The organism is Mycobacterium sp. UNC410CL29Cvi84 (genome assembly GCF_000686745.1).
Lineage (GTDB): Bacteria > Actinomycetota > Actinomycetes > Mycobacteriales > Mycobacteriaceae > Mycobacterium > Mycobacterium mucogenicum_B.
The window spans coordinates 165,662-221,337 of record NZ_JMLM01000012.1 but is presented as its reverse complement, the minus strand read 5'-3'; the positions used below and the strand labels follow the sequence as shown (position 1 = coordinate 221,337).

The window sequence follows — 55,676 nt, the reverse complement described above, 5'->3', positions numbered from 1 at the left end:
CTTGTATGGCTTGACCTCGTCTGGCGTGCCGATGATCGCGCGTAGCGTCTTGCCGTGGAACTGTGCCCACCCTTGCAGCGCTAGGAAGGGGACATTCACCCACCGGCCGCGTTCAGCCGGCGGGATTGCCTCGTCTGCGCTGACCAGCGTCACCTGACCCGGCAGTTTCACGCCATCTGGGATGTAGCCGATGCCGTACGAATTGGCCGCGAGAATCTGGCCCTCGGACGTGACCCCAACCGCCCACGTGAACTGATAGCTGGCCGCCGGAATAGACGGCGGCGCATGCAATGCCGCGGAAATGCGCCGCGCGATTTCGACATCTGCGTCGGTGTTTCCTGCCGACTTACGTTGCAGGAGGCCGGCTTTGGCTGCCGCTGCCATGGCATCGCGCTCTGCGCGCGCCGGGCTGACCGGGATCGGCGCGGCCGCGGCAGCAGCTTGCTGGTTGTTCGTGCCGGCCGCGGCGACACCTGGGCCTGTTGGTCCGACGGGGCCGCCCTGTCCGGGTTGTGCAACGGGTGCCGCCGGAGATGGTGTCGGGGCAGGGCCCAACGGTGCTGCCGGCGCGGCCGGTGTTCCAGCCGCTGGGCCACCGATGGAACCGCCTCCGCCCGCTGCCGACGCGGCGCCGACCGGAGCGGCACTCGTCCCGGACGTGCCGCCAGCCGCGCCAGTTGGCGTTGCCGGGGGTGGCGTTGTGGGCTGCGGCGTCGCCGGTTGAGCCGAGGCCAACGGCTGCGGAGCCTGGCCCGCTGCGTTCTGCAAGCCTTGCCCAAACTGCTGCAATCCCTGCTGCAGTGGATTGTTCGGTTGGCCGCCTGGCTGCTGTGGTCCGGTCTGCTGTCCGGTCGGGTTTCCAGACTGCGAGGCACTGGTGCTGCTCGGTGATCCACTCAGTCCACTGACAGGACTGCTGCTTCCGCCGCTGGTGGCGCCGGTCGATGTGCCTCCGCTCCCGCCGCCAGCCGTTCTGGTACCAGACGGTGATGGCGTGACCAATCCACCACTTGGGGCGTTGCCGGGAGTAGTCGTATTGGTCACTGGTGTCGCGACGTTGTTTCCCGGATTGCCTGCCTGCGCTGCAGCGGGCAGGGGATCTGCATTCGTTTTCCCTGGCGTCGCAGTTTGCACCGGGGGTGCACCGTGCTGGACGACAGGCTGCTGCGTGGCGACAGTCGTTGTGGGCAGTGGATCGCTGCTCGTTTTGCTAGGTGGCGGCTGTTGCCCCGGTGCACCAGCAGCTTCCGGTGTTACTTGCTGTTGCTGCCGTTCGGTAGCCGAGGGAAGTGAATCACTATTTGTCTTGCTCGGAGGGGACGATGGCGGACTTCCCGGCGCAGCGGCCCCAATTCCGGGTGGGGCCGTCGGCAGGCCATCGGCTATCAGACTATGCAGATTCAACGTCGGTCGGTAGGAATCTGGAGGACCAAATTTTCCGGCCTTCCGCTGCGTAGCCTTAAGGTTCAACGCGTAACAATCCGAAATTCTCTGATTCTGATCTTCCTCGGATAGTTCATCAAAATTTTTTAGATACGAATGTACATTGCCGGCTATTTCGTTCTTGCAATCGATGATCGCATTACTCATGTCATAATTCCAACTCGCGGCTGCATGGAGTAAATTTTCCATGGCTGTGAGCTGGTTGGAAATATCGCCTGCTTTATTGTTGGCTGCGCCTGAGGCATCCCCAGACCAGCCTCCCGCACCAAATATATTGCCTCTTGTGGTATTCCAAGGCGCCGTAGAATTATTCGCCAGATTCTGAAGAGCTCTCACGCAATCTTGCGCAGTTTGATAGAAGCGTCCTTCGCTTGCTTCGGGCCACGCATTCGGCTCGATCATGCCCTTAGGACAGCTGGGCTTTTGTATGTCGCCGGTCATCTAGTCCGCTCCGGCTGCTTTGCAGGCTGCGCTGATCGCGCCAAATCCGCGCCACCATACGTTGAACAGGTAAAGATCTGCGCTGGTGTATGTCGGTACGCCTTGGATAAATGCCCGTCCGTACTGACCGGATAGGGCCGCCAGGTCGGCTACTGTTGGGTTTTTGCTTGCGTGGCCCAATTTCTCGGCCGCGTCGATGATGTGTGTAATCACAGGCTTCAGCGCATCGTTTTCTGCTTTGTACTCGGGTGACCAATTGCTGGCCGGAATGCTAGGGTCTTCTTTGTTCCATGCGACATAAGCTGGATCGGTTACGAATCCATCGACCAGCGAATTCCACTCAGAGCAGTCTGATGTTGGCGATGTCAGAAACTTTGTTGGCTGACTGAGGTCGCCGACTGGTGACAGCTGTTGGGGCGTTCCGCTGGATTCGACAAGTGGTCCTCGAGCACCTGCTGAGCCGAATGTAATCGCCTGGCAGATGTTGCTAATCACCATTCCAAAAATAACGCCGGTAGATTGCAGATATTTATCGTTTTCTGTATAGGATGGGATGCGCTCGACAAATGCTCGCGTATATGCGATGTACTGCTGATACAGTTCGCGCATTACGCGATGTTGGGTGAGTTTAACCAGTGGGACTGTTTGGTCGGCCGAATTTCTTAGCGCGTCGCCAATCTGGCGATACATCGCCTGCATGTCCGGGTTCCACGCGCTCGCGGGTATAGATGCATCTCGCTTATCCCAGCCGTTCTTTTCGACATTTGCCAACGTGTCGTTAATCGGACCCCACGGAGCACAAGAAGGGTCTTCGGTAATCACCGAGACGGGTCCGGTGTCGTGCGCGCTTGCGATGTCGGATTTCGAGCCCGACGTCGGCGTACCGCCACCGCCATTGTCGCTGCCCTTGCCGCCTGCGCAGGACACCGCCACCACGGCAGTCGCCGCGATGACAGCGATTAGGGCAATCGCACCGAGGACCCACTTCAGTGGACCTTTCTTCTGTGGTGCAGGCGCGGGATTTGGCCACTGCTGTTGCGGGTTCCAATGTCCCTGCGGACCCGGGCCCGGCTGTCCACCGGGATAGCCCTGCCAGTTTCCGGGCTGCTGCGGGGGCTGAGCACCCCACGGGCCGGACTGCGGTGGCTGGGTCACAGTTGTTCCTCCACATTGGGTCGGGTCGGTGCCGCGTGTCGTGGTGCAGTCGAGGACGGCGGGACGGGGGCAGCGTTTGAACCGTGGATCGGCGAAGCAGCATGCTTGCCCTCGACCGGCGCCTTGGGCTGCGCTTTCTCGGACTGCGCCTGCGATTTGTCTTTGTCGTCTGCCGACTTCTTTTCGTCGTCGGCTTTCTTGTCGTCAGCAGCTTTCTGCGCAGCGTCTTCCGGCTTGTCCTTGTCGGACTCGCCCTTCTTGCCGGCAATTTGGCCGATCTGCTGGCCCACTTGCTGGGCCATCTGCATCGCCGCTTGTGGGATTGCTCCCGCCGCCTGGGCCATCTGCATAGGCATCTGCAGCATCTGGCCGCCCATCTGGCCGAGTTGGCTCAGCTGGCTCATCGGATCCCCGCCAGCGCCCGGCGTGGCCGATGCTGCCGCGGACGTTGCGCCAGCTTTGGCCGAATTGGCGGTGCCGCCAGGTGATCCGGGCCCGCCGCCACCCCCTGGCGCGCCACCGCCACCGCCGCCGGACCCCTGGCCTGCCGGATCATCGAGCTTTTGCTTCAGCACGTCTGCAGCGGCTTGTTGATCAGTCGTCGCGTACGTGGACGCCGCATCCTTGATGTTCGCTGCATAGGCCGCGGTCTCGGTTTTCAGCTTGGGCAAGCCGGTCGTTATCGGGTCCGCGAACTTTGGGGCATTGGTCGCCGCTGCAGATGACAGCGCGTCTGCAGCGGGCGGAATGTAGAAAGCCGGAGCAGCCGGCACCGCGTCCGACGCTGCTTGAAACGCTTGACCGGCAGCCGCTAGTTGGGCCGTATCAACCTTCAACGTAGGCGTCATTTGCTGCCCGCCTCGTCGTGCGTCGCCCCCTGTGAACGGTGACTACTCGACACCGAATTTCCCTCCCTGCGTCGGTCAGCCGAACTTGCCCTTGAGCTTCCCCTCGGCGGATTCCATCGAATCATGACCGCCCTGGATGGCGCCGATCAGCTTGTTCAAGGCTTCAAGCGCAGCGTCGGCCTTCTCACCCCACGAGCGCTCGGCAGCTTGCCACCCCTCGCGAGCGGTGCCGTGCCAGATGTCGCTGCTGACCATCTGAATCCGAGCGCGCTCCTCGGCCAGAACGTCGTTCAACCGCTTGTGCTCATCCTTGAGGTCGCCGACCGTCTGCTCGATCTTCGCGAAGTGCCACTCTTGCTCGGCCATTGATGTCCCCCTACAGATGCATTGCTTGGGTCAGGCCTGAGGCGGCATTGGTGTCGGTCGAGTCGTAGGCCGCAACCGCGGAGTGCAGCTTTTCAGCAATGCCGTGTTGCTCGGTGCGCAGTGCGGCCATCGCCTTCTGATAACTGGTCAGAGCCGCCGCGACGGCCTTGCCTGTGTCGCCCTTCAGTGCCTCACCGAATGAGTCGATGGCGTGCCCGACCGTCTTCTCATGCGACTCGAGATGACCGACAGTCTCCTCGAGTTTCGCCACCTGATGCCGCAGCATCTCTGTGTCGACCTTGACTACGTCCACGCCGCCCCCTTCACACGACAACCCCGGACCGATTTTACGCCGGGGCGGTTATCAGTCGTCCCAACAAGGATAGTGGGCCGGAAGGGCAGTTACCTGCACCAAAAGTGTGGCCCGATCGTGCGAGGCGCGTGGCTTCGCTGACTTTTTGAGTGGCGCGTCATGGGCCCGATAGGATTGGGCGTCGTCGACAGCACAAGTTTGCGCTTGGTCGCTGGACTGCGGCCCGACATCCATCTGAAGCAGATACCTAGAGCGATTCTTGCCAGTGGCCTCGACCGATCCCGCACCGAGACTGTGGGTGTCTGAAGACGTTCAGTTTGGTGAACTCGTCGCTGGCTTTGATGCGGTCGCGAACCAGCGCATTCCGTACGGAAAGTTGCCGGCTCGTGCGCGGAATCTGTACGCATCGCACTACACAACGTGGTCCGACATCGCCGAAACGACCATCGCTGAACTGCTTGAATCTCGATCGAGCGGTGTCCGTACCGTCGCGTCGATCGTGACGGCAGCACATGACGCAGTGGCCCAATTGGCGGACTGCGTGGACGGTCCTCAACCGTCGCTTGCTGACAGGCTCGATCGATTGGTGGCTGGCATCGGGGAACGCGACCACCACGTTCTGCGCGCTCGAGCATGGGGATCCACTCAAGTCACTCAAGAGCGACTCGCTGAAGAGCTTGGTGTGCACCCGACCTGGTTGTGGCGAAACGAGAGCCGCATCCGTTCACGCTTCGCGGAACTACTCAACGAACCTGGCCACCTTCGGATCCAGCAGTCGGCAGATGAACTGCGCCGCAGACTCGGTATCTATGTGCCGCGAAAAACAGTCGAATCAGAGATTCAGCAGCTGGCGCTAGAGCCGACGAGCGAGACCGCCCGGCTGTTGCTGTACGTCGCTGGGCCGTACAAGGAGCATGAGGACTGGTTCGAAAATGTGTCGCAGGGCGGACGTCGACGGGTCGATGCTTGTGTCCGGAGCCTCTTTCGTGGAGAGCCCGCCCAGACCCTGGAAGCGCTGGCTGGGGAGCTCACAGCCGAAGGGATGCGGCGAGATGTAGTTCCCGCATATCTGGACAGGCTGGCGCTGAGCAGGATTGGCAGTGCGTACCTGCCACCACGCTCTGGACTCAGGGCCAAAATCGCAGCGGCATTGAACGCTGCTGGCCGGCCGATGACTGCCGAAGAAATCAGCGGCATGGTGGGGGATTCGGTCAGTGCTAAGTCTGTGCTGAAAGCCCTACACGGCAACGACACATTTAGGCGAACGAGCCGAACTGGATGGGCATTGGCGGGATGGAGTCATCCCGAGTACGGCGGTATCGCGCAAGAACTGACAAACCGCATCGAGGCTGCCGGCGGGCGGATGCCGATACGGGCGTTGCTTGACGACATGCTCGACGCATTCCCGGACATCAAGGAAAGCTCGATCCGTACCTACCTGGCGACTCTCGCGTTCGTAACCGAAGGGGGCATGGTGCGTTGCCGACGCCCCGAAGACGCATGGCCATCTATACCTTCACTGAGCACCGTGCCCGGAGCGGTTCGTCAGTCCGACGGCAGTATCCGAATCGCAATCCCAGTGACAGCACAGGTTCTCCGAGGTTCGGGCTTATCGATCGATCCGCCCGTCGCGGACGCGATCGGTGTGAAGCCAGGGAACCGCCGCGACTTCGAAACATCCTGCGGTGCCGTCTCCGTTGCGTGGGCATTGTCCGAGCCCGCTGCGCCCAACATGGGATCGATTCGACGTCTTGCCGAGGCAGCTGGAGCTCGACTTGGTGACTCTCTTGTACTGATCTTCGATCCAGACGAAGGCGCGCTACGTGCGGAGTGCGGCCAACACAATGAAGCGGTTTAGCTGCAACGCTGTTCAGTTGACGGGAGTCGCATCTCCACTCACCCTGTCGCGCAACAACTCCCGCAGTTGCGCGATCTCGTCTCGCAGGTCTTCGATGTGCGCCGCCGTCACGGCGTCTTGTTTCTGATCATCGATCGACACAGTCTGCACGATCCACGACGCGATGGTCGCCGTAATCGAACCGACCAGGCTGATGCCGCCAATCATCATGAGGCTGGCCATGACTCGGCCGGTGGTGGTGACGGGGTACATGTCGCCGTAGCCGACCGTGGTGATCGTGGTCATCGCCCACCACACGGCCAGGCCGAAACTCGTGATGTGCGCGTCGGGCGCACCACGTTCGGCTTCGTACACCGCCAGCGCCCCGACATACACCAACAGCACGGCACCGGAGATGGTGTAGATGATCACCTTGCCGCGAATGGCATTGCCGATGGCCTTCTGCAGCGCACCCACCAGCACGACCAGCCGGAGCAGACGAAGCGGCCGCAACAGTGGCAGCAGCACGACGGCGAGGTCGACCAGATGCCGGAAGAACCACTGCTTGCGGTCGGGTGCCAGGTAGAGCCGCGCCGCGTAGTCGGCGGTGAACACCGCCCATGCCAACCAGGTCACCAGGGTCAGGAGCCGCGCGACGAATCCGTGCGGCTGGGCGAGGACCTCGATGCTGTACGCGGCCAGGAACAGGGCGGCGACGGCGGCCAGGGGCCACTCGGCGCGATGTTCCCACCGGTCGAGGCGGTCTTGCGTATCCACGTCAGAAAGTGTGCGACACCCGTCGCGATTTCGGAACTCAGTTGACGGTGATCGAGAACCGCGCTGTCGTCGGCCGGCCCGGAGCGGCGAGGCGATAGCCACCGCGGCGCAGCGCGTCGGTGGGCGCGGCCATGGGCTCGATGGCCACCAATGCGTCGCCGGGCGGGGCGAACAGCTGCGCGGCGGGGTAGCCGGTTTCGAATGTCACCGTGATCCGGTGGTCGCCGCCGCGGAGGATGAACTGCGCGCCGTCGGGCACCTGGTCGAAGCCGTCATCGTAGGTGGTGTCGCCGAGCGGCGCGGACCGCGCCGGCCACGGCTCGACGGCGCCGGAGGGCAGACCGCGATCATCGGTCGGCAGGTGCCGCATCGCCGGCGTCTCCAGCACCCAATCTTCCCGGGGCACATCCGGAATGGTCAGGTACGGGTGGTACCCGAAACACAGCGGCACCGCCGCGGAGGCCGACGGCCGGACGGTGGTCTCGACCGTCAGAACACGGCCCGTCAATGTGGCCCACTGCGTCAGCACGTGCGGGAACGGGAACGACGCCAGCAGGCCGGGCCGGTTGAAATCGACTGCGGCGGTGACCGAATTCGCGGACTGCTCGACGATCACCCAACCCGGGTACGCGGCCAGGAGGCCGTGCATGGGCGAGCCGTGCGGGTCCGTGCGGACACCGCCGGTGTCGGGCGTCAATGTGACGACGCCGCCGTCGACGTCATACGTGTTGGCGCCCAATCGATTCGCCCACGGATAGAGCAGTGGGATGCCCATGGTCTTGGCATTGGTCAGGTACGCCTCGAGGCCGCGGCGCTGGCCGAGGAACTCGAGATCGCCTTCGGCGAACGACGTGCCGATCATGCCGGCGCCGGGGACGAACGTCGCCGTCATCGCGGACTCGGGGTCGCGTAAGACGACGGTGTCGAGTTCGGCCATCGATTCCTCCAGCGTCAGTGGGCCAACGGGTCGTGCTGAATACGTTCTGGTGGTGCGCCTTTGGCGATCAGAGCGGCTTTGGTCGCCGTGACCATCTCCGGTCCGCCGCACAGCAGGATCTGCCGGTCGCCCCAGCTGCCGTAGCTCGTCACGACGTCGGGCAACAGCCCGGTCTGCCGGACGTGCAGCCCACGCGGCGGCTGGACGTCGGGGTAGTCGGCGGCCCACGGTGGGTCGGTGGTGTACTCGGACACCGGTGTGACGGACAGCCACGGATTGGTGGCCGCGATCTCCCACAGGACGCGTAGGTCGTACAAGTCGCAGGGATAGCGCCCGCCGAAGAACAGGTGCACGCGCGGATTCTCGGCCTCGCGACACAGATTCATCAGCAGGGCCCGCAGCGGAGCCAGGCCGGTGCTGCCGGCGACCATCAGCACGTCACCGTCGGAACGTGAAACATGCATTCCGCCATGGGGATTGGACAGCCGCCAGCGGTCGCCGGGTGCGGTCTGGTTGACGATGGCGGTGCTCACCATGCCGCCACTGACGGAGCGGACGTGAAACTCGATGGCACCGCTGGCATCCGAGGGCATCGACGGACTCAGGTGCCGCCAGCGTCGCGGCCACTGCGGCACCTGCACCGCGACGTACTGGCCGGCGTGATACGGCAGCGCCTGGTCGAGCTGCAGTCGCACCACCGAGACGTCCCGGGTGACGCGCAGATGCTCGACGACGGTGCCGTCGACATAGGGCGGTGTCTGTTCGGAGTCGGCGGCGCCGCGCATGACGCCGACGATCAGATCGACGGCGTGCGTGGTGGCCTCGGCGACCCTCGCGTCCCAGCGGTCGCCGAGTTCGTCGCGCAGGGTGGTCAGCAGTGCGTCCTGCAGCGCCGCGTAATGCTGATGTCCCACACCGTATTTACGGTGATCCCGGCCGAGCTGGGCCAGGAACGCCACGGGCTCCTCGGCGCGCTGCTCGATGAACTCGCCGAGCACCCAGAACAGTGCGTGGCTGAAGGCGGTGCGCTGGGCGGCCAGGTCCGGTGGGAAGAGGTCGCGCGCCGACAGGTCGCCGGCGAACCACCGGGTGTAGAAGCGCCCGATCACGTCGTCCCCGCCGCGCGCAGGGTCGACCGCGGTCCGCACCGTCATCAGCGCTTCGCGGTCGTCAAGTCCCATCAGACATCGGCGAGGTGGTGTCGAAGTGGTTCTGCCCCAAGGTGTTGACGAAACTGGGGCCCAGCAGGTCGAGTTCGCGCCGGTGTGCGTCGGCCCACGTGCCGTACGGCTGGTGGGCGAGGTATTCGTTGCGGAACCGGTCGTCCTCGGACACCTCGGTGACGCAGAACGTCGGGATCGCCAGGTCGACCACCGGCCCGCCGCGCTCGACCTCGGCGAGCAGGAGCGGGGCGTTGCCGCCCGTGAACCGGTCGATGATCCAGCCGTCCTCACCCAGCCACACCGAGTACCGCACCTTGGTCACGACGTGTTCGGCGCGACGCACGATTTCACCGGCCACCAGCGGATCGAGTTCGCGTTCGGCCTCATAGCGGGTGCCGCCGGTGGCCGGGCCCTTGGCGGTCATGGTGCCGATCGAGTCGCTGCCGATGGCGTCGATGAGGTCCATCGCCGGATCACTCAGATCGGCCGGAGCGGGGCCCTGGATGCGTACCCGGACGGCATAGCCGTCGGATGCGAACAGGTAGGCCTGCACGATCAGCGCAGGACTGGGGTCGGACGCTGTGACAGCGGGCAGGTCGCGGACGAGGAACTTTCGTTCGAACTCGAAATCGCCGAAGCCGGACTCGGACATGGTTAAACGGTAGTCCTAGAGGTGGCTCAGGCCCTTGTATGCCACGAGAAGTCCGATGACGATCAGGATCCCGGCGACCAGCACGGCGTGCTGGCGGTGCAGCCAGGCGCCGAGGCGGGCCATGGCCGGGTCCAGCCGCTCGCCGGCGGCGGCGTAGGTCAGGATCGGGATGGCGACCGAACTGCCGGCGACCACGGTGAAACACAGCACCGACGCCAATGCCGCCGCGTGGGGGAGTTCGTCGGTGCTGATCGCCAGACCGGCGGCGACGCACATGAACAGCACTTTGGGGTTCACGACCGCGAGCACCGCGGCGGTCACGAAACCCCGGGCGGGGGTGATGCTCGTCAGTTTCCGCATCCAGGCGGGCTCGGGCGCGTCGTGGTTGCGGTTGGCCCAGCGGTAGATACCGAAGGCGACCAGCAGGACGCCGATCACGATGCGCACCCACGACGCCGTGGTCGACGGGTGGCCGGCCTGGGGCATGAGGCCGGACAGCTGGACGAACACGCCCGTCAACACCGCGATGGCCACCAGCCAGCCGGCGAGAAACGTCAGACCGGTGATGCGGGCATGGGGGGATTGCAGCACCAGGACCGCGGGAATGATCGACAGTGGAGAAAGGGCGATCACCAGGGCGAGGGGAATCAGTTCGGTCAGGACCGAAGCCCAATCTGTCATGCGGTCATTGTTGCTTACGTTTCCGTCGATCTTGACGGTTGGACGCGGCAGTATTTACGGGGTGAGCCAGATCATAGGCATCCAGGAAATTTTCTAGACTTGAGCGGAACAGACTCAACCTTGACGACGTTGAACTCAGCGACAAGCATTTTTCTGTAGACGAAAGGGAGGTGTCGTGGACTCGTTCAACCCGACCACGAAGACTCAGGCGGCGCTGACCTCAGCGTTGCAGGCGGCGACCGCCGCCGGAAACCCGGAGATCCGTCCGGCGCACTTGTTGATGGCTCTGCTGACCCAGAATGACGGCATCGCCGCGCCTCTGCTGGAGGCCGTCGGTGTCGAGCCCGCCGCCATCCGGGCCGAAGCCCAGCGGCTGATCGACCAGCTGCCGAGTGCCAGTGGCGCCAACTCGACGCCGCAACTGTCTCGTGAGTCGGTGGCAGCCCTGACGGCTGCCCAGCACCTGGCCACCGAGATGGACGACGAATACGTCTCCACCGAGCACCTGCTGTACGGCCTGGCCAGTGGCGACTCCGACGTCGCCAAGCTGCTGGTCAACCACGGCGCCGCACCGCAGACGCTGCGCGAGGCGTTCGTGAAGGTCCGCGGCAGCGCCCGCGTCACGAGCCCCGATCCCGAGGGCAGCTACCAGGCGCTGGAGAAGTACTCCACCGACCTGACCGCACGCGCTCGCGAAGGCAAGCTCGACCCGGTCATCGGTCGCGACACCGAGATTCGTCGTGTCGTGCAGGTTCTGAGCCGGCGCACGAAGAACAACCCGGTGCTGATCGGTGAGCCCGGCGTCGGTAAGACCGCGATCGTCGAGGGCCTGGCCCAGCGCATCGTTCAAGGTGACGTGCCGGAGAGCCTGCGGGACAAGACCGTCATCTCCCTGGACCTCGGTTCCATGGTGGCCGGCGCCAAGTACCGCGGTGAATTCGAAGAGCGGCTCAAGGCCGTCCTCGATGACATCAAGAACTCGGCCGGGCAGGTCATCACCTTCATCGACGAGTTGCACACCATCGTGGGTGCCGGCGCGACCGGCGAGTCCGCGATGGACGCCGGCAACATGATCAAGCCCATGCTGGCCCGTGGCGAGCTGCGGCTGGTCGGTGCGACCACGCTCGAGGAGTACCGCAAGTACATCGAGAAGGACGCCGCTCTGGAGCGCCGGTTCCAGCAGGTGCTGGTCGGCGAGCCGTCGGTCGAGGACACCGTCGGCATCCTGCGCGGCCTCAAGGAGCGTTACGAGGTGCACCACGGTGTGCGCATCACGGACTCCGCGCTGGTCGCGGCGGCCACGCTGTCGGACCGCTACATCACGTCGCGCTTCCTGCCGGACAAGGCCATCGACCTCGTCGACGAGGCCGCGTCCCGGCTGCGCATGGAGATCGACTCCCGGCCCGTCGAGATCGACGAGGTCGAGCGCCTCGTCCGTCGCCTCGAGATCGAGGAGATGGCGCTGTCCAAGGAAGAGGACGACGCGTCGAAGGAGCGGCTGGAGAAGCTGCGCTCGGAGCTGGCCGACTACAAGGAGAAGCTCTCCGAGCTGACCACCCGGTGGCAGAACGAGAAGAACGCCATCGACATCGTCCGCGAGCTCAAGGAACAGCTGGAGACGTTGCGCGGTGAGGCCGACCGGGCCGAGCGCGACGGCGATCTGGCCAAGGCTGCCGAGCTGCGGTACGGCCGGATTCCGGCGGTCGAGAAGCAACTCGACGCGGCGCTGCCCGTTGCCGAGGCCCGCGAGAACGTCATGCTCAAGGAAGAGGTCAGCCCCGACGACATCGCCGACGTGGTGTCGGCGTGGACGGGCATCCCGGCCGGCCGCATGCTCGAGGGCGAGACGGCCAAGCTGCTGCGGATGGAGAGCGAGCTGGGCAAGCGCGTCATCGGCCAGGCCGAAGCGGTGGTCGCGGTGTCCGACGCCGTGCGCCGGGCCCGGGCCGGGGTCGCCGACCCCAACCGTCCGACGGGTTCGTTCCTGTTCCTGGGTCCGACCGGTGTCGGTAAGACCGAGCTGGCCAAGGCGCTGGCGGAGTTCCTGTTCGACGACGAACGCGCGATGGTCCGCATCGACATGAGCGAGTACGGCGAGAAGCACTCGGTGGCTCGTCTGGTCGGTGCCCCTCCCGGCTACGTCGGCTACGACGCCGGCGGTCAGCTGACCGAGGCGGTGCGGCGACGCCCGTACACGGTGGTGCTGTTCGACGAGGTCGAGAAGGCCCACCCGGACGTGTTCGACGTGCTGCTGCAGGTGCTCGACGAAGGGCGGCTGACCGACGGTCAGGGCCGCACGGTCGACTTCCGCAACACCATCCTGATCCTGACGTCCAACCTGGGCGCCGGAGGCACTCCGGATCAGGTGATGGCGGCGGTGCGCGCCAAGTTCAAGCCGGAGTTCATCAACCGTCTCGACGACGTGCTGATCTTCGACGCGCTGAACCCGGACCAGCTGGTGTCCATCGTCGACATCCAGCTGCAGCAGCTGCAGAAGCGGCTGGCTCAGCGGCGCCTCCAGCTGGAGGTCTCGCTGGACGCCAAGAAGTGGCTGGGCGACCGTGGCTTCGACCCGCTGTACGGCGCGCGTCCGCTGCGCCGGTTGGTGCAGCAGGCGATCGGCGACCAGCTGGCCAAGAAGCTGCTGGCCGGCGAGGTGCACGACGGCGACACCGTCCCGGTGAACGTCAGCGCGGATGGCGAGAGCCTGGTCCTCGGCTGAGGCTGAGTTAGTTTCCGAGTGGACGTGAGAACCCCCTATTTCCTTGGGAATAGGGGGTTTTCGCTTGGGATCCAACAGTGCCGACGAAAGTACCTGAGTTCAATCGGACCGCCATCTGAGGGCCCAGAAAAGTACCTGGCTTCAATCTGGTCGGCCGCAAACGCCTCGTGAGTCAAGCTATGTACCTCTCGCCGGGCTCCGGTCAGATGTTGAAGCGGCCCGCGAAGCCGCGTAGTGGCACGTCGGCGCTCGTCAGCAGTCCGGGCGGGGCTTTGACCACCGAGGCGATGACATTGAGCGCGGGCAGCCCCGTCACGGTCATGCCGATCGAGGCGAAGTTGTCCGGATTCGACAGGTCCACACCGGGTTTCGGGTAGATCATGTGCTTGTTGTAGACGCAGGGGTCACCCTTGATCTGAGTGATGTAGCAGCCCTTGATGTTCCAGCTCGGGTCGGTGTGCGGCGTCATCTGCCATTCCAGATGCGTCTCGATGCGCGGCACACCGTCGACCATGCCCTGGTACTTGATGTAGTTGCCGCCCAGGGAGCCCTTCGGCAGCGTGTACCAGCCCAGGTCGACGTCCTTGGTGCAGGCGCCGAGTTCGGCGCTGAACTTCACCTCGTCGAGTTCGAGCCCGAAGCAGTCGGCCATCATGAGCACGCTGTCGGCGAACACCCGGGTGTACTTCTCGAGCTTCGCCGGGATCGACGGATCATCAACGGGGAGGCCATATCCCACCTCGATCCAGGTGTCCTTGCTGTGATGGCAGGACACGTCGACCGATTCGATGGTGGTGACGTTCTCGATCTCCGCGACGTCGGCCGAACACACCACGCCCAGGATCTGGTTGACGCCGGGGTTCATCCCGGTGCCGTAGAACGTCGACCCGCCCTTGGCGCAGGCCTCGGTCAGCAGCTGTGACACCGGCTTGCCGGAGGGGTGTGGGTGGTTGGTGTCGCGGTGCCAGCCGGTGATCCAGTCGGCCGTCGTCACGATATTGATCCCGGCCTCAAGGACTTTCACGTAGAGGTCCTCGTCGGGGAAGACGCCGTGGAAGGTGAGGACATCGGGTTTCGCGGCGATGATGTCGTCGACCGAGCCGGTTGCGATGACGCCGATGGGTCCGATCCCGGCGATCTCGCCGGCGTCCCGTCCCACCTTTTCCGTTGTGTAGCAATGTAATCCGACCAATTCCAGGTCGGGGCGCTTACCGATGCGCTTGATCATCTCGGTACCGACGTTGCCGGTCGCCACCTGGAAGACGCGAATCTTGGACATCTGGTCAGCCCTTCGGGGTTTCGGGATAGAACTGCATGGCCCACTTACGGATTGCGGTGAAGCCTTCGTATTCGGCGGTGGCCAGCGCCGGCGGATCCGAGTAGCGCTGGTGCGACCAGATGTGGATGTCCTGGGTGAACTGCCGGATCACCTCGTCACCGAAGGCGTTGGCGCGCTCGGCGTTCCAGGGCGCCCGCCCGATGTAGACCATGAAGCGCACGTCGGAGGTGGACTCGTCGACGGGTGTGACGGCCGAGATGGTGCGGTTGTCGATCATGCCCCAGCTCTTGGTGACGGCGATGCCGAGACCGCCGTTGATGGCCTCGACTCCGCTGCGGACATCGTCGATCGACTGCTGGTCGCTACCCTCGAAAGTGATGGTGAAGTCGACGTAGGAGATCGGTGCCGCGAAGTCGTGCCGGGTGAACACCGGCACGATCGGCGTCTGGTGCACGAACTTGAAGTGTGCGAAGTCGACGCCGTTCTCCAGGACGTATTGCGGGTGCAGCTCGAGGGACTCGCGGAACAGTCGCTGCTGGGGGTAGTAGTCGGCGGCGCTGCTGCCGTCGTTGAACGACGCGAACACATCGGGCGCCTCGAAGAACGGCTCGCGGCCCTCGACGTCGTGCCAGATGTAGATGGCCTCGTTGCGCTCGGTGACGGGGTAGGTCCGGATGCGGCGGCCGCGGTTGGGCCGGTCCTGGTACGGGATGCAGACGTTGTGGCCGGCGGCGTTCCACTGCCAGCCGTGGAACGGGCACTGGATGGTCTCGCCGACGACGTGGCCGCCGAAGCCGAGGTGTGCGCCGAGGTGCTCGCAGTAGGCGTTCATGACGGTGACGGCGCCGGATTCGGCGCGCCAGGCGACCATCTCCTCGCCGAAGTACTTCATGGTGTGCACCGCGCCGACTTCGACCTCGTCCGACCAGGCGACCTGGAACCATCCCGTCGGCTTCATCGGCAGCTGGGGTTTGGCCATGACCCGAATCGTAGGGGGTTCTGTGAAACTTTGAAAGAGGGTTCTGCGAAACTGCGCTAATCTCGGACGATGACCGCGGCGGCACGACGGACCAACAAGCGCGGCGACGCCACCAGGGAGAGCATGTTGGAGGCCGCGCGCAAGGCGCTGGCCACCGGCGATCCGGGCGCGGTATCGGCCAACCGGATCGCCAAGGAGATCGGCGCCACCTGGGGTGCCGTGAAGTACCAGTTCGGCGATATCGACGGCTTCTGGGCCGCTGTTCTGCGCCGCACCGCCGAGCGCCGCGCGGGCATGCTCAGCCACCACGACAGCGCCACCACGCTGCACCAACGCGTCGCGACCATCATCGACCTGCTCTATGACGGCCTGACCATCGGCGATTCGCGGGCCATCGAGAACCTGCGGGCAGCCCTGCCGCGCGACCACGCCGAGCTCGAGCGGCTGTACCCGAAGACCGCCGCGGAGCTGTCGTCGTGGGGGCAGAGCTGGCTGCAGACGTGCCAACAGGCCTTCGCCGACCTGGACGTCGACCCCGAACGGGTGCGCGAGGTGGCCTCGTTCATCCCCGGCGCGATGCGCGGCATCGCCTCCGAGCGCCAGCTCGGCACCTATACAGATCTCGATGTGGCCCGACGGGGGCTCACCAACGCGATCGTGGCCTACCTCAAATAGCACGTGACCAGCTTGTAACCAATTCGAGTTCGAGCATTTCGGGTACCAACCAGTAGGCTTGGGCCGATGGTCCCGCTCTGGTTCACGCTTTCCGCACTCTGCTTCGTGGGTGCGGCAGTGCTGCTGTATGTCGACATCGACCGTCGACGCGGCCTCGGCAGGCGCCGCAAGTCATGGGCGAAGTCGCACGGGTTCGACTACGAACACGAGACTCCCGACCTGGTCAAGCGGTGGAGCCGCGGCATCATGTCGACCGTCGGTGAGAACGTCCATGCCCGCAACGTCGTGCTCGGACAGATTCGCGGCGAGGCCGTGTTCATCTTCGACCTCGACGATGTGGCCACCGTGATCGCCCTGCACCGCAAGGTCGGCACCAACGTGGCCGTGGACGTCCGCCTCAAGGACATTCCGGAGCCCCGGGAAAACGACATCTGGCTGCTCGGCGCCATCGGCCCCCGCATGGTCTACTCCACGAACCTCGATGCCGCCCGTCGCGCCTGCGACCGCCGGATGGTGACGTTCTCCCACACCGCCCCGGATTGCGCCGAGATCATGTGGAACGAGCAGAACTGGACGCTCGTGTCCATGCCGATCACCAGCACCCGCGCTCAGTGGGACGAGGGTCTGCGCACCGTCCGCCAGTTCAACGACCTGCTGCGGGTGCTGCCGCCGGTGCCCTCCGGCCAGAACAGCGTCGCCGGCCAGGCCGTCGCCCGTCGCAGCGGTTCGCCGAGCCGTCCGCTCAGCGCCGGCCCGATGCGGCAGAACGAACTGCCCGCCGGCCGCAGCAACCAGGCCCCTGGCCGCGCCGACATCGGCCGCTACACGCAGTTCGCGCCGGCCCGTAATGGCCGCCCCGCGCCGAATTATCAGCGCTGAGTCCCTGCGGCTAACCTTGGCCGCATGTCTTTTCGCAGGTTGGCCTCGCGGCTGCTGACTGTGCTGCTGGCCGGTGTGCTGGTCGCGTGTTCCAGTGACAGCTCCGCGAACTCCGTCATCTTCGGTGCGCCCAGCGCCAAAGTCGGCGAGTCGCAGGCACTGCTGGGCTGGAACGTCTCGGTATCCAACCTGCGCTTCCAAGACGACCAGGTGCTGATCGACGTAGACCTGGCCGCCGCGAAGGCCGGCGGCGAACACGCCAAGCCCGAGACTCTGCGCTTCGGCCTGTACGGCGCATTGGCGCATCCCATCGAATCGAACCTGATCGGTGGCTGCGACGGGGTCCCCAACCTCAAGATCAACCCGGCCGTCGTACAGAACCCGGACAAGGTAACGGGCACAGTCTGTTTGGGCCCGATGCGCGACCAGACCCAGGTGCGTGGCGTCTACCTGTACTCGCCCGCCGACCGCATCAAGGACACCACCGTCGCCTACGGCGCGGCGTACCCCGTCGGCCTGACGCCGACCAACGAGTCCGACACGGGGCTGACGCTCAAGGCCACCAGCGTCGACGGATTCCGGGCCGACGGCGGCCAGTTGATCCCCGCGGCGCTGGGGGACCCGACGGCGTTCACCGGCAAGGGCTACATGCTGCTCGGTCTCGAAATCGGTGGTCTGGCAAGCAGGTACAAAGACGACTCGGCCAAGCGCGGCGGGCCGCTGATGATCGCAGTGGCGCCGACACTGCCGCCGCCCGGCCTGTCGCACATGTGCGACGTCTACGGCGCGACGCTGCTGGTGCTGCCGGACGCGAAGGTCGGGGCGATCAACACCCGCGCCTCGCTGTGCACGCAGGGCGACATCAACCAAGCGCTGCTGTACGCCACCGTCACCGTGGTGGGAACACATGCGGCGGTGTGGATTTCGCGTGAGTGATCAGGTCGCCGACCACGCCGATGTGCCAGGCCCCACCGAGTGGGGCGCCGGCCCCGGCGTCGGCCCGTGGTCCGGTGAGCTGCCCGACGATCCGCGCTACGACCCGGAGTTGTTGCGCGAGGGCGACACTCGCAACGTCGTCGACGCCTACCGGTACTGGACGCGGGAGGCGATCATCGCCGACATCGACCAGCGCCGGCACCCGCTGCACATCGCGATCGAGAACTTCGGCAACGATGCCAACATCGGCGCGGTGGTCCGCACCGCCAATGCGTTCGCGGTGGACACCGTGCACATCGTCGGCCGCCGGCGGTGGAATCGCCGGGGCGCCATGGTGACTGACCGCTACCAGCGACTCATGCACCATGCCACCACGGCGGAACTGCTGGCCTTCGCCGAAGCCGCGGGGCTGACCCCGGTCGCCGTCGACAACGTCCCCGGCTCGGTGCGGCTGGAAGAGACGACGCTGCCCCGCGAATGTCTGCTGATCTTCGGGCAGGAGGGGCCGGGCATCACCGACGACGCCAAGACGGGGTCGATGATGACGGTGTCCATCGCGCAATTCGGCTCGACCCGCAGCATCAACGCCGGGGTGGCCGCGGGGATCGTCATGCACACCTGGATCACTCAACATGCAGGACTGGATCGGGCCTGGTAGGGCAGGATAGAACGCATGGATCAGCGTCCGGTGGAGCGAAGCGACGGGGATGCAGTTTGGGCCAACCGTGCGGCCAGCGCGGAAACGGCTGTGTTCAACCGGCATATCCGGCGGCTCTGGGGGATGCCCGGCACTCAGCTGGGCGTCGTGGCCTGGCCGTCGACGCGCGCCGACCGACTGTTCAAGAGCTGGGACTACTGGTGGCAGGCGCATCTGCTGGACTGCATGATCGATGCGCAGCTGCGCGACCCGCAGGAGTACCGCGTCGCCCGCATCAGCCGTCAGATCCGTGGACATCGACTGCGCAACAACGGGTCCTGGACCAACAACTACTACGACGACATGGCGTGGATGGCGCTCGCGCTGGAGCGTTCCGGCCGGTTGGTCGGCGTGGCCCGGCCCAAGGCGCTCAAGACGTTCACCGACCAGTTCCTCAATGCCTGGGTGCCCGAGGACGGTGGCGGTATCCCGTGGCGCAAGCAGGACCAGTTCTTCAACGCCCCGGCGAACGGCCCGGCCGGCATCTTCCTGGCCCGCCACGACCGCCTGCGGCGGGCGCAGCAGATGGCCGACTGGATCGACGGCACGCTGATCGATCCCGATACGCACCTGGTGTTCGACGGCATCAAGGGCGGTTCCATGGTGCGCGCCCAGTACACGTACTGCCAGGGCGTGGTGCTGGGCCTGGAAGTGGAACTGGCCGTGCGTACCGGCGACCCGCGGCATGCGGAGCGGGTGCACCGCCTTGTGGCCGCGGTCAAGGACCACATGCTCGACGACGGCGTGATCAGGGGTGCCGGCGGCGGCGACGGTGGCCTGTTCGGCGCCATCCTGGCCCGCTACCTGACGCTGGTGGCCACCACCTTGCCCGGGGATACCGAGGAGGACGACGCGGCCAGGACGACCGCCCGCGAGCTGGTGCTGAAATCTGCGCAGTCGGCGTGGGACTACCGGCAGTCCGTCAACGGCATCCCGCTGTTCGGCGCGTTCTGGGACCGCGCGGCCGAGCTGCCGAGGGACGCCGGTGAGAAGGCGAAATCCGTTGACGGCGCGGTGAATTCATCCGATATTCCGGAACGCGACCTGTCGGTGCAGGTGGCCGGCTGGATGCTGATGGAAGCGGCGCACGTGTTGACGGCCGACGCGGACGCCGACGAGTCCTGACCTACTGTCCCTTCGGCGTCAACTCGCGGCAGTATGCGTAGATGGCCAGCCCGCCGAACTTGACGGCATCGTCGTTGGACAGGTTGGCGGCGTTCTTCTTCAGGTAGGTCAGCGCCGAGTTGACGCCGCCGCTCCGCATCGCGCTGCAGGTGCCGTGCGCGAGCTTGAGAGCGGTGCTGTTCGGCATGAGGATGCCCTTGTCGTGCACGGCCTGCAGGAACATGGGATCGATCTGGTCATCGGCGTGGGCGGGGACGGCCATCACGATGGCGGCCGCCGACGAGACCGCCGCGAACAGAGCTGCTGTGCGTGTGCGTTTCATTCGGATCCCCCATGCAAGATCGGTTTGCTGACAGGCTACGCGAGGCTCGGCGATCCCGGGCGGAGTCGCTTGGGGACGACCACCGGAATTTCTTCAGCAACGTCAGCGTCATATACTTAGACCGCATATTGCATTTTGATTTTTTGCTTATTTCGGAGGATGGCTATGGCCACGATGAAGAAGATTGCGTCGACTACAGCACTTGCAGCAAGCCTGGGAGCTGCGCTTTTGGGTGTCAGTGCGGGAGTTGCCAGCGCTGCTCCGGCACACGACCCCGCCACGATCCCGATGGACCGCGGCCACGGCCACGGCCACGACGACTGGGATGACCACGGCCGCGGTTGGGGTGGCCCGGGTTGGCGTGGTGGCGGCTGGGATGGCCCTGAGGTCTACGTCAACCTGCCCTGCGTGACCGGCCCCGCCGGCATCGTCACCGTTTGCCCGTAGCTCTTTGCCGCTGACGGCTCGTGCCCGCTGACGATTGATCTCCTTCGCTCCGGGGAACCCCTGGCTCGTACCGCCAGATATCCCGGACGCGAAGGAGGAGAAACGTTGGTACGCAAGACTCTCGTGATCGGTGTGGTCGCGTTAGGGCTGGCCGGTTGTTCCACGGAGAACTCCGAACCGACTGCCGGCTCACCGAATTCGGGCTTGCGCGCGCCGCAGGTCGTCGTCGACGGACAGCCCCGGGCCGTGAGCGGTGGGGTGACCTGCCATCAGGCGGGTGACAACGTGACGATCGGGATCGGCGACGTGTCCAGCGGCGTCGGCGCCGTCGTGACGACGAGCGATCCGCCGCAGGTTCGTACCGTCGGCCTCGGCACGATCGACGGCGTCGCGTTGGGGTTCACGAGTTCTGAACCCGGCGAGGCGGACAACGCCGTAGCCGCGGTGCGGGGCAAGTCGTACGCGATCAAGGGCACCGCGAGCGGCAGCGACCTGAGCAATCCCCGGTCGCCGCAGCAGGTGAGCAAGAGCTTCGAGATGGACGTCGCCTGCCCGTAAGGTGCATGATGCGGCGTTACCCGCCAGGATGATTGGTCGTGACCACTCCGGCAGAGGATGCATCGCCCCGAGTGTCCCTGGGCACCGTCCTGCGTGAGTGGGGCACCATCGGATGCATCGGTTTCGGCGGGCCGCCCACGCACATCAAGCTGTTGCGCAGCCTGTGCGTGGAGCGGCGCCGCTGGATCGGCGCCACCGAGTTCGAGGACGCGATCGCCACGTGCAACCTGTTGCCGGGGCCGGCGTCGACGCAGCTGTCGATCTACTGCGCCTGGCGCGTCCGCGGCCGGCTCGGTGCGCTGGTCGGTGGCGCCGCGTTCATCGTTCCGGGGCTCATCGTCATCCTGGCTCTGGCGGCGCTGTTCCTGGCCGGTTCACCGCCTCGGTGGGTGCTGGCTGCCGGGGCCGGCGCGGGCGCGGCGGTGGCCGCCGTCGCCGTCCATGCGGGGGCCGCGTTGGTCCCTGCCAGTTGGCAGCGGCGCACCAGCTCCGTCCGGTGGCTGGTGTATGTCGCATCGGGTGCGGTCGCGGCTGCGCTACTGGGCCCGTGGCTGGTGGTGGTGCTGTTGGCTTGCGGCGCAATCGAATTGGCGCGGACGACGGCGCTGCCCCGGTCCGGTGCGCGCAGCATGCCGATCCTGGCGCTCCAGTCCCTGGCGCTGGGCACACTGGGTTCGCTGTGCTGGGTGGCGTTGAAGGTCGGCGCGCTGTCGTACGGCGGCGGCTTCGTCATCATTCCGCTCATGCAGGCCGATGCCGTCGACCACTACCACTGGATGACCGGGCCCCAGTTCCTCAATGCTGTTGCGCTGGGCCAGATCACGCCGGGGCCGGTGGTGCAGACCGTCGCCGTCGTCGGCTATGCCGCCGCGGGATTGCTCGGCGGCGTGCTGGCCTCGGTGGTGGCCTTCAGCCCGTCGTTCCTGTTCATCCTGTTGGGCGCCAAGCACTTCGACCGGATTCGCGGCAACAACTACGTGCGGGCCTTCCTGGACGGCGCGGGTCCGGCCGCCATCGGTGCGATCCTGGGCTCGGCGGTGCCGCTGGCCCTGTCGATCAGCCAGACCTGGCAGTACGTCGTCCTGGCGGTGGCGGTGGTTGCCGTGTTCAGCCGGGTGAACGTCGTGATCACGTTGCTGCTGGCCGCCGGGGCCGGCGTTCTCGCCACCGCGTTCGGCCTGCCCTTGCCGGGCTGATTTATCTGGTCGGGGAATGTCATCGACCGCCTGACCGTCTTACAATAGAGGGGCATTTATTGCCTATTTGTATTTGTTGTTTCGGAGGTTGGCCATGGCCAAGTTCAGAACGATTGCATCGATGACAACACTCGCCTTGGGCCTCGTGGCTGCGGGTTTGGGTTTCGGCTCGGGTATCGCGAGCGCCGCACCCGCGGTCGGTCCCGGAACGATCCCGATGGACCACGGTTGGGGCTGGGGTGGCGACGACTGGGACGGTCACCACGGTCACGGCCGCGGCTGGGACGGTAACCGCGGTTGGGGCCCCGGCTACTTCCCGCCGCCGTGCCTGACCGTCCCGTACGTCACCATCTGCGCCTAGTCGCGCGAGGGCTGTCAGCAGCAATTCGGGTCGAGCACCCGGCATAGCGCGGCGAGCGCGTCGCGTCGCGGGGTGTGGTGCACGTTCATGCCCTGACGTTCGGAGATGACGAACCCGGCGGCCCGCAGTTGGCCGAGGTGGTGACTGACTGTCGATTCGGCCAGGCCCACCGCGGCCGCAAGGGAGCCGGTGGTGCAGGGCTCGCCACAGGTGAACAGCAGCGACATCAGTTTCACGCGCGCGGGGTCGGCGAGTGCCTTGAGCCGCATGGCGAGGTCGAGCGCGGCGGCGTCGTCAGTCGGGCTCGCGGCCACGGGCGCGCAGCACAACGGCTCGGACATGTCGATGACGGGCAGTGCCTTGGGCATGCCACCGATGCTACCTCAGCTTGTTGACATATATCGAAAAGGTGCGGTAGAACTGTGCTGCGGATTTCGATATACGTCACATACCTCGGGAGGTCTGCCATGTCTCGTGTCCAGCTCGCTCTGAACGTCGACAACCTCGACGAGTCGATCGCCTTCTACCGCAACCTGTTTGGCGCCGAGCCGGCCAAGGTGAAGCCCGGCTACGCGAACTTCGCGATCGCGAACCCGCCGCTCAAACTGGTGCTGCTCGAGAACCCGGGACACGGCGGGTCGATCAACCACCTGGGTGTGGAAGTCGAATCCAGCGACGCCGTGCACACCGAGATCGCCCGCCTCACCGACGCGGGGATGTTCACCGAAGAGGAGATCGGGACCACCTGCTGCTTCGCCACGCAGGACAAGGTTTGGGTGACCGCCCCCGGCGGGGAACGCTGGGAGGTCTACACCGTCCTCGCCGACAGTGACACCTTCGGCGCTGCGCCGAGCGGATCGGATGATGCGGTGTGCTGCGGGGCGCAGGCATGACGCAGACCGCTGACGCCGCTCCGGCGACAGCTCGACTCTCGACGCTCGACCGGTATCTGCCGGTCTGGATCGGGTTGGCGATGGCGGCCGGGCTCTTGCTCGGCCGCTGGGTCCCCGGACTGGACGTCGTGCTGGAAAAGGTTCAGGTGGAAGGCATTTCGTTGCCGATCGCGCTGGGCCTGCTGATCATGATGTACCCGGTGCTGGCCAAGGTCCGGTACGACCGACTCGACACCGTCACCTCCGACCGCAAGCTGCTGCTGTCCTCACTGGTGCTGAACTGGGTGCTCGGGCCGGCGCTGATGTTCGCGCTGGCCTGGCTGTTCCTCGCGGACCTGCCCGAGTATCGGACCGGGCTGATCGTCGTCGGCCTGGCTCGCTGCATCGCCATGGTGATCATCTGGAACGACCTGGCGTGCGGCGACCGGGAGGCTGCAGCTGTTCTGGTGGCGCTCAATTCGGTGTTCCAGGTGCTGATGTTCGCGGTGCTCGGCTGGTTCTACCTCTCGGTGCTGCCGGGCTGGCTGCACCTGCCGCAGACCGCGATTGCGACGTCCCCGTGGCAGATCGCGAAGTCGGTGCTGATCTTCCTCGGCATCCCGCTGGCTGCCGGCTACCTGTCGCGCCGACTCGGCGAAAAGGCCAAGGGCCGCGCCTGGTACGAGTCGACGTTCCTGCCCCGGATCGGGCCGTGGGCACTGTACGGGTTGCTGTTCACAATCGTGATTCTCTTTGCGCTGCAAGGGCATCAGATCACCACTCGCCCGTGGGACGTCGCCCGTATCGCGCTCCCGCTGCTGGTCTATTTCGCGATCATGTGGGGTGGTGGCTATGCGCTGGGTGCTGCTCTCGGCCTCGGCTACGAACGCACCACGACGCTGGCGTTCACCGCGGCGGGTAACAACTTCGAACTGGCCATCGCCGTCGCGATCGGCACGTGGGGCGCGACGTCCGGGCAGGCCCTGGCCGGCGTCGTCGGACCGCTGATCGAAGTGCCGGTTCTGGTCGCGCTCGTCTACCTGTCGCTGGCGCTGCGGCCGCGGTTGCGGAGTGTGCCCGCATGAGCCCCAAACCCAGCGTGCTGTTCGTCTGCGTCCACAACGCCGGCCGGTCGCAGATGGCGGCCGCGCTGTTGACTGAGCTGTCCGACGGGCAGATCGAAGTACGTTCTGCGGGAACAGCACCCGCCGATGAGATCAATCCCGTCGCCGTCGCGGCCATGGCCGAACTCGGCATCGACATCACCGCCGAAGCGCCGAAGGTGCTCACCGCCGACACCGTGCAAACCAGTGACGTGGTGATCACGATGGGGTGCGGCGACACTTGCCCGTACTTTCCGGGGGTGTCCTACCGGGATTGGAAACTCGATGACCCGGCGGGGCAACCCATCGAGGCCGTCCGGCCCATCCGCGACGCCATCGCCGACCGGGTTCGGGACCTGGTCGACGAGTTACTGCCCGGCTAGCCTCCCGGAGCCAGGCCCGGGTTCATCACCACGGGCGGAAGCGGCGCCACGGAGGTCTTGCTGGTCGGTGGCGGCGTGCTCTTGGGGATGTCGATGGTGCCGGTGTACTCGCCGTCGGTGTATTGATCGCTGTGCCAGCCGCCGTCGACATCCTTGTAATCGCAGCTGGAGTACCGGTGCCCATTGGAGGTCGAGGTGTTGTAGGTGCCGCCGGCGTCCTTGCATTCGGCTTTGATGGTGCCTTCGGAAATGGCGTACGCGGCCGGCGCGGTCAACAGGAGCGCGCCGAAGACGACGGGTACCGCCGCCCAACTGAGTCCGGACATGGTTATCGCCCTTCGGTTCTGTTGTTGAACAGCGCAAACAGACCGCCCTGCGACGCTCTGGCGCGGGATAATCAGTTATCGCGCCGGCGTGGTGAGGTGTTACCGGGCCAGACTCCCGAGGTACGCCTGCGACTCGATCAGGCCCTCGTCGCTGGGCGCCTGCCCCTCGCCGAATACCCGCTGCCGTTGCTTTGCGCGCAGATCATGGTGTGCGTCAGCGGGTTTGACGAATCCGAAGCGACGGCGCGCTTCTTCAGGAGTGAACACGGCATCGGTGATCGCCGGGATGCCGAGGATATACGGCGCGGCCACCTGGGTCACCGACGGCGCAATCAGCTGCGCCACGGCGAGTTTCAGCCGTGGGCTGCGATCGACGATGCCGTAGGCAACCTTGAGTACCGGGCGCACGGCGATGTCGACGACGCGGGGCTGGTCGAAACCGCTGAGCTTGCGCATCCAACGCGGCATGGTGGCAATCGTGCCCGCGCGCAGGACGAGGTTGATGAGCTCGACGACCGGCTTCAGTACCCACGGCGCCGGCGGCAGCACGACTTTGGCATTGAGCAGGTGGTCCATCATGGCGCGGGCCGCTTCACTGACCGCCAGATGTGGGCGCATCTCGTCGAAGTACGCGCGCACACCGGCGCTGGTACGCGGCACATCGGCCGGGTCGCAGGTCTGGAACTCCGCCGCGATGGCGCACTCTTCCCAGTACTGGTTCTCTTCCTCCGGGGTGAGCTTGCCTCCGCCGTACATCTCGTACGCGGTCAGCACCGAATGCCACCCGGTCAGCAGGATCCACAGCTGCGAATGCGGGTTGTTGGCGTCGTACTTGTTGCCGCTGACGGGCTCGGTGCCGATCGCCTTCGAATGCACCTTGACCAGCACGTCAGCGGCCTTGACCACCGACTGGCTATCGCCGAACGCAACCGTCGCGAAATACCGCACGGTGCGGTCGTAGCGTGTGCGGGGCCGGTCGTAGTTGGCCTGCGTGGCATCGACGGCGGCGATCAGAGACGGGTCGAGTTCCTCCACCACGACGGCGCGCTGCAGGCCCGTCACCGGAGTGGTGGTGTGTCCCCACACCTTCCAGGTGACGGTGCCGGGGCCGAAGAAGCCGTAATCGGCGAGGGGTTGCACTGGCTGGGACACGACTTACTCCTTGTTGGTCAGGCCGCGGCGAACGCGCGGCACATGAGTCGTCCGTAGAATTCGCCGAGACTGTCTGCGTCCCAGTCGTTCTCGGGGTCGAGGAGGGACCGGACCGCGGCCTCGCTGGAGGACACGAACAGTTCGGTCAGTACCGGCATCTTGCGGTTGAGGTCGGTGGTCTGCCACCACGTCGTCAGCGCCGGCGCGATCCAGCGCGACGAACTTCTCGCGAGTGTACGACGGGTCTCCGCGACCATGTCGGCGACCGCCGGGTCGGCGTGCGCCAGGTATACGAAACGCCAGGTGTCCGGTTGGCCCTCGACGGCATGCAGCAGTGCGCGGTATCCGTCGATGAACGCGGCCTCCGGGTCGTCGCCGCGGCCGGTGTGCAGGGCTGCCAGCAGGGTCTCGCGCAGCGACTCGCCCTCGCGATCCAGCAGTGCGGCAAGAAGTTCCACGCGGTCCTTGAAACACGAGTAGACCACCGGCCGGGTGACGCCGAGGTGGGTGGCCACGGCGCCGATGGTCACCGCAGCCGTGCCGGATTCCGCGGCGATCTGCAGTGCGGCGTCGAGGATCTGCGGACGGCGGCGCTCGGGGCCCAGATGGGCAGCCCGCTCCCGGGGCTTCGTTGCGGCGTCGGTGGCCATGAACCGAATGTAGCAGAATTATTCTTGTTTGAATAATTTTTCTTCATCCTTGTAGGATTGCTCGCCATGACCATGCTCAACCCGCACAAGCCGGACTTCGCCGACTTCGACGAGCGGACCCAGCAGGTCTTCGTCGCGACTATCGAGTTCTTCGAGAGCCACGGCAAGGCCTGGTTGACGCAACAGGACCGCGACCGCGTCTGGTACGCGGAGTTCATCGAATTCCTCAAGAAGGAAAGGGTTTTCGCGACGTTCCTGACGCCGGCATCGGAGGCGGACGGTGACCCCGACAAGCGATGGGACACCGCGCGCAACGCGATGTTCAGTGAGATCCTGGGCTTCTACGGCATGCAGTACTGGTACGTCTGGCAGGTCACGATCCTGGGACTCGGCCCCATCTGGCAGTCGTCCAACGCCGTGGCCCGCAAGCGGGCTGCCGAGCTTCTCGACGCCGGCGCGATCTTCGCGTTCGGCCTGTCGGAGAAGGAGCACGGCGCGGACGTGTACTCCACGGACATGGTGCTGACGCCGGTCGACGACGGCTACCGGGCGAACGGCGGCAAGTACTACATCGGCAACGGCAACCTGGCCCGCATGGTGTCGGTGTTCGGCCGCCGGGCAGACAAGCCGATCCTGGACAGCTCGACCGCGCTGGACGGCGGCAAGCCCGACGAGGATTTCGAGGGGTATCTCTTCTTCGCCGCCGACAGTCAGCATGCTGACTACAAGCTGCGCAAGAACGTCGTCAACGGCCAGATGTACGTCGCCGCTTTCGATCTCGAGGATTACCCGGTCGACGCCGAGGACATCCTGCACGCCGGCAAGGGCGCGTTCCATGCCGCGATCAACACCGTCAACATCGGTAAGTTCAACCTCGGCTTCGGTTCCATCGGCACGTGTGAGCACGCCATGTACGAGGCCGTCACGCACGCCGAGAATCGAATCCTGTTCGGAAAGCACGTCACCGAGTTCCCGCAGATTCGCCGCATGCTCACCGAGGCCTACGCCCGTCTGGTCGGCATGAAGCTCTACAGCGAGCGCGCCATCGACTACATGCGGTCGGCGTCAGCGACCGATCGGCGCTACCTGCTGTTCAACGCCATCGAGAAGATGACCGTCACGCGCGAGGGCGAGAAGATCGTCACGCTGCTGTCGGACACCATCGCCGCGCGCGGGTTCGAGAACGACATGTTCTTCCCGATGGCGCTGCTCGGCTCGGTCGGACTGCCTCGCCTCGAGGGCACCGTCCACGTCAACATGGCGCTGTCGCTGAAGTTCATGCAGAACTTCATGTTCCGTCCCGCCGACGCCGGACTTCTTGCGCTGCAGCAGCTTCCCATCGAGTACTCGCCCAACGCGGCGACGCGGGCCGTGGCGGGCGGCCTGCGTGCGGCGGGCTCGGCTGTCGTTCCTCGGATCGCGCGGATTCCGAAGGCTCCGAAAGCATTACGCACCGAGAAGCTGCCGGTGGTGCGCCGCCGTCGGGACTTCACCAACGACGACTTCCTCTTCGCGCAAGGCCCCAGCCGCGGTCTGGGCCGGGTCGCTTTCGCGGACTGGCGCGGCGTCCTTCAGGAGTTCGCACACATCCCCAACGTCGCGGTCTTCCTCAAGCAGGCCAACGGTTTCCAGACTCTGCTGGCCGCGGCCACGCCGACCGCGCAGCAGCAGGACGACGTCGACTTCCTGTTCGCGATCGGTGAGCTGTTCACTCTGCTGCCCTACGCGCAGCTGATCCTCGAGCAGGCCATCATCGACCAGACCGACGACGACGTGCTGGACCAGCTGTTCGAGGTTCTGGTCGCCGACTTCTCCCGGCACGCCACCACGTTGCACTGCAAGCCCAGTGCGACTGCCGCACAGAAGAAACTGGCGCTCGATCTGATCGCGGAGCCGGTGGGCGACCCGGCACGCTTGGAGCGCATGGTCCGCATCGTGCGCGACCTGGCGGGCCGGTACGAGATGGCGCCCTAGTCGGACACGAATTGCGTGACGTAGGCACTCAACGGAATCAGTGAAATCCGGTTCAGCAGATCTTGGGCGGCGGCGCGGTCGTCGGCCGTGCTCGTGCACTCGACGCGCCCCAGCAGCCAGATGATCGGGGCGGGCGAACGGTGTTCGGTGACACCGGCAGGCAGTTCGCCGTTCCAGTTCGGGCCGGTGATGGCATACGTCTGCGGCGTCGTCCAGGCGACGTGCTCGTCGGCGTCATCGAACACGTCGGCTCGGCCGGAGAGCACCTGGAACAGATAGCGGCGGTCGGCGGCGTCCGGCAGGGTCAGCACCCAGGGCTCGGCGTTCACGTCGAGGAAGCGGTCGACGTACATGGCGTCGGTAGTGCTCGTCCGCATGAGCTGCTGCAGCGGGCAGCGGCTGGCTTCGGTCTCGCCCTCGCCGCGGTGGGCACGGCGTGCTGCCGGTCCGGCCAGGATCACCAGGGCGGCCACGGCGATGGACAACGTGCCGCACCACGGCAGGATATCGGCTGCTGACATGACGGCCGTAACTCCAATCCGGGTGTGGCCCATGGTCGGTCGCGGGCCGGGTTCGGTCCGCTCATCCCACTGTGCAGGACGGCGCTGCCCGAAGTTTTGACATCTAGAGACTGATTCTTGACAGTTCGGGACAGCGCCGTCCAGGGCAACAGCCGAGGTCTCAGCAGGGAGCGCCGGGCGGCGTGTAGTAGGGCACGCCTTCGTCGGTGTAACAAGGAACTTCACCGGCGACATACGGAACGTGGGCCGCCGCGATGGCGGTGCCCACGGCGACGTCGCCCGCGATGTTGGTGCAGCCGCCGGCCGAGAAGTGCCGGCCACCGGCGCTGGCGCAGACGTCCGCGGCGGCGGTGGGGGCCACCGTCAGTGGCGCCACGGCCAGGGCGGCGCCCAGCAGTGGGACGGATACCAGCGCGGTGATGCGTGGGGGCATGGTGCTCCTTGGGTTGATGAACACGAAATAATTTCGCGTCGAGTATTTTTCGTGGCTTACGGCAGTTTTGTCACGGCCGGTGGCTGCCAGGTGCCATCGATGATCGACGGCGGGTTCTGCTTCGGCCAGTACAGGCGCAGCATGAGGTTGAAGGCGCCGGCCGGTGCGGGCAACCAGTTGGCCTGCCTCTCCGGTCCCGGATTGTCGTGCTGCAGATACAGATCCACGGACCCGTCGGGGTTGCGGGCCAGGTTGTCGCGCTGACTGAGCGTGAAGCGGTTGAGCGGGTTGGCGACGAAGAAGTAGCCCTCGTCGTACATCGTCAGTGACCAGAATCCCTCGGCGGGAGGCAACTGATCCTTGGCGAAGTGCATGACGTACTTGTTGGCGCCGTTGTACGGCTGGCCTGCGCCATCGGTTTTCGATGTCGGGTAGACCGCGTCCTGAGGCCGGTTCGCGCCCAGCCCGATGGCCGTGATCAAGGCCCGCTGCAGGTAATCGGTGCCGTATTCGCCTGTCTTGGTGGTGAATTGCCACCCATTGATGGTGTTGAGAGTGCTGTAGTGGCCCATGATCTTTGCGACGCCGTCCTTGGGTACGGACTTCAGCGCAGCAGCCACATCGGCATCGAGCTTGGTGATGTCGAACTTCTCTCCGGGCACGATGCCGATGCGGGCCATCTTCTCGATGATGGGCTTGTCGGCCTCGGCGGGCGGGTTGTCCTTCAGTAGGGTGGCCAGCATGTCGAAATAGGCTTCGATGCTGAGGTTTTCGACCTGATCACGCACCGGGGTCTTCATGTCGATGGTGGGATCGACCTTCCCGGCGGGCGGGGTGTATGGCTTTCCATACGAACTCAGCGGCACCAGTGAAATCTGGTCCTGCATCGCGTGCACGGCTGCATAGTCCGCAGGCGTGCCATCGCAGTAGATGCGGCCCAACAGCCACACCGTCGACGTCGGAGACTTGTACTCCGTCACGCCCGCGGGCAGCGTGCCCTTCCAATTCGGGCCGGTGATGGCGTAGGTCTGCGGGCCGGTGCCCGTCGTGCGCTTGCCGGGAACCTGGAACACATCTGTCCAGCCCGACAGCATCGGGAAAAGGTAGTACCGGTCGTGGGCGTCGGGCAGTGTCAGGATCCACGGCTCGTCTTTGACGTCGATGAACCCGTTTGTGTACAGGGTGTCGGCGTTGGGGGCGGTGACGTCGCGGAAAGCGGCGGTCGGGTACTCCCGCATGCGCATCAACTGGCCCATCGGAGCCCGGGGCGCCTGGACCTGGGCGACGTTCGTCATGACCCGGCGTGTCATCTCGACGGTGTTGAGGGCGTAGCCGTAGACGTACGCGTCGACCGCGATGGCCTTGGCCTCGTCGGCGGGCAGCTTCGACGGTTTGCTGGATGTGGAGCAGCCAGCGACTGTGGCCGCCAGCGCTGTGATGGCCAGGGCAGCCAACGTCCGGGTCCACCGGCGGTGTCTGTGAAGCATACGGGAAGTGCTCTCATTTCAGTTGTTGTGCAGGACACATTGCTTGGACCTGCGGCGCGACACTGCACCGGCTCATCGTCGGAATTCGACTGTGCTGCACCACACCGGTTCGTGTCTTGACATTTCGCGACAAATTTTTGACAGTTAGAGACATGTCGGTCATCCGAGGCACGGCACTGACGAGTTTTCATGAGTTGGTTGCTGAACTCGGCGGCGACGGTGACGCGCTTCTTGCCGCGGCGAATATCGCGAGCGCGGACATCGGCCGTCACGATCGGTTCATCTCCCTGCCCAGCGGAACCCAGGCGCTCGAGTTCGCCGCCGTGGCATTGCGCACCCCCGATTTCGGACGTCGACTCGCGTTGCGCCAGAGCATCGACATCCTCGGACCCGTCGGGCTCGCGGCGCGCAACGCCGAAACGGTCGCGGATGCCTTCGTCATCTTCGACAAGTTCATGGCCGCCTACAGTCCCGCGATCAGTGCCCGTATCACCGTCCCTGTCGGAACCGACCTGCGCCGCTTCGAGTTCGAGTACCTCTTGGACCCGGCGCCGCCGCAGGCGCAGGCCATCGAGTTGTCGCTCGGTGTGACGCTGCAGGTGCTGCGACTTTTCCTGGGCCCGGACTACCGCCCGCTCGCCGTACACCTGCCGCACTCGGCACGCACCCCGGCCGGCGAGTACCAGGCCTACTTCGGCTGCCCGCCGTCGTTCGGTGAACCGGTCGCCGGGTTCACGCTGCGCGCCGCCGACTTGGCGCGACCGTTGCCCACCGACCGGATCGCGCATCAGACGGCCATGGACTACCTCATCAGCACCATCGGCGAATCCGAGCCTGCCACAACCCAATTGGTTCGCACCCTGGTCCGTCAGTTGCTGCCCGGTGGGGCGGTGGGACTGCAGGACATCGCCCGTCATATCGGGCTGCACCCGAAGACACTGCAGCGGCGCCTGGCCGCCGAGGGCGCGACGTTCGGGGACTTGGTCGACCAGACCCGCCGGGACACTGCGCAGCGGTTACTGCTCGATACCGAGCTGACCCTCGACCAGCTCTGCCGGAATCTCGGCTATGCCGAACAGAGTGTGCTCACGCGGTCGTGCAAGCGGTGGTTCGGGACGACTCCCACGGCCTACCGCAATGGCAGGCGCTGACAACTCAGCCGAGCCGCGTCCAGAGGCAGTAGCCGGAGAACTCGACCGACGACGCCGTGGGTGCCACGTCGAAGTGCAGCGTCTGGTCCGGTCCGCCGTCGGTTGCCGCGGGCGCACTGACCACACCGGCGCTGATCACCGCGCGCTGCTCGACGTGGCAGCGGTTCCCGGGGCCGAGCGGAGTGCCACTCCACTTGCCGGACATCAGGTTTGGATTGCGCATGCCCTGCCCGCGCAGGGCGATGACGGGGCCGGTGCTCCACCAGCGGTCGCTGGGTTCAGCGGGCAGCGCGACGGGCTGCCAACGCCCTTCGTGGCACTGCAGCGGCGTGTTGGCGCCCGCGGTGGGCGCGGGCGTCGTCGGCATGGTGGTGGCTTCGTCGGCCGTCGGCGGACACAGCTGATCCTGTTGCGGCGCAACGGGATCAGCCGCGCACAACGGTGCCACCGCGGTCGCCATGGCGACCGCGGCCATCGCGACGGCCGTGCGAATCATGGCTAGAGCTTCGTGAGATCGGTCTTCATCAGCATGACGTTGTACTCACTCCACAGTGACAGGTTCCAGTACAGATCGGTACCGGTACCCAGGGTCGACGGTGACCAGGGCTGCATCATGGGCGCGTAGATTCCGCCGTTCTGTTGCGGCATCAGCACGGTGGCCGCCGACCACGTGCCCTGCGGGGCGTCGGCGGTGCGCAGCACGACGTTGTTGAACTGGTCGGCGTAGAGCGTGACGTACTTGCCGAGCGTCGGGTTGTACTGCACCGACATCTCGCTGACGTGGTTCCCGGCTTTGGCGATGCCGCATGCTCCGGTGTCCTGGCCGAACACCACGCCGGCCTTCGACGGGTCCTTGTACCAGCCCTGTTTGATCGCGCCGATGCCGAACCAGCCACCCGCGCTGCCCTTGTTGTAGTACTCGTACTTGGACGCGTCGAGGATGTCGGCCTCGGCCACCCGCGAGATGTAGGCAGCGCCACCGCGCCCGTTCGGTGTGCCGTACGAGTAGACGTAGCCGTCACCCGGACGAACCAGGGCCGCCTGCTGGAAATTGGCGTTGCCGCCCCAGTTCTGCCGGACGCTCTGCGGTGCGATGGTCCAGTTCTCGCCGTTGTCGGTCGAGTAGGCCATGGCCGAGTAGTTCGTCGTCCACTGGCCGGGCGCGCCCCACTGCTTGACCGACATGAAACTCAGGTACTGGGTGGCGCCGAACTGGGTGCCCGGCGTCGGCACCGAGATGCCCGAGGTCGGGATCAGCGTCACGCCGGACGGCAGGCCCGCGGGGAGTTTGGCGGGCAGGATGATCTGGCGTGCCGTCGTCGCCGATGACAGGGGAGTGCCGCCGAACATGTTGCCGTTGAGCCACTGACCGGCCGGGATCGAGATGCCGTCGGCGAGGTTGGCGTCCGACGAGCGGAACAGGATGTTGTTGAGCCAGTTCCCGGTCATGTTGGGGCCGCTGAAGGTGTCACCGAACGCCATCAGTACCTGATGCTCGTTGATCGGGGTGCTGGGATCGTCGGCAATCCCGTTGTCCCACGCGGTGCCGACGTCGGTGCCCCAGACGCCGAAGCGGTTGTAGGTGTCGTTGGGCGCGAAGTTGCCCGTAACCCAGTCGACGAAACTTGTTGAGGCAGTGATCTGTTGGCCCGGCTTCGGCCAGGCCGGCCGCGGGTTCATGGCCGCCGTGACCGCGGCCAGGGGGTTGCTCAGCACCTGGCCGGTGGTGGTGAGTGCGCTGACGACGTTCTGTGGCTTGATCGCCGTCAGGAGGTTGTCGATCTCTTTGCGTGCGAAGGCCAGCACGGTCCACGCCAGTGTGGGCTGGGCCGGGCTGCCCAACGGGTTGAACGCCCAATTCAGCGCGCCCGAAACGGCTTTCATCACTGCGGCCACCGGGTTGGTCGGCTTGACCGTGGGCGCGGTGACGTTGGGCGTGAGGAGGTTCGTCGTCGCCGAGACGGGGCTCGGGGCCGCCGTGACCGCGCTGGCGGTGACCTTCATGACCGTCGGTGCGACGGCCGCCACGCCGGCCGGCTTGGGTGCCGCGGCCTGCGGGCCGGCCGGCTTGGTCGGCGTCAGCTGTGGGCGTTTCGGGGTTTGCGGGACCGCGGCGGCCGGTGCCGCGTCGTTGACGTTGTCGTTCTTCGGTTTGTTCTTGCGATCACGGCCCTTGGCCGGCTTGTCGGCCTTGGGGTCGGGCGTGGTCTCGGTCTTGGGATTGGACGAGCTGTCGCCGGTGGTGCCCGCCGCCGGTGTCTCGGTCTTGTCGTCACCCTTCTTGGGCTTGGGCTTGTCTCGGCGCGGCTTCGTGGGGCTGCCCGAAGTGCCGGGCGCCCCGGCGGTTTCGCCTGTCGCGGAGGCTGCCGCGCCGGCGGGCGCTCCTGTTTCAGTCTGGTCGGCCCATGCGACGGCCTGGCCGGATGCGATCGCGGTTCCGATGCCGAGTGCGACGGCGAGCCTTCCGACTCTGCCGACGTAGCGTGCGGCGCTCATCGTGTCTCCCTGCTGTTCCAGCTAATTAACTAATGGAACAACATCGGCTCGAGCCGCGGGAGATTTTCGACGGGGTTGTTTCCGTCTCGATACCGTCAGCGGAGCAGGCCGGCCTCGCGGAGCGCATCCTCGTACAACTCGATGGCGTGGTCGATGCCGCGATCGACCCAGCTGTCGACGAAGGCCACCCGGTCGGCGATGAGCTGGATCCCGGTGGCCCAGCGCTCGAAATCCCCAGTGCGGCGCAGGATGTCGATCTGCACGCGGGTGCCCTTGATGTGGATGAACCCGCCCAGCTCCGTCGTCTGGGGACGTAGCACCGTGACGTCGAAACCTTCGATCCGACCGTCGTCGACGAGTGCCTGCAGGTAGCCACGGGCATCGCGCAGCGCCGCGAGGGCCTGGAGTTCCCGTCCCTGGGTGGGCAGTCCCCAGGCAATCCAGATTCCGGTTTCGGACATGACGCCCTACGCTACGCGCGAGCCCAGCAGCAGGCGGGGAAGGCGTGGGCGTCGCATGGTGCGCGCCGTCCATTCGCCGAGGGTCACGCCGGCGGCCAGCGTGCAGCCGACCATGACGGCGGTGAAGAGATTGGAGATGGCGGCCAGCGTCTGGCCCGCCATGATCTCGGACAGCCCGCGGTAGACCGCGAGACCGGGCACCAGCGGAGTGATGCCGGCGACGGCGACGATGATCGGCGGGACGACGGCGCGCCGCGCCAGCAAGCCACCAGCTAGACCGACGACCGTGGCGGCGACCGCGGACGCGACGATCGGTCCCAGCCCGGCGTTCAGGGTCGACCCGACCAGTCCGGCGCCGACGGCACCCGATGCGAACGAGGTGGTGAGCGCCTTCAGTGACGCGTAACTGGCGAGCGCGAAGGCCGCTGACGCCAGGCCGCCGGTGAGCACCATGATCGGCAGCGGCGCGTAGGGCAGTACCTCCTGTTGCATGGGCGGCAGGCTGGCGCCGAGGGCGGAGGTGAGGCGCAGCGCGATGCCGACGCCGCCGACCAGGCCCGCGGTGTAGACCATCACCTCGATGAACCGGCCGGCCGCCGTGACGGGCGCGCCCGTGATGGCGTCCTGCACCGAACCGACGAGCGACAGCCCGGCCATGAGCACGATGATGCCGGACACGATGATGCGATACGGCGCCACGACGGCGCTGTGCTCGAGGGCGAGTTTGTAGATGAACGCGGCCGGCACCGTCGCGATGAAACCGCCCATGACCTGCTGGAAGAAGTACGGCAGGCCGAACTTGGCGAGCGAGACATTGATTCCGTAGATCGCGGCGGTGGTGACGAACGAGACGACGGCGAGCGTCGGGCTGCCGCCGAGCATGAGCGTCACGGCGGCCGCCATCAGCGCCCAACCGGACAGCGCGACCTTGCGTGAATACGGATGGTCGGCGGCGACGATGTGGTCGAGCGCCGCGCGGGCGGGCTTGAGGCCGAGATGCCCGCGGCCGATCTGCCGGAGCAGCGTGTCCAGCTGTTCGAGCCGCGTGTAGTCCAGCGAGCGGTACTTCACCGTGCGCATGTAGCTGGTGGGCGGCAGGCCCGGACCGCGCCGGGCCGAGACGTGGATGGCGTTGTAGGTGACGTCGACGGCGCAGTCCGGCAGGCCGTAGGTCGCGGCGACGAACGCGATCTGCTTGCTGGTGTCGATGGCACCGGTGCCGGAGTCCAGCAGCACCTCGCCGACGTTCATCGCCAGCTCGACGACTTCGGTAACGGCGCGTTCGTCGCTCAGGTCGACGGGCTGCGCGGGCGCGATGACGGGCAGGCCCGCGGTGTCGGCGGTGGACGGCCGGTCGCCGAGAATTCGCCGCCGGGCGGAGGCGACGCGATCGCGCAGTGTCACAAGAGAATCGTAGGTCCCTAGTAAGACTGCCCATTGGCGTATCGCTCGCGACGGAAGTGGCGGCCGTTGCCACGGTTGCGGCTCTTGTACGTCGGCAGCTGTGAGTCACAGTTCGGGCAGATCAGCCGCAGGTTCTCCCGACGGTTGTTCGTCGGGTCGCCGTCGATGTGGTCCAGTACGAGCGCCAGCGGCAGGTCTTGCCAGGTTGCGTTACCGCCGCAGATCGCGCAGCAGCCGGACTGGGCGCCGGCGAGGTATCGGCGGATGTAGTGATCGTGATAGGTGGCGACATACGCCTCGCCGGTCTCGAGCCAACGTTTCGTTCGGGCGTCGCTGCGGGCCGATGCCTGACACGCGTTACTGCAGTAGACCCTCTGGCTGCGCTTCACGAGCGGACTGCCACAACCCTGGCATGACCTCATGCACGGACGCTACGACGAGCCACCGACAAGCCGCGGCTGCTAATGGAGCCCCCGGTCAGGATTGAACTGACGGCCTTCCGCTTACAAGGCGGGTGCTCTACCACTGAGCTACGGAGGCATGCGGTTCGACGGAACCGCCCTGAATCCTAACCCGTGGGGGTCAGTGGCCGGATCCCGGCTGGCCCTGGCCATTCTCGTCAACGGCTTGCCGCGCGGCCGCGGCCTTGGCGGCGCGCTTGCCGCGCTGGCGGCTCAGCGGGATGCGCCCGGCGATGTTGCTCAGCGGATTCACCGCGTCGTTGAGGACCAGCACCGCGTCGTACAGCTTGTCGACGGTCGGGGCGAGCCCGGCGAGCACGGGTGCCAGCTGGTTGAGGTTGTCGACGACGTCGTTCAACTTCATCAGGGCACCGTCGGGTGCGGTGAGGACGTCGATCGCACCGCCCTCGTCGAGCAGTCGTTCGGCGATACCGCCCTCGCTGAGCAGTCGGTCCACGAGGCCGCCGTCGGCGAGCATCTTGTCGACGGGCCCGCCGTCGCCGAGCAGACGGTCGGCGATGCCGTCCGCTCGCAGCACCCGATCCACGACCCCGTCGTCGGCGAGCAGGCGGTCGGCGATACCGCCCTGGCCGACCAACCGATCGGCGATGCCTTCAGGTCGCAGGACGCGATCGACGATGCCGCCGTCGGCGAGCATCTGATCCACGACACCGCCTTCGGCGAGACCGCGGTCGGCCACCCCACCGGGGGCGAGCACCCGGTCGAGGATGCCGTCGGCCGACAGCACGCGGTCAACGACGCCGCCGTCGGCGAGGACGCGGTCGGCCGGCCCGCCCGGTTCGAGCAGCCGGTCGAGGATGCCGTCCGCGCTCAGCAGCCGGTCCACCACGCCGCCGTCGGCGAGGACGCGGTCGGCCGGTCCGTCCTTGGCGATCAGGCGGGCCGCGATGCCGTCCTCGCTGAGTACCCGGTCCACGACACCGTCGGTGGCCAGCACCTGCTCGGCGAAGCCGCCCGGGGCGAGCACTCGAGACAACGCGCCTTCGTCGGATGTCAGTTGATCCAGCAAGCCGCCGTCGAGGGTCAGTTGGTCGATGATCCCGCCGGGTGCCAGCGCCCGCGTCACGGCACCACCCTCGGCGGTGAGACGGTCGAGGAGGCCGCCGTCCTGGCTGATCTGATCGACCAAACCACCCGGGCGAAGCAACCGATCGAGCACGCCGCCCGGTGCCAGCGCCCGGCCCAGTGGAGCGTCGTCGTCGATCAGTCGGGTGAGGCGGCCGGCCCGGCTCAGGGCGTCGTCGAAGCCGAAGATGCGGCTCATCGACGGGGCCACGATGGCCGGCCCGCTGCCGTTGAGGCCGCGCTGTACGGCGGTAACGGTGTCGCCGGCGATCTCGAGGCCGACGCTGGCGATCTTGAACGGCGTCGCGGCCAGGTCTGACAGGGCTTTACCCAAATCCATCGGCCAAGTGTATGGCGCCGGTCACATCTGATGTGCCGAGGTGCTGGAGGTCTGGCAAATGACCGCGCGACTCACAGTATCTTCACAGCCACCAGGCAGGGAGGATTTAAGGCCTGCGAGGACCATGGCTGCATGGCCATGGCTGCAGTTCCTGAGGCGACCCCCGAAGCGCGGATCCTGGTAGTCGACGACGAGACGAACATCGTCGAGCTGCTGTCGGTCAGCCTGAAGTTTCAGGGCTTCGAGGTGCACTCCGCCTCCAACGGCCCCGCCGCGCTCGACAAGGCCCGCGAGGTCAAGCCCGACGCGGTGATCCTCGACGTGATGATGCCCGGCATGGACGGGTTCGGCGTGCTGCGCCGGATGCGCGCCGACGGTATCGATGCGCCCGCGCTGTTCCTCACCGCCCGCGACAGCCTGCAGGACAAGGTGGCCGGCCTGACGCTCGGCGGGGACGACTACGTCACCAAGCCGTTCAGCCTGGAAGAGGTCGTGGCCCGGCTGCGGGTCATCCTGCGCCGCACCGGCCGTGGTGTCGAAGAGCCGCGCAGTGCCCGGCTGACGTTCGCCGACATCGAGCTCGACGAGGACACCCACGAGGTGTGGAAGGCCGGCGAACCGGTTTCGCTGTCGCCCACCGAGTTCACGCTGCTGCGTTACTTCATCATCAACGCGGGCACAGTGCTGTCGAAGCCGAAGATCCTCGACCACGTGTGGCGCTACGACTTCGGCGGTGACGTGAACGTCGTCGAGTCGTATGTGTCGTACCTGCGCCGCAAGATCGACACCGGCGAGAAGCGCCTGCTGCACACGTTGCGGGGTGTCGGCTACGTCCTGCGCGAGCCGCGCTGAGTACATTCCGCGATTCCTGGGCGGGCATCGCCAACAATGGAGTGATGAGACGTCGACTGGGCGAGCGCAGCGACGGGAAGTGGCGCGGTACCCGCGGCATTCCGCTGCGGGTGGGCCTGGTCGCCGCGATGGTACTGCTGGCGGCCTGCGGTCTGCTGGCCTCCGGCGTCGCCGTCACCTCGATCATGCAGCACAGCCTGATCAACCGCGTCGACGAGACGCTGCTGGATGCCTCGCGCAGCTGGGCTCAGGAACCGCGGCGTATCCCGGCCACGCCGATCGAAGGCCCGAACCCGGCGCGGCCGCCGTCGAACTTCTACGTCCGCGGCATCGATCCTGACGGGCGGGTGTGGATCGCCGTCAACGACAACGACGCGCAGCCGGCGCTGCCGGACAGCAATGACGTCGGCCCGGTGCCGACGACGGTGGGCTCGATCCACCACTCCGACGTGAAATGGCGCGCCATGACGGTGCGCGGTCCGGCCGGGGAGTTGACGACGGTCGCTATCGACCTCTCCGACGTGGCGTCGACGGTGCGGGCGCTGGCGTGGTCGCAGGTCGGCATCGGCGCCGCGGTGCTGCTGATCCTGGGTATCGCCGGGTACGTCGCGGTGCACCGCAGCCTGCGGCCCCTCGTCGAGGTGGAGCGGACGGCTGCCGACATCGCGGCGGGACAGCTCGACCGTCGTGTTCCCGAGCGGGACTCACGTACCGAGGTCGGCCGATTGTCGTTGGCGCTCAACGGAATGCTCGCGCAGATCCAGAACGCGGTGGCCTCGTCGGAGCAATCGGCGGAGACGGCGCGCACGTCCGAGGAGCGGATGCGCCGCTTCATCACCGACGCCAGTCACGAGCTGCGGACGCCGCTGACCACCATTCGCGGATTCGCCGAGCTGTACCGGCAGGGTGCCGCCAGCGACGTCGAGATGCTGATGAGCCGCATCGAGAGCGAGGCCCGGCGCATGGGTCTGCTGGTGGAGGATCTGCTGCTGCTCGCACGGCTGGACCAGCAGCGACCGCTGGAGCAGCGGCCCGTCGACCTGCTGATCCTGGCGACCGATGCGGTGCACGACGCGCGGTCCATCGCGCCGCGGCGGACGGTGTCGCTGGAGTTGTTGGACGGGCCCGGGACCCCGGAAGTCCTGGGCGACGAGGCGCGGCTGCGCCAGGTGCTGGGCAACCTTGTCATGAACGCCGTGCAGCACACGCCGGAGACCGGTGGCATCACGGTGCGCGTCGGCACCGTCGGCACCGATGCCGTGCTCGAGGTCTGCGATCAGGGCCCGGGCCTGTCGGCCGAGGACGCCCACCGCATCTTCGAGCGCTTCTACCGCACCGACTCGTCACGTACCCGGACCAGCGGCGGCACGGGCCTCGGACTGTCGATCGTCGACTCGCTGGTGCGGGCGCACGGCGGCGTCGTCACGGTGACGACCGCGCCGGGGCAGGGCTGCCGCTTCACGGTCCGGCTGCCGCGGGTCGGCGGCGCCGCCGACCCTGCCGAATCAGCCGACGGTGCCGAGGGCAGCGATGATCTTGGCCTGAGCTTCGTCGAGTGATTCCGGCGACGGGTTGCGGTCCACATTGGCGAACCCGAAGTCGGACAGGTTGCGGGCCGGGAACACGTGCACATGCAGGTGCGGCACCTCGAGTCCGGCGATGATGACGCCGGCCCGCTCGGTGTCGAAGGCCGAGCACACCGCGCGGCCGATCTTCTGCGACACCGCCATCACCTTGTTGAACAGCTCGGGGTCGAGGTCCTGCCAGTTGTCCACCTCGGCCCGGGGCACGACCAGGGTGTGACCCTGAGTCATGGGCTCGATGGTCAGGAAGGCGACGACGTCGTCGTCCTCGTAGACGAATCGGCCCGGCAGGTCGCGGTTGATGATCATGGTGAAGACGGACGGCATGGGTCCAGCCTATTGCTCGACGCGGGTGCCCGACAGCCAGGGCTCGATGTCCCTGGCGAAGGGACTGTCGCCGATGGTCTCGTAATCCTGCTGAAAAGCGTCCGCCGTCAAGTGCTTTCGTGGATTGCGGCCGGTCCCGACGAATCCCGCGAGCTCGAAGTCGAGGGCGCCGGACAACGTCCTGTTACCGCCGAAGTAGACGGCGCGTTTGACGGCCGCGACGGCGTAGGGGGAGCGGCGGGACAGGCGCTGCGCGGTGGCCCGCACATCATCGAGCAACCCCTCGGCAGGGGCGAGCCGGTGCACGACGCCCGCGTCGAGTGCCTCACGCGCGGTCAGTGGGCGGCCTTCCAGCATGTGCTCCAGCGCGGCGGACATGCCGAGCATGGCCGGAAGCCGTTGGCTCCCACCGCCTCCCGGTACCAGGCCGGCGAGAATCTCGATCAGACCGATGCGGACCTGGTCGGCGTCGGCCGCGATGCGCAGGTCGCAGAACAGTGCGAGCTCGAACCCGCCGCCGAGGGCCGCGCCATTGATGGCCGCGAGGTAGACGACACCCGACCGGTTCATCCGGGTGATGGTCCGCTTGAGGATGGCGCTGTAGACGATGCCGGTGCCCCAGTCGCCGCCGCGGGTCTCGGTGGCCCTGAGCAGGGCGGGCACGCGCATGGCTGCGTTGTTGAGTTTGATGGACCAGGTCACGGCGCGCGACGGCAGCGGCGGCGTCGCCATCTGGAAGAACAGTTGCACCTGTTCGGGTTCGGAGTGCGAGATGAACTTGTCGCCGGTGCCGGTCAGGATGACCGCGCCCACCGACGGGTCTTGATCTGCCGCGCGGGTCAGTTTGTCCATGTCCTTGACCAGCCTCAGCGACAGGAACTGGTTCGGCGGATCGTCGAATTGGGCGGTGAGGACGCGGCCGTCCTGGTGCAGCGTCAGGGTTTCCAGATTCAGCTCGGCGGTGCGTACGGGGGCTCGTCGTGGCACGGCGTCGTCCTAGGAGTTCACGGTCTGGACCAGGGCCGGGATGGGCCCGTCCGGCACGATGGTGAGCGGCGCGGTGATGGGGAACGTGGTGCCGCGCGATGTCAGCCGGCAGTGCCGGACGATCGACGCGAGCTCCAGGGTCGCCGCGGTCAGGGCGAAGAACTCACCGATGCACGACCGTGGCCCGCCGCCGAACGGCAGGAACTGCCATTGCATGCGCGAGCGGCCCCCACTGAACCGATCGGGGTCGAATTCCAGTGGCCGGTCCCATAATTGGGGGTCACGATGCATGGCGTAGACGCCGACCATGAGCATGCTGCCGGCCTCGACGCGGAAGCCGTCGACGGCCATGTCCTGCCGCGCGATGCGCATCACGGCGGGCGTCGGGCCGCCCAGGCGCAGGGCCTCCTGGATGACGCTGACGGTGTAGGGCAGGTGGCTGCGCGGATTGGTCCGCAGCGCGGCCTCGTCGACCGCGGCGACCTCGGCCGCGACCCGGTCGAAGATCTCGGGATGACGGCCCAGTGCCCACAGCGCGTAGGCGAGCGTCGTCGCGGTGGTCTCCAGTCCGGAGGCCAGGAAGATGACGAGTTCGTGGCAGATGTCCTCGTCCGTCAGCGGTTCTGAGGTCTCCGGGTCGCGAGCTTCCATCATGGCGCGGACCAGGGGCGCGCTCAGCAGCGGATCGGCGCGGCAGTCCCGCAGGATCTGCGCGGCGAGATCGTGTGCCACCTTGTTGAACCGGACCGCGAAGCGCCGCTCCTTGGTCGGCACCCAGCTCGGCAGCTTCACCGGCGCGCGGCCGCGGTCGGCGATGTACTTGCTGATGCGGCGTAGCGGATCGACCAATTCGTCTGTGTACGAACCGGGTTCGAATCCCATGATGGTGCGGCCGAGCACCCGCATGGTGATCCGGCGGCTCTCCTGGTCCAGGTCGATCTCGGACCCGTCGCGCCACGAGGTCGCGGCGTCGGTGGCGATGTCGTACATCTGCTCGTTGAGTTCGGCGATGCGCGCGGTGGTGAACACCGGTTGCAGCATGCGGCGCCGCCCGACCCATTCCTTGTGGCTGAAGTTCAGCAGCGAGCCGCCGTTGAGCTTCTGCTGTTCGGTCATGAACGGGAAGTCGCGGTCGACGGCCGGGTACGTGGCGGTCAGGACGTCGCGGGCACCCTGCGGCGAGGTGACGGCGATGATCGGCGGCATCATCCACTTCGGTGCGATGCGCACGGTGGTGACGGGCCCGCCGGCGTCGCGGAACGTCTCACATCCGCTGTGCGCCACCTGGATTGCGGCGATGCGCTCGCGGAGAGTCAAGGGCACGTCGGGGGCGAGGGGCAGCCGGGCGACGTCCGGTGCGTCGGTTGACACGGTCGGCTCCTGTCGTCAGATGTCGTACCGGACACCGGTGTGGTGTTCGGCGGCAACCCAATTCGCGGTCATCAGGGCCTGGTCGGTGGCCGCGCGGCCGGCTTTGGCCGGCGCCGGTAGTCCGCGCATGCCGAAGAACCGGTCGGGTCCGTAATAGCCACCGCCAACAACGTCGTCCGCGGCGGCGGCGTAGGTGATCGAGAGGGCCGCGACGTCGGCCGGCTGGCCGATGGCCCGGCACGAGGCGCGCCACGAGAGGTCGCCCCACTTGCGGCCCGAGTGCATACCGGCGTCGGTGTCGGCCCAACCGGGTTGTGCGGATACCGATTTCACCGTGCTCCCGGCGGCCTTCAGTCGGCGCTGCAGTTCATTGGCGAACAGCAGGTTGGCGAGCTTGGCCTGACAGTAGCCGTCGAACGCGGAGTAGCGACGGGTCCGCCAGCCCGGGTCGGCGGGCATGAGCTTGCCGAATCCCGGCCGCCCGACGAACTCGTGCGCGCGGCTGGTGACCACCACGACCCGATCGGTGATCCGGTCCAGGAGTTGGCCGACCAACGCGAAGTGTCCGAGATGGTTGATGCCGGTGTGCAGTTCGAAACCGTCGGCGGTCAGGCCGTAGGGCACGTGGCACACCCCGGCCAGCGCGACCACGGTGTCGACCGGTCCGCACGCAGCCGCGGCCGACTTGACGGAGTCCAGACTCGCCAGGTCGAGATTCAGAGTCTGCGCGGCAGAACCGATTTCGGCGGCCAGTGCCTCGGCCTGTGCCGGGCGGCGGCAGGCCAGGATCACCCGGGCGCCGGCGGCCGCCAGATGCCGCGCGGTGGCGGCACCGAGACCGCCGTTGGCGCCGGTGATCAGGACCGTGCGGCCGGTCTGGTCGGGAATGTGGGCGCTGAGCCAGTCTTTGGCGCCGATTGACCGCGCCATCTAGCCGCGGGCCCACTTGGGCTGGATGAAGACGCCTTCGGCTTCGATGGTGACGCCCTGGTCGTCGGCGATGTGGGCGACCCCGTAGGCCTTGAAACCCTCGGTGCGCACGATTCGTGCCTCGGCCCGCAGCTTGCCCAGCGGGGTGGGGCGCACGTACTTGACGTTTATGGTGCCGGTGAACCGGGTGGTGCCGTCGTTCGACGCCACCTCGCCCAGCACGTGGTCGAGGATCATGGCGCAGACGCCGCCGTGCGCGTGGTTCGGCGGGCCCTCGTAGGCGGCGCCGAGGGAGAACTCGGACCAGACGTAGTCGGTCGCCTCGAGGACGACCGTCAGCGGCGGTGCGACCGGGTTGCGCAGGCCCACAACGGCATTGGTCCACGGCAGCCATTCGCCTTCGGTGGTGAAGCGCAGGCCCCACGTCTTCTCCAGCTGCTTGGAGCGCAAACGCGCGGTGGCCGAATCGATTTCGGCTTTCGCGGCTGCGATGACGTCGGCATCGGCGTCGCTGCGGGCGGTCGCGTCCATCAGTTCGCGGACCGATTGGGTCAGCGGCTCGAATACGGAGCGGAGGCGTTCGGCTTCCTCCGGGCTGAGGGTGTCGGTGCTGAAGTCGAGCATGTCGCTACTAGAACATGTTCTACCGGATGCTGTCGAGCCCAGAGTTTGCTGCATGGGTGGCTGACGGTTTGCCACAGCGACGGGCTTCGCCGAATTGACTGCGCGGTCAACGGGCCGATTCGGGGCGCCGGTGGATGGCGTTTGAAACGTTGTTATCGGTTGTGCGCCAACGTCGTTCCGGCTGTGACGGGGGTTACACCGATTCGTGCCATAGGCAAATATTGAAACAAGTTCTAACTAGTTCGCTAAATTCACAATTAACGCCTCTGACGTGGATATTTACGTTGATGGAATATAGACCGGGTTCGAATTGCGTGCTACAAACTATTGCCGTTAGTAGCTGGAATCAGCACCACGAAGTGCAGCCATGCCGTTATGTCCGCACGTACGCGACAGTTCTGGGCAGTCCGCGGATTGCGCGGTGCCGCACGCGGACGTCGTTGCCGAGGAGGGCAAGAACCTTGACCAATCCCGTAGTCGTTGCGTATGCGCGAACCCCGTTCACGCGTTCGCTGGTAGGCGGACTGGCCAACGTTTCCGAGTTCGACCTGGCGAGCACCGTGATCGGCGAGGTCATCAACCGCTCGGGTGTCGACCCCGAACTGATCGACAACATCGTGCTCGGTGAGGTGCTGCAGGGCGGCGGATGTATCGCCCGGTACTCGGCCTTGGACATGGGACTCCCGCTGGACACTCCCGCCGTCGCGGTCGGCGGCTGGTGTGCGTCGGGAATGATGGCGATGCACCAGGCGGTGGCGACCATCAAGGCCGGCATGGGCAAGTGCGTCATCGCCGGCGGCCTGAACACGCCCTCGGCGTCGCCGCTGGCCGGTCCGCATTTCGCGGCCACCGGTATCACCGACACCAAGATCGCCCCGATGCATCCCGGCATCGGTGAGATGCCCGCACTAGACCTGGCCCGGACTCTCGGCGAAGGCACCGCGCGGCAGTTCGGACTGACGCGCGAAGAGGTCGACGAATGGTCGGCCCGGGCGCACACCCTGGCCTCGGACGCCATCGAGGGCGGCGTCCTGGATACCGAGAAGGTCGCCGTAACCGTCGACGGCACAGAGGTTTTCGCCGACGAGTTGCCGTGCCGCGAATTCAACATGACCAACCTGTCGGCGCTGACGTCGTTCCTCGGCGAGGACTGCACGGTGACGCCCGGCAACCAGACGGGCCTCACCGACGGCGCCGCCGCGATGATGATCTGCGATCCCGAGTTCGCCAGCCGCCACGGCCTGACCCCGCTGGCCGAGATCATCGGCTGGTCGGTCGTCGGCTCGGAGCCCGAGCGGGCCACCGACGCGGCGATCACCGCCACCCGGCGGGCCCTCGACGGTGCCGGCGTCAGCACCGAAGCCGTTGACCTGTACGACGTCCACGACTCCTACGCCTCGATCGGCATCGCCTACGAACGCTCGCTGAACATCAGCCGTGACCGGCTCAACGTCCACGGCGGCGGCCTGGCACTCGGCCACCCGTACGGCGCCTCCGGTACCCGTGTGGCCGGCACCCTGATCAACGAACTGCAGCGCCGCGGCGGTGGTATCGGTGCGGGCGCGATCGTCAGCGCGGGTGGCCTCGGTGCCGCCGTCGTGCTCAACGTCTTCCCGCCGGCGGCGTGACGCGGCGATGCTCGAGCTGATCTCGCGCGTGGTGATCGCCGCGCCCAAACGGATTCTCGTCGCCACCGTCATGCTGATGTCGGTCTTCGGCATCCTGTCCGCTCCCGTCGCGGACCTGCTCGGCGCCGGTGGCTTCACCGACCCCGACGCCCAGTCGAACCGCGCGAACAAGGTGCTCACCGAAGAGTTCCACCGCGGCTTCGTGAATCTGAACCTGTTGGTGCAGGCCAGCGACCCTGGGGTGCCGGTGACCGCTGCTCCTCTGCGGGCACAGGTCGACCGGTTGGTCACCGAGCTGCGCGGCACCGAACACGTCGCGCGGGTGCTGTCGCCGTTCGAGGCACCCGATCCGGTCGCGGCCGGCCTGGTGAGCAAGGACGGGCGCTCGGCCCTGGTCATCGCCTTCATGGACGGCAACGAGACCACCGGCATCGCGTCCTCCACCGCGTTGGTGGAACGCTATGTCGGGCAACGCGATCCGGGCCTCACCATCTCGGCGGGCGGTCCCGGGGCGGTGTACTCCGCCGTCAACGAGCAGAGTCGCCACGACCTGACCCTCAGTGAGGCCATCGTGCTGCCGCTGACGTTCCTGGTCCTGGTGTGGGTCTTCGGCGGCGTGGTCGCGGCCCTGGTACCGCTGGCGGTCGGGGCCTTCGCGATCTCGGGTTCCGTTGCGATTCTTCGGGTTCTGGCCGAGTTCGTCGACGTCTCGGTGTTCGCGCTCAACCTTGCCGTGGCGCTCGGCCTGGCCCTGGCGATCGACTATTCACTGCTGTTGGTGAGCAGATATCGCGAAGAGATCGGCGACGGCTCCCACCCCGACGAGGCGTTGCGGCGCACCATGCGCACCGCGGGTCGCACGGTGGTGTTCTCAGCGGCCACCGTCGCGCTGTGTTTGGCGACCATGGCGGTCTTCCCGATGTACTTCCTGCGGTCGTTCGCGTACGGCGCGGTATCGGTGGTGGTCATGGCCGCACTCGCAGCCCTCGTCATCACGCCGGCCGCCATCCGCGTCGCCGGCAAGCGGATCGGCAAACCGGGCCAGCGTGGACCGCTCACCGAATCACGTTGGTACACCTGGACGCACGCTGTGATGCGTCGCCCCAGGATCGCCGCCGCCGTCACCCTGATTCCGCTCGTCATCGTCGGACTGCCGTTCCTCAACATCAAGTTCGGCTTCCCCGACGACCGCATCCTGCCGACCACATCGTCGGCCCGGCAGGTGGGTGACCACGTGCGCAGCGACTTCACGCAGGACGCCGGGCTGCCGGTGCACATCGTGCTGTTGCACGGCAACGGGTCCCGTGACAACGCCGCCATCGACGCCTACGCCGCCGAGCTGTCCAAGGTGCCGACCGTGGTGGCCGCGGCCGGACCGGGTGCCACCTACGCGGGCGGCCGCGCGATCGGGCCCGCCGGGCACGAGGCCGGCACCGGTAAAGACGCCAGCTTCCTGACCGTCACCACCACGACGCTGCCCTTCAGTGCGGCGTCCGACGAAGCGCTGGACCGGCTGCACGCGGTGCCGCCGCCGGCCGGGATGACGCCGCTGTTCACGGGAGCCGCGCAGTCCAACCGCGACGGCGTCGAGGCCATCGCGAGCCGGGTGCCGACGATGCTCGGGTTGATCGCCGTGGTGATGTTCGTCCTGCTGTTCCTGCTCAGCGGCAGTGTGATCATCCCGCTGAAAGCATTGGTGCTCAACGCCTTGTCGCTCACCGCGACGTTCGGGGCGCTGGTGTGGATCTTCCAGGAGGGCCACCTCGGCGGGCTGGGCACCACCGTCGTGGGCACCCTGGTGTCGACCATGCCGGTGTTGATGTTCTGCGTCGCGTTCGGGCTGTCGATGGACTATGAGGTGTTCATCATCGCCCGCATCCGCGAATTCTGGCTTGCCTCGGACAAATCCGATGCGGCCGGTCGCGAATCGGTGGCTCTCGGCCTGGCCGGAACCGGCCGGATCGTCACCGCCGCGGCGCTCGTCATGGCGATCACATTCGCCGGATTGGTCGCTTCGCAGGTGTCGTTCCTGCGCATCTTCGGGTTCGGGCTGGCGGTCGCGATCCTGGTGGACGCCATCGTGATCCGGACCATCCTGCTCCCGGCTGTCATGGTGCTGCTGGGCAAGGCCAACTGGTGGGCGCCCGCCCCGCTGGCACGGCTGCACGCCCGCATCGGCCTGAATGAGGGTGCACCGTCCAGCAATTCGTCGGTTCCAGCGGAAGTCGGGTGATGAATCAGATGGCCACACGCAGTCTGCTGCTGACGGGCGCCACCTCCGGGTTGGGGCTCGGACTGGCGAAACGGGTCGTGGGAACACCGGGTTGGCACTGTGTGCTGCCCGTCCGGAACGCCAAGCGGGGTGAGGAACTCAAGGCGCTGCTCGGTGACCGCGCGGCCGACGGCACCACCCACATCGTGGTGTGCGATCAGGGTTCGCGCGAAAGCGTGCGCCGCGCCGCAGACGAGATCGCGCGCCTGGTGACGGACGGCGTCATCCCGCCGCTCAGCACCGTCGTGCTCAATGCCGCGGTGCTGCGCAACGACGCCCATGAACTCAGCCCCGACGGCATCGAATTGACCCTTGCCACCAACCTTTTCGGTCCGCATGCGCTGCTCGCGCGGATCAGCCCGCAGCTGGCGGCTGATGCCCGCGTCATGATCGTCGGGTCCCCGACCATTCGCCAGACGCTGTTCCAGCGGCTGGCGCGGGTGAAGACCGCGGAATGGAAACCGCTCGCCGAGCAGTGCCTGCCGAGCGACGACGGTGTTCAGGCCTACGCGCGCACCAAGCTCGGCTTGTTCTACCTGTCCCGCGCGGCCGGGTGGTTGGTGCCCGAGGGCATGTCCGCGGCGTACTTCGATCCCGGCGTGATGCCAGGCACGAACATCTTGCGGGAGCGCGGCACGTTCAGCCAGGTGTACTGGCGCCGGGTGCTGCCGTACATCGCGTGGACGTTCGGCGGGGTCACCGTCGGCCGCGGTGCGCGGTCGATGTCTCCCTATGTGCTGCACCAGAAATCGATGGGGGACAGCGGTTTCCTCTCGGTCAAGTGGGGCAAGCGCGCACCGGCCGTCGACCCCGAGCGGGTGCACGAGTACTTCATCGAAGCCAACGACATCACCGGGATCGGCGAGTCCGACGCCGCGCCGTGGTGGTCGCAACCGGACCGCCTGCTCGGCCGGCCGGTCGGGCCGCGCGCCTGATGGCACCACGCAAGTCACTGGTCATGGGAGCCAGTGGCTTCCTGGGCTCCCACGTGACGCGCCAGCTCGTCGAGCGCGGCGACGACGTCCGGGTGCTGCTGCGGGAGACCAGCCCGACCCGCGGCATCGACGACCTCGACGTCGAGCGGTGCTACGGAGACATTTTCGACGACGACGCGGTGCGGGCCGCGATGGCCGATCGGGACGTCGTCTTCTACTGCGTCGTCGACGCCCGGGCCATGCTGCCGGACCCGGCGCCGTTGTTCCGTACCAATGTCGACGGACTGCGGCGGGTGCTGGACATCGCGGTCGACGCCGATCTCGACAAGTTCGTGTTCGTGAGCACCATCTGCACCATCGCCGTCAGTGACGACGGGTCGGTCGTCACCGAGGACACGCCGTTCAACTGGGCCGACAAGGGTGGCGACTACGTCCGATCACGGCGTGCCGCAGAACAACTCGTGCTGGAGGCGGCGGCGCAACGGGGACTGCCGGCCGTCGCGATGTGTGTGTCGAACACCTATGGCCCGCGGGACTGGCAGCCGACGCCGCACGGCGAGATCGTGGCGCGTACCGCGGCCGGCCGGATGCGGTTCTATGCCTCGGACGCGGCCGCGGAAGTGGTCGGTATCGAGGACGCCGCCCGCGCGCTGCTCCTGGCCGCCGAGCACGGCCGCGTGGGGGAGCGGTACATCATCTCGGAGAGCTACCTGCCGCTGCGCACCATCCTGGAGACGGCGGCCGACGAAACCGGCGTCCGGCCACCGCGATTCGGGGTCCCCAAGGCCGCGATGTACGCGGGTGCCTACGCCACGGAGCCGCTGCGTGCGGTACGCCCGGGCAAGATTCCGCCGTTGGTCACCATTACGCGGCTGCTGCACATGACGTCACCGGCCGACAACGGCAAGGCGCGGCGGGAGCTGGGCTGGGAACCGGAGCCGACGGTGAATGCGATTCGCCGTGCGGCCCGGTTCTACGCCGACAATCAGTTGGCCTGATCGGCTGGCTGCTCGAACGTCATGGCCTCGAGATTCCAGTACCCGCGCAGGTTGGTGATGAGTCCCGCGGCATTGACCTTGTAGGTGAAGACGCCGCGGACGCTGGCCACGAAGCCGTTCGGGAATTCGGTGCGCAGCACCAGGATGTAGGCGATCTCGTCGGGTGAGCTCGACGGGAACGTCTCCTCACACGTGACCGTCAGCTGGTTCGGCCCGATGTTGGTGTCGTAGAAGGCGGCGAGCGCCTCCTTGCCCTTCACTCCCGTGCCGTCGGGGTTGGTGACGGCCTCGCCGATCGGGTCTTCGACGACGATGTCGTCGGCCATCAGGGCCAGCCAGCCCTCGCGGTCGTGAGTCTGCACGCATCGCCACGACGACTGCGAGGCGATGACAACAGGGTTGTCGGACAAGGGTTTTCCTCCTACAGACAACGCCGAGTCGGCCTGGGAGGTGCCCCAGGCCGAATCAGCGGAAGTGGGTTCAGCGGTCGGCGTCGGTGTACCGGATGACACCGCGGATGTTGCGGCCCTCCAGCATGTCGGCGTAGCCCTCGTTGATCTGCTCCAGCTTGTACTGGCGGGTGACCATGTCGTCGAGGTTGAGGCGGCCGGCCTTGTACATGGCCAGCAGCGACGGGATGTCGTGGTGCGGGTTACCGCCGCCGAAGATGGTGCCCTGCAGGCGCTTCTGCATCAGCGTCAGCATCGACAGGTTGAGCTTCACGTCCAGGCTGGCCATGTTCGCCACCGCGGTGACCACGCAGGTGCCGCCCTTGCTGGTGATGTTCAGGTAGTTGTCGATGTCCTCGCCGTGCAGCTCACCGACGGTGACGATGGTCTTGGTGGCCATGCGGCCCTCGGTGACCTCCGCGACGCCGGCCATGGCGCTGAAGATGTCCGGGTAGGCGTGGGTGGCGCCGAACTTCAGCGCGTTGTCGCGTTTGAACTCAACGGGATCCACGACGAAGACGTTGCGGGCGCCGGCGTTCAGCGCGCCCTGGAGTGCGCCGGTACCGACACCGCCGACACCGACGATGCAGACGTCGTCACCGGGGCGGACGTCGCCGCTGCGGACGGCCGAGCCGTAGCCGGTGGTGACGCCGCAGCCGACCAGGCAGGCTACCTCGAACGGGATGGTGGGGTCGATCTTCACGACCGAGCTCTTGTGCACCACCATGTACGGGCTGAAGGTGCCCAACAGGGTCATCGGGAGGACCGGCGTGCCGTCGGCGGCGTGGACGCGGTGGGTGCCGTCGGAGACTGCGGTGCCGGTCAGCAGGTACATGCCGAGATCGCACAGGTTGCGCATGCCGGCCTGACACGACGGGCATTCACCACACGAGGGGATGAACGACAGCACGACGTGGTCGCCGACGGCGATGTGGTCGACACCGGGGCCGACCTCGACCACGATGCCCGCACCCTCATGACCACCGAGGACGGGGAATCCGGCCATCGGGATGTCGCCGGTCACCAGGTGGTGGTCCGAGTGGCACATGCCCGAGGCTTCCATCTGGATCTTGACCTCGTCCTTGACGGGGTCACCGATCTCGATCTCCTCGATCGACCACGGCTTGTTGAACTCCCAGATGAGAGCACCTTTTGTCTTCACCGCATGTGCCTTCCACTAGAACCTGTTTCAGTTAGCGTAGAGGGAAAAGTTACGTTCGTCACACCCCACCCCCAATAACCGCTCGGCTGGTTTCACCAGATCGGGACGGGAGCCTCGCCGAGGGGGTAATAGCCGGGCAGCTGCTCGCCGGCCAGGCTGCGCTGGATGCGCTGCTGCATGCCTTTCGACAGTTTTCCGGCCGTCATCAGGTCCAGGTACAGCTTCTGCACGTGGCCGAAGTCGAAGAAATCGCGCTGCCACGCGATCTTCGGTTCGCCGTCGACGTTCTCCAGCCGGAACCAGCTGCCGCCGATGCCGTAGATCTCGTATTGAACGGAATCGGTCGCTTCTGCTGAATCGTCGGCTACGCCGACAATCTGCTTCCAGAAACCGACCACCTCGCCCTGCTTGTCGTCGATCACCACCCGCTGGTACGGGTACTTCCAGCCTTCGAGGCCTTCCATTTCCAAACCGAGTGCGATGTCGCGGATTTCGGCCTTCCCGAGGCACATGACGTCCTCTTTGGGGCCGATGTTCCAGCCGTACGTGGCGTCGTCGGTGTAGAAGTCGGCCATGGGCTTCCAGTCGCCGGCGGCTTCGGCGTCGCGGTTGACCTGCAGCCACCGCTCGACCCACTCTTCGAGTTGTTCGCGGGGGAATGACGTCATTGTCTTGTCCTTTGTTTTCAGCTGATTTCGCGAATGAACAGGGCTTGCGTGGGGCACTCGGCGACGGCGCGTTCGATCTCGTCGCGCGCGTCGTCGGGTGGGGCCTCGTCGAGGATCTCGACGGTGCCGCGCTTGGGGACGTTGAAGTAGTCCGGTGCCTCCAAGGCGCACATGGCGTGGCCCTGGCACAGATCGCGGTCGACCTCAACGCGGTAGCTGCCCATTTCAGGCGCGCTTCCGGTAGCGGACGGTCGCGGGCCGGGCCAGCTGGACGACCATCTTGGAGTGGTCGTTCTGGTAGCTCTCCGGGGGCTGAGCCATCTCGAACTCGTACTCGCGCAACAGAACCGAGAAGATGGCCTTGATCTGCATCTGCGCGAAGGCGGCGCCCACGCAGCGGTGCTTGCCGGCGCCGAACGGGATCCAGGTCCACCGGTTCAGCAGGTCTTCCTGACGCGGCTTCTCGTACCGGTTCGGGTTGAAGGCGTCGGGGTCGGGGAAGTCCTCGGGAATCCGGTTGGAGATCGCCGGTGAGGCCGCCACCATCTGGCCCTTGTGGATCGGGTGCTCGGCGACTTCGAACTCGTCCTGCGCGACGCGCATCAGGATGATCAGCGGCGGGTGCAGGCGCAGGGTCTCCTTCAGGGCGTTGTCCAGGTTCGGAATCTGGCGCAGCGCATGGAAACTCACCTCCTGGCCGTCGGAGTAGAGGTCGTCGAGCTCCTGCTGGACCTTGGCGTAGAAGTCGGGGTGGCGCAGCAGTTCGATCAGCGTCCACGACGACGTGCCCGAGCTGGTGTGGTGCCCGGCGAACATCAGTGAAATGAACATGCCGGTGACCTCGTTGGCGCTGAAGCGCGGATTGCCCTCTTCGTCCTTGATCGACACGAGGACGTCGAGCAGGTCGCGATCGCTCTTGTCCGTGGGCGGGTTGGCGATTCGGCCGTTCATGACCTCCTGAACCAGCTCGACCAGGTTGGCCCGGGCCTCGTCGCGGATGCGGAAGCTCTCGATGGGCAGGTACGGGTCGACGTAGCACAGCGGATCGGTGCCGCGCTCGAGCAGGTGGTAGTAGTTCGCGAACCGCGAATCGAGCTGGTTGCGGAACTTTGGGCCGATCAGGCAGGCCGTCGAGGTGTAGATGGTGAGCTCGGAGAAGAACTCCAACAGGTCGATTTCCCCGGATTCGCCCCAGTTCTCGGTCATCCGCCGGACCTCGCGCTCGATGGTCGCGGCATGGCCCTTCATCTGCTCGCCGCGCAGCGCGGTGTTGTGCAGCATCTCGGCACGGCGTTCGGGATCGGCGTCGAACACCACGCCCTCACCGAAGATCGGGGTCATGAACGGGTAGGCCTCGGCCTGGTTGAGCTCACTGTCGCTGGAGCGGAAGAAGAACTCGTTGGCCTCGGCGCCGGTCAGCAGCACCACCTGCTTGTCGGCCAGCTGGAACCAGCCGACGTCACCGCACTCGTCGCGGACGCGCTGCATCAGGCCGATCGGGTCGGTGCGGAACTCCTCCAGGTGGCCATGCTCCTCGGCGCCACCCGAAACCCGTTGTACCTCTTTGGTAATGGTCATTTGCTCTCATTGCTCCTCGCGTCCGCGGGTTCCGGCATCCCTTGCTCGCCCAACGCGAGCGACTGACGATCCTTGGCCTCGGTCAGTGGCGCCTCGGGCTGCAGTTCCATGTTGGCGATGAACCCGCCGCGCGGGGTCTCGGCGACGAACGTGATGGCACGGGCCAGGTCGGCCGCGCGCAGGAAGTAGCTGTGGCGGGCCTGCCCCCACTTGGCCCAATCCT

The 55,676-nt window shown here is 66.5% G+C and carries 57 protein-coding genes, 1 tRNA gene and 1 pseudogene (2 of these 59 running past the window's edge); 21 read left to right on the top strand and 38 right to left on the bottom strand.

The window, feature by feature from the left end; all coding sequences use genetic code 11:
• The 5 genes from BR47_RS0118710 to BR47_RS0118695 all read right to left on the bottom strand — a co-directional run.
• A protein-coding gene (locus tag BR47_RS0118710) for an EspK C-terminal domain-containing protein (RefSeq protein ID WP_036427570.1) crosses the window boundary here: on the bottom strand, window positions 1–384 show its 5' portion. The gene continues 435 nt to the left of window position 1, outside the view; 384 of the gene's 819 nt are visible here — the first part of the coding sequence; it begins with the start codon at window positions 382–384; its stop codon lies beyond the left edge, outside the window.
• Between the two features lie 1,500 nt (window positions 385–1,884).
• On the bottom strand, window positions 1,885–3,039 hold the full coding sequence (locus BR47_RS33200; protein ID WP_141772264.1) for an ESX-1 system-associated protein: 1,155 nt from the start codon (window positions 3,037–3,039) through the stop codon (window positions 1,885–1,887).
• Window positions 3,036–3,812, bottom strand: a complete 777-nt coding sequence (locus BR47_RS33195; RefSeq protein ID WP_155987074.1) for a hypothetical protein — start codon at window positions 3,810–3,812, stop codon at window positions 3,036–3,038. Before BR47_RS33195 ends, BR47_RS33200 begins: the two co-directional genes overlap by 4 nt.
• A gap of 150 nt (window positions 3,813–3,962) precedes the next feature.
• Window positions 3,963–4,253, bottom strand: a complete 291-nt coding sequence (locus BR47_RS0118700; protein ID WP_029120443.1) for a WXG100 family type VII secretion target — start codon at window positions 4,251–4,253, stop codon at window positions 3,963–3,965.
• Between the two features lie 10 nt (window positions 4,254–4,263).
• Window positions 4,264–4,566: a type VII secretion target gene (locus tag BR47_RS0118695; RefSeq protein ID WP_029120442.1), complete on the bottom strand. Its 303-nt coding sequence runs from the start codon at window positions 4,564–4,566 to the stop codon at window positions 4,264–4,266.
• Window positions 4,567–4,864: 298 nt separating this feature from the next.
• Between BR47_RS0118695 and BR47_RS33190 the strand changes: the two genes are divergently transcribed.
• Complete coding sequence (locus tag BR47_RS33190) at window positions 4,865–6,424, top strand: hypothetical protein (protein ID WP_141772263.1); 1,560 nt, start codon at window positions 4,865–4,867, stop codon at window positions 6,422–6,424.
• Window positions 6,425–6,436: 12 nt separating this feature from the next.
• Here BR47_RS33190 and BR47_RS0118690 read toward each other — a convergent pair whose 3' ends face one another.
• Genes BR47_RS0118690 through BR47_RS0118670 form a run of 5 tightly spaced genes read right to left on the bottom strand, consistent with a single transcriptional unit; the run spans window position 6,437 to window position 10,613 of the window.
• Window positions 6,437–7,180, bottom strand: coding sequence for a potassium channel family protein (locus tag BR47_RS0118690; RefSeq protein ID WP_029120441.1), 744 nt, complete (start codon window positions 7,178–7,180; stop codon window positions 6,437–6,439).
• 37 nt (window positions 7,181–7,217) lie between these two features.
• Window positions 7,218–8,117, bottom strand: coding sequence for an aldose 1-epimerase (locus tag BR47_RS0118685; RefSeq protein ID WP_029120440.1), 900 nt, complete (start codon window positions 8,115–8,117; stop codon window positions 7,218–7,220).
• Between the two features lie 14 nt (window positions 8,118–8,131).
• A complete protein-coding gene (locus BR47_RS0118680; protein WP_029120439.1) occupies window positions 8,132–9,298 on the bottom strand; it encodes an FAD-binding oxidoreductase in 1,167 nt (388 codons plus the stop codon).
• Window positions 9,288–9,932 (bottom strand): CYTH domain-containing protein, encoded by a 645-nt coding sequence (locus BR47_RS0118675; protein ID WP_029120438.1) that lies wholly within the window; start codon window positions 9,930–9,932, stop codon window positions 9,288–9,290. The genes BR47_RS0118680 and BR47_RS0118675 overlap by 11 nt, the downstream gene beginning before the upstream one ends.
• Before the next feature lie 15 nt (window positions 9,933–9,947).
• Window positions 9,948–10,613: a GAP family protein gene (locus tag BR47_RS0118670; RefSeq protein ID WP_029120437.1), complete on the bottom strand. Its 666-nt coding sequence runs from the start codon at window positions 10,611–10,613 to the stop codon at window positions 9,948–9,950.
• Window positions 10,614–10,788: 175 nt separating this feature from the next.
• Between BR47_RS0118670 and clpB the strand changes: the two genes are divergently transcribed.
• Window positions 10,789–13,335: an ATP-dependent chaperone ClpB gene (gene clpB / locus BR47_RS0118665; protein WP_020098703.1), complete on the top strand. Its 2,547-nt coding sequence runs from the start codon at window positions 10,789–10,791 to the stop codon at window positions 13,333–13,335.
• A gap of 202 nt (window positions 13,336–13,537) precedes the next feature.
• Here the strand turns inward: clpB and BR47_RS0118660 are convergent, their stop codons facing one another.
• Entirely contained in the window at window positions 13,538–14,614 is a 1,077-nt protein-coding gene (locus BR47_RS0118660; protein ID WP_020098704.1) for an NAD(P)H-dependent amine dehydrogenase family protein, read from the bottom strand.
• Window positions 14,615–14,618: 4 nt separating this feature from the next.
• Window positions 14,619–15,593 (bottom strand): aromatic ring-hydroxylating dioxygenase subunit alpha, encoded by a 975-nt coding sequence (locus tag BR47_RS0118655; protein WP_029120436.1) that lies wholly within the window; start codon window positions 15,591–15,593, stop codon window positions 14,619–14,621.
• Window positions 15,594–15,662: 69 nt separating this feature from the next.
• Here BR47_RS0118655 and BR47_RS0118650 point away from each other — a divergent pair, with 69 nt between their 5' ends.
• The 5 genes from BR47_RS0118650 to BR47_RS0118630 all read left to right on the top strand — a co-directional run bounded on the left by BR47_RS0118650 (window position 15,663) and on the right by BR47_RS0118630 (window position 19,905).
• Entirely contained in the window at window positions 15,663–16,268 is a 606-nt protein-coding gene (locus tag BR47_RS0118650) for a TetR/AcrR family transcriptional regulator (RefSeq protein ID WP_020098706.1), read from the top strand.
• Window positions 16,269–16,334: 66 nt separating this feature from the next.
• Complete coding sequence (gene ttfA / locus BR47_RS0118645) at window positions 16,335–17,147, top strand: trehalose monomycolate transport factor TtfA (RefSeq protein ID WP_020098707.1); 813 nt, start codon at window positions 16,335–16,337, stop codon at window positions 17,145–17,147.
• A 24-nt stretch (window positions 17,148–17,171) separates the two neighbouring features.
• Window positions 17,172–18,083, top strand: coding sequence for a hypothetical protein (locus BR47_RS0118640; RefSeq protein ID WP_036427568.1), 912 nt, complete (start codon window positions 17,172–17,174; stop codon window positions 18,081–18,083).
• Complete coding sequence (locus BR47_RS0118635) at window positions 18,076–18,741, top strand: TrmH family RNA methyltransferase (RefSeq protein WP_020098709.1); 666 nt, start codon at window positions 18,076–18,078, stop codon at window positions 18,739–18,741. The genes BR47_RS0118640 and BR47_RS0118635 overlap by 8 nt, the downstream gene beginning before the upstream one ends.
• 15 nt (window positions 18,742–18,756) lie before the next feature.
• The gene (locus tag BR47_RS0118630; RefSeq protein ID WP_029120434.1) at window positions 18,757–19,905 is read left to right on the top strand and encodes a glycoside hydrolase family 76 protein; all 1,149 of its coding nucleotides are present in this window, start codon (window positions 18,757–18,759) and stop codon (window positions 19,903–19,905) included.
• A 1-nt stretch (window position 19,906) separates the two neighbouring features.
• Here BR47_RS0118630 and BR47_RS0118625 read toward each other — a convergent pair whose 3' ends face one another.
• Window positions 19,907–20,227: a DUF732 domain-containing protein gene (locus BR47_RS0118625; protein WP_020098711.1), complete on the bottom strand. Its 321-nt coding sequence runs from the start codon at window positions 20,225–20,227 to the stop codon at window positions 19,907–19,909.
• A gap of 228 nt (window positions 20,228–20,455) precedes the next feature.
• On the opposite strand from BR47_RS0118625, the gene BR47_RS33185 reads away from it, so the two are divergent.
• From BR47_RS33185 to BR47_RS0118605, 4 genes are all read left to right on the top strand, one after another.
• Window positions 20,456–20,674 carry a hypothetical protein gene (locus BR47_RS33185; RefSeq protein WP_138158296.1) on the top strand — a complete coding sequence of 73 codons (219 nt, stop codon included), beginning with the start codon at window positions 20,456–20,458 and terminating at the stop codon, window positions 20,672–20,674.
• A gap of 105 nt (window positions 20,675–20,779) precedes the next feature.
• On the top strand, window positions 20,780–21,232 hold the full coding sequence (locus tag BR47_RS0118615; protein ID WP_036419921.1) for a lipoprotein LpqH: 453 nt from the start codon (window positions 20,780–20,782) through the stop codon (window positions 21,230–21,232).
• A 38-nt stretch (window positions 21,233–21,270) separates the two neighbouring features.
• Window positions 21,271–22,428 carry a chromate efflux transporter gene (chrA, locus tag BR47_RS0118610; RefSeq protein ID WP_029120433.1) on the top strand — a complete coding sequence of 386 codons (1,158 nt, stop codon included), beginning with the start codon at window positions 21,271–21,273 and terminating at the stop codon, window positions 22,426–22,428.
• Window positions 22,429–22,549: 121 nt separating this feature from the next.
• Window positions 22,550–22,789 carry a hypothetical protein gene (locus BR47_RS0118605; protein WP_138158297.1) on the top strand — a complete coding sequence of 80 codons (240 nt, stop codon included), beginning with the start codon at window positions 22,550–22,552 and terminating at the stop codon, window positions 22,787–22,789.
• 14 nt (window positions 22,790–22,803) lie between these two features.
• Here the strand turns inward: BR47_RS0118605 and BR47_RS0118600 are convergent, their stop codons facing one another.
• Window positions 22,804–23,157 carry an Rv2640c family ArsR-like transcriptional regulator gene (locus tag BR47_RS0118600; RefSeq protein ID WP_020098716.1) on the bottom strand — a complete coding sequence of 118 codons (354 nt, stop codon included), beginning with the start codon at window positions 23,155–23,157 and terminating at the stop codon, window positions 22,804–22,806.
• Window positions 23,158–23,256: 99 nt separating this feature from the next.
• Here BR47_RS0118600 and BR47_RS0118595 point away from each other — a divergent pair, with 99 nt between their 5' ends.
• Window positions 23,257–23,682: an ArsI/CadI family heavy metal resistance metalloenzyme gene (locus BR47_RS0118595; protein WP_029120432.1), complete on the top strand. Its 426-nt coding sequence runs from the start codon at window positions 23,257–23,259 to the stop codon at window positions 23,680–23,682.
• Window positions 23,679–25,147: pseudogene (arsB, locus tag BR47_RS0118590) on the top strand (ACR3 family arsenite efflux transporter). The gene BR47_RS0118595 and the pseudogene arsB overlap by 4 nt, the downstream one beginning before the upstream one ends.
• Here the strand turns inward: arsB and BR47_RS33545 are convergent.
• The 3 genes from BR47_RS33545 to BR47_RS0118570 form a co-directional block, all read right to left on the bottom strand.
• Window positions 25,144–25,473 carry a hypothetical protein gene (locus BR47_RS33545; protein ID WP_029120429.1) on the bottom strand — a complete coding sequence of 110 codons (330 nt, stop codon included), beginning with the start codon at window positions 25,471–25,473 and terminating at the stop codon, window positions 25,144–25,146. The pseudogene arsB and the gene BR47_RS33545 sit on opposite strands and share 4 nt — an antisense overlap.
• A 99-nt stretch (window positions 25,474–25,572) precedes the next feature.
• Window positions 25,573–26,625 carry an oxygenase MpaB family protein gene (locus BR47_RS0118575; RefSeq protein WP_231506737.1) on the bottom strand — a complete coding sequence of 351 codons (1,053 nt, stop codon included), beginning with the start codon at window positions 26,623–26,625 and terminating at the stop codon, window positions 25,573–25,575.
• Between the two features lie 17 nt (window positions 26,626–26,642).
• Complete coding sequence (locus BR47_RS0118570) at window positions 26,643–27,275, bottom strand: TetR/AcrR family transcriptional regulator (protein ID WP_020098721.1); 633 nt, start codon at window positions 27,273–27,275, stop codon at window positions 26,643–26,645.
• 66 nt (window positions 27,276–27,341) lie between these two features.
• Here BR47_RS0118570 and BR47_RS0118565 point away from each other — a divergent pair, with 66 nt between their 5' ends.
• Window positions 27,342–29,249 (top strand): acyl-CoA dehydrogenase family protein, encoded by a 1,908-nt coding sequence (locus BR47_RS0118565; protein WP_029120427.1) that lies wholly within the window; start codon window positions 27,342–27,344, stop codon window positions 29,247–29,249.
• Here the strand turns inward: BR47_RS0118565 and BR47_RS0118560 are convergent.
• The 3 genes from BR47_RS0118560 to BR47_RS0118550 form a co-directional block, all read right to left on the bottom strand.
• Complete coding sequence (locus BR47_RS0118560; protein ID WP_029120426.1) at window positions 29,246–29,770, bottom strand: DUF1254 domain-containing protein; 525 nt, start codon at window positions 29,768–29,770, stop codon at window positions 29,246–29,248. The two genes, BR47_RS0118565 and BR47_RS0118560, sit on opposite strands and share 4 nt — an antisense overlap.
• Window positions 29,771–29,930: 160 nt before the next feature.
• Entirely contained in the window at window positions 29,931–30,203 is a 273-nt protein-coding gene (locus BR47_RS0118555) for a hypothetical protein (RefSeq protein ID WP_036427566.1), read from the bottom strand.
• Window positions 30,204–30,259: 56 nt separating this feature from the next.
• The gene (locus BR47_RS0118550; RefSeq protein ID WP_029120424.1) at window positions 30,260–31,690 is read right to left on the bottom strand and encodes a DUF1254 domain-containing protein; all 1,431 of its coding nucleotides are present in this window, start codon (window positions 31,688–31,690) and stop codon (window positions 30,260–30,262) included.
• A gap of 152 nt (window positions 31,691–31,842) precedes the next feature.
• Between BR47_RS0118550 and BR47_RS0118545 the strand changes: the two genes are divergently transcribed.
• Entirely contained in the window at window positions 31,843–32,841 is a 999-nt protein-coding gene (locus tag BR47_RS0118545) for an AraC family transcriptional regulator (RefSeq protein ID WP_029120423.1), read from the top strand.
• A 4-nt stretch (window positions 32,842–32,845) separates the two neighbouring features.
• Here the strand turns inward: BR47_RS0118545 and BR47_RS0118540 are convergent, their stop codons facing one another.
• The 7 genes from BR47_RS0118540 to BR47_RS0118510 all read right to left on the bottom strand — a co-directional run bounded on the left by BR47_RS0118540 (window position 32,846) and on the right by BR47_RS0118510 (window position 39,089).
• Window positions 32,846–33,337, bottom strand: coding sequence for a hypothetical protein (locus BR47_RS0118540; RefSeq protein ID WP_036427565.1), 492 nt, complete (start codon window positions 33,335–33,337; stop codon window positions 32,846–32,848).
• A gap of 2 nt (window positions 33,338–33,339) precedes the next feature.
• Window positions 33,340–35,337 (bottom strand): glycoside hydrolase family 183 protein, encoded by a 1,998-nt coding sequence (locus tag BR47_RS0118535; protein ID WP_029120421.1) that lies wholly within the window; start codon window positions 35,335–35,337, stop codon window positions 33,340–33,342.
• 95 nt (window positions 35,338–35,432) lie between these two features.
• Entirely contained in the window at window positions 35,433–35,798 is a 366-nt protein-coding gene (locus tag BR47_RS0118530) for a hypothetical protein (protein ID WP_020098728.1), read from the bottom strand.
• 6 nt (window positions 35,799–35,804) lie between these two features.
• Complete coding sequence (locus BR47_RS0118525) at window positions 35,805–37,202, bottom strand: threonine/serine exporter family protein (protein WP_020098729.1); 1,398 nt, start codon at window positions 37,200–37,202, stop codon at window positions 35,805–35,807.
• A gap of 17 nt (window positions 37,203–37,219) precedes the next feature.
• Window positions 37,220–37,624 carry an HNH endonuclease gene (locus BR47_RS0118520; RefSeq protein WP_029104612.1) on the bottom strand — a complete coding sequence of 135 codons (405 nt, stop codon included), beginning with the start codon at window positions 37,622–37,624 and terminating at the stop codon, window positions 37,220–37,222.
• Window positions 37,625–37,667: 43 nt separating this feature from the next.
• Window positions 37,668–37,742: transfer RNA gene (locus BR47_RS0118515), tRNA-Thr, on the bottom strand.
• Between the two features lie 42 nt (window positions 37,743–37,784).
• Window positions 37,785–39,089, bottom strand: coding sequence for a hypothetical protein (locus tag BR47_RS0118510; protein WP_020098731.1), 1,305 nt, complete (start codon window positions 39,087–39,089; stop codon window positions 37,785–37,787).
• A gap of 132 nt (window positions 39,090–39,221) precedes the next feature.
• Here BR47_RS0118510 and BR47_RS0118505 point away from each other — a divergent pair, with 132 nt between their 5' ends.
• On the top strand, window positions 39,222–39,941 hold the full coding sequence (locus tag BR47_RS0118505; protein WP_020098732.1) for a response regulator transcription factor: 720 nt from the start codon (window positions 39,222–39,224) through the stop codon (window positions 39,939–39,941).
• 44 nt (window positions 39,942–39,985) lie between these two features.
• Window positions 39,986–41,500: a sensor histidine kinase gene (locus tag BR47_RS0118500; protein WP_020098733.1), complete on the top strand. Its 1,515-nt coding sequence runs from the start codon at window positions 39,986–39,988 to the stop codon at window positions 41,498–41,500.
• Here the strand turns inward: BR47_RS0118500 and BR47_RS0118495 are convergent.
• From BR47_RS0118495 to BR47_RS0118475, 5 genes are read right to left on the bottom strand one after another with little or no spacing between them, the layout of a single operon-like run.
• Window positions 41,447–41,851, bottom strand: a complete 405-nt coding sequence (locus BR47_RS0118495; protein ID WP_020098734.1) for an HIT family protein — start codon at window positions 41,849–41,851, stop codon at window positions 41,447–41,449. The genes BR47_RS0118500 and BR47_RS0118495 overlap by 54 nt on opposite strands.
• A 9-nt stretch (window positions 41,852–41,860) precedes the next feature.
• Complete coding sequence (locus BR47_RS0118490) at window positions 41,861–42,838, bottom strand: enoyl-CoA hydratase/isomerase family protein (protein WP_020098735.1); 978 nt, start codon at window positions 42,836–42,838, stop codon at window positions 41,861–41,863.
• Between the two features lie 9 nt (window positions 42,839–42,847).
• Window positions 42,848–44,209, bottom strand: a complete 1,362-nt coding sequence (locus BR47_RS0118485; RefSeq protein ID WP_029120420.1) for a cytochrome P450 — start codon at window positions 44,207–44,209, stop codon at window positions 42,848–42,850.
• Window positions 44,210–44,224: 15 nt separating this feature from the next.
• Window positions 44,225–45,139 (bottom strand): SDR family NAD(P)-dependent oxidoreductase, encoded by a 915-nt coding sequence (locus BR47_RS0118480; RefSeq protein ID WP_020098737.1) that lies wholly within the window; start codon window positions 45,137–45,139, stop codon window positions 44,225–44,227.
• Complete coding sequence (locus BR47_RS0118475; protein WP_020098738.1) at window positions 45,140–45,763, bottom strand: PaaI family thioesterase; 624 nt, start codon at window positions 45,761–45,763, stop codon at window positions 45,140–45,142. It lies immediately after the preceding gene.
• Window positions 45,764–46,224: 461 nt separating this feature from the next.
• Here BR47_RS0118475 and BR47_RS0118470 point away from each other — a divergent pair, with 461 nt between their 5' ends.
• Genes BR47_RS0118470 through BR47_RS0118455 form a run of 4 tightly spaced genes read left to right on the top strand, consistent with a single transcriptional unit; the run spans window position 46,225 to window position 51,596 of the window.
• Entirely contained in the window at window positions 46,225–47,391 is a 1,167-nt protein-coding gene (locus tag BR47_RS0118470) for a thiolase family protein (protein ID WP_020098739.1), read from the top strand.
• A 7-nt stretch (window positions 47,392–47,398) separates the two neighbouring features.
• Complete coding sequence (locus BR47_RS0118465) at window positions 47,399–49,624, top strand: MMPL family transporter (RefSeq protein WP_029120419.1); 2,226 nt, start codon at window positions 47,399–47,401, stop codon at window positions 49,622–49,624.
• An 8-nt stretch (window positions 49,625–49,632) separates the two neighbouring features.
• On the top strand, window positions 49,633–50,598 hold the full coding sequence (locus BR47_RS0118460; protein ID WP_231506736.1) for an SDR family NAD(P)-dependent oxidoreductase: 966 nt from the start codon (window positions 49,633–49,635) through the stop codon (window positions 50,596–50,598).
• Window positions 50,598–51,596 (top strand): NAD-dependent epimerase/dehydratase family protein, encoded by a 999-nt coding sequence (locus BR47_RS0118455; RefSeq protein WP_029104614.1) that lies wholly within the window; start codon window positions 50,598–50,600, stop codon window positions 51,594–51,596. The genes BR47_RS0118460 and BR47_RS0118455 overlap by 1 nt, the downstream gene beginning before the upstream one ends.
• Here the strand turns inward: BR47_RS0118455 and BR47_RS0118450 are convergent.
• From BR47_RS0118450 to BR47_RS0118425, 6 genes are all read right to left on the bottom strand, one after another.
• Entirely contained in the window at window positions 51,584–52,006 is a 423-nt protein-coding gene (locus BR47_RS0118450) for a nuclear transport factor 2 family protein (RefSeq protein WP_177127400.1), read from the bottom strand. The two genes, BR47_RS0118455 and BR47_RS0118450, sit on opposite strands and share 13 nt — an antisense overlap.
• A 70-nt stretch (window positions 52,007–52,076) precedes the next feature.
• Window positions 52,077–53,207 (bottom strand): NDMA-dependent alcohol dehydrogenase, encoded by a 1,131-nt coding sequence (locus tag BR47_RS0118445; RefSeq protein WP_020098744.1) that lies wholly within the window; start codon window positions 53,205–53,207, stop codon window positions 52,077–52,079.
• Window positions 53,208–53,299: 92 nt separating this feature from the next.
• Window positions 53,300–53,875 (bottom strand): nuclear transport factor 2-like protein, encoded by a 576-nt coding sequence (locus BR47_RS0118440; RefSeq protein ID WP_020098745.1) that lies wholly within the window; start codon window positions 53,873–53,875, stop codon window positions 53,300–53,302.
• A 17-nt stretch (window positions 53,876–53,892) separates the two neighbouring features.
• Window positions 53,893–54,099, bottom strand: a complete 207-nt coding sequence (gene fdx / locus BR47_RS0118435) for a ferredoxin Fdx (RefSeq protein WP_020098746.1) — start codon at window positions 54,097–54,099, stop codon at window positions 53,893–53,895.
• 1 nt (window position 54,100) lies between these two features.
• A complete protein-coding gene (gene cyp51 / locus BR47_RS0118430; protein ID WP_020098747.1) occupies window positions 54,101–55,453 on the bottom strand; it encodes a lanosterol 14-alpha demethylase in 1,353 nt (450 codons plus the stop codon).
• Window positions 55,450–55,676: the 3' portion of an SDR family oxidoreductase gene (locus tag BR47_RS0118425; protein WP_029120417.1), read on the bottom strand. It continues 628 nt past the right edge of the window; the window shows 227 of its 855 coding nt (coding positions 629–855); the start codon falls outside the window, past its right edge; its stop codon occupies window positions 55,450–55,452. The genes cyp51 and BR47_RS0118425 overlap by 4 nt, the downstream gene beginning before the upstream one ends.

Excerpts from the sequence above, each read along its gene's own strand:
- BR47_RS0118570 (WP_020098721.1), bottom strand. The coding sequence starts at position 27,275 with ATGGCCACCGACGCCGCAACGAAGCCCCGGGAGCGGGCTGCCCATCTG.
- BR47_RS0118535 (WP_029120421.1), bottom strand. The coding sequence starts at position 35,337 with ATGAGCGCCGCACGCTACGTCGGCAGAGTCGGAAGGCTCGCCGTCGCA.
- BR47_RS0118640 (WP_036427568.1), top strand. The coding sequence starts at position 17,172 with ATGTCTTTTCGCAGGTTGGCCTCGCGGCTGCTGACTGTGCTGCTGGCC.
- fdx (WP_020098746.1), bottom strand. The coding sequence starts at position 54,099 with ATGGGCAGCTACCGCGTTGAGGTCGACCGCGATCTGTGCCAGGGCCAC.
- BR47_RS0118630 (WP_029120434.1), top strand. The coding sequence starts at position 18,757 with ATGGATCAGCGTCCGGTGGAGCGAAGCGACGGGGATGCAGTTTGGGCC.
- BR47_RS0118700 (WP_029120443.1), bottom strand. The coding sequence starts at position 4,253 with ATGGCCGAGCAAGAGTGGCACTTCGCGAAGATCGAGCAGACGGTCGGC.
- BR47_RS0118595 (WP_029120432.1), top strand. The coding sequence starts at position 23,257 with ATGTCTCGTGTCCAGCTCGCTCTGAACGTCGACAACCTCGACGAGTCG.
- BR47_RS0118530 (WP_020098728.1), bottom strand. The coding sequence starts at position 35,798 with ATGTCCGAAACCGGAATCTGGATTGCCTGGGGACTGCCCACCCAGGGA.
- BR47_RS0118685 (WP_029120440.1), bottom strand. The coding sequence starts at position 8,117 with ATGGCCGAACTCGACACCGTCGTCTTACGCGACCCCGAGTCCGCGATG.
- ttfA (WP_020098707.1), top strand. The coding sequence starts at position 16,335 with ATGGTCCCGCTCTGGTTCACGCTTTCCGCACTCTGCTTCGTGGGTGCG.
- BR47_RS0118505 (WP_020098732.1), top strand. The coding sequence starts at position 39,222 with ATGGCCATGGCTGCAGTTCCTGAGGCGACCCCCGAAGCGCGGATCCTG.
- BR47_RS0118600 (WP_020098716.1), bottom strand. The coding sequence starts at position 23,157 with ATGCCCAAGGCACTGCCCGTCATCGACATGTCCGAGCCGTTGTGCTGC.
- BR47_RS0118655 (WP_029120436.1), bottom strand. The coding sequence starts at position 15,593 with ATGGCCAAACCCCAGCTGCCGATGAAGCCGACGGGATGGTTCCAGGTC.
- BR47_RS0118510 (WP_020098731.1), bottom strand. The coding sequence starts at position 39,089 with ATGGATTTGGGTAAAGCCCTGTCAGACCTGGCCGCGACGCCGTTCAAG.
- BR47_RS0118650 (WP_020098706.1), top strand. The coding sequence starts at position 15,663 with ATGACCGCGGCGGCACGACGGACCAACAAGCGCGGCGACGCCACCAGG.
- BR47_RS0118440 (WP_020098745.1), bottom strand. The coding sequence starts at position 53,875 with ATGACGTCATTCCCCCGCGAACAACTCGAAGAGTGGGTCGAGCGGTGG.
- BR47_RS0118675 (WP_029120438.1), bottom strand. The coding sequence starts at position 9,932 with ATGTCCGAGTCCGGCTTCGGCGATTTCGAGTTCGAACGAAAGTTCCTC.
- BR47_RS0118670 (WP_029120437.1), bottom strand. The coding sequence starts at position 10,613 with ATGACAGATTGGGCTTCGGTCCTGACCGAACTGATTCCCCTCGCCCTG.
- BR47_RS0118660 (WP_020098704.1), bottom strand. The coding sequence starts at position 14,614 with ATGTCCAAGATTCGCGTCTTCCAGGTGGCGACCGGCAACGTCGGTACC.
- BR47_RS0118605 (WP_138158297.1), top strand. The coding sequence starts at position 22,550 with ATGACAACACTCGCCTTGGGCCTCGTGGCTGCGGGTTTGGGTTTCGGC.
- BR47_RS0118455 (WP_029104614.1), top strand. The coding sequence starts at position 50,598 with ATGGCACCACGCAAGTCACTGGTCATGGGAGCCAGTGGCTTCCTGGGC.
- cyp51 (WP_020098747.1), bottom strand. The coding sequence starts at position 55,453 with ATGACCATTACCAAAGAGGTACAACGGGTTTCGGGTGGCGCCGAGGAG.
- BR47_RS0118475 (WP_020098738.1), bottom strand. The coding sequence starts at position 45,763 with ATGCTCGACTTCAGCACCGACACCCTCAGCCCGGAGGAAGCCGAACGC.
- BR47_RS0118520 (WP_029104612.1), bottom strand. The coding sequence starts at position 37,624 with ATGAGGTCATGCCAGGGTTGTGGCAGTCCGCTCGTGAAGCGCAGCCAG.
- BR47_RS0118495 (WP_020098734.1), bottom strand. The coding sequence starts at position 41,851 with ATGCCGTCCGTCTTCACCATGATCATCAACCGCGACCTGCCGGGCCGA.
- BR47_RS0118460 (WP_231506736.1), top strand. The coding sequence starts at position 49,633 with ATGGCCACACGCAGTCTGCTGCTGACGGGCGCCACCTCCGGGTTGGGG.
- BR47_RS0118550 (WP_029120424.1), bottom strand. The coding sequence starts at position 31,690 with ATGCTTCACAGACACCGCCGGTGGACCCGGACGTTGGCTGCCCTGGCC.
- BR47_RS0118555 (WP_036427566.1), bottom strand. The coding sequence starts at position 30,203 with ATGCCCCCACGCATCACCGCGCTGGTATCCGTCCCACTGCTGGGCGCC.
- BR47_RS0118560 (WP_029120426.1), bottom strand. The coding sequence starts at position 29,770 with ATGTCAGCAGCCGATATCCTGCCGTGGTGCGGCACGTTGTCCATCGCC.
- BR47_RS0118680 (WP_029120439.1), bottom strand. The coding sequence starts at position 9,298 with ATGGGACTTGACGACCGCGAAGCGCTGATGACGGTGCGGACCGCGGTC.
- BR47_RS0118480 (WP_020098737.1), bottom strand. The coding sequence starts at position 45,139 with ATGGCGCGGTCAATCGGCGCCAAAGACTGGCTCAGCGCCCACATTCCC.
- BR47_RS33545 (WP_029120429.1), bottom strand. The coding sequence starts at position 25,473 with ATGTCCGGACTCAGTTGGGCGGCGGTACCCGTCGTCTTCGGCGCGCTC.
- BR47_RS0118545 (WP_029120423.1), top strand. The coding sequence starts at position 31,843 with ATGTCGGTCATCCGAGGCACGGCACTGACGAGTTTTCATGAGTTGGTT.
- BR47_RS0118565 (WP_029120427.1), top strand. The coding sequence starts at position 27,342 with ATGACCATGCTCAACCCGCACAAGCCGGACTTCGCCGACTTCGACGAG.
- BR47_RS0118465 (WP_029120419.1), top strand. The coding sequence starts at position 47,399 with ATGCTCGAGCTGATCTCGCGCGTGGTGATCGCCGCGCCCAAACGGATT.
- BR47_RS0118500 (WP_020098733.1), top strand. The coding sequence starts at position 39,986 with ATGAGACGTCGACTGGGCGAGCGCAGCGACGGGAAGTGGCGCGGTACC.
- BR47_RS0118540 (WP_036427565.1), bottom strand. The coding sequence starts at position 33,337 with ATGATTCGCACGGCCGTCGCGATGGCCGCGGTCGCCATGGCGACCGCG.
- BR47_RS0118625 (WP_020098711.1), bottom strand. The coding sequence starts at position 20,227 with ATGAAACGCACACGCACAGCAGCTCTGTTCGCGGCGGTCTCGTCGGCG.